This window comes from Terriglobia bacterium (assembly GCA_020072785.1).
Taxonomy (GTDB): Bacteria; Acidobacteriota; Terriglobia; order Acidiferrales; family UBA7541; genus Acidiferrum.
In genome coordinates this window covers 977807-1035477 of record JAIQGG010000002.1, presented here as the reverse complement: position 1 = coordinate 1035477, position 57671 = coordinate 977807, and the positions used below count along the sequence as shown (strand labels likewise).

The 57671-nt window shown below is 64.5% G+C and carries 50 protein-coding genes and 2 tRNA genes (1 of these 52 cut by a window edge); 19 read left to right on the top strand and 33 right to left on the bottom strand.

Annotated features, from left to right (window positions below):
* Positions 1-371 precede the first annotated feature (371 nt).
* The 6 genes from LAN61_07755 to hpt form a co-directional block, all read right to left on the bottom strand.
* Complete coding sequence (locus tag LAN61_07755) at positions 372-740, bottom strand: hypothetical protein (protein MBZ5540398.1); 369 nt, start codon at positions 738-740, stop codon at positions 372-374.
* 1136 nt (positions 741-1876) lie between these two features.
* Complete coding sequence (locus LAN61_07750; protein MBZ5540397.1) at positions 1877-2428, bottom strand: transposase; 552 nt, start codon at positions 2426-2428, stop codon at positions 1877-1879.
* A 209-nt stretch (positions 2429-2637) separates the two neighbouring features.
* Positions 2638-4026 (bottom strand): diaminopimelate decarboxylase, encoded by a 1389-nt coding sequence (gene lysA / locus LAN61_07745; GenBank protein ID MBZ5540396.1) that lies wholly within the window; start codon positions 4024-4026, stop codon positions 2638-2640.
* Positions 4007-5806 carry a SpoIIE family protein phosphatase gene (locus LAN61_07740; GenBank protein MBZ5540395.1) on the bottom strand — a complete coding sequence of 600 codons (1800 nt, stop codon included), beginning with the start codon at positions 5804-5806 and terminating at the stop codon, positions 4007-4009. The genes lysA and LAN61_07740 overlap by 20 nt, the downstream gene beginning before the upstream one ends.
* A 65-nt stretch (positions 5807-5871) precedes the next feature.
* On the bottom strand, positions 5872-6579 hold the full coding sequence (gene deoC / locus LAN61_07735) for a deoxyribose-phosphate aldolase (protein MBZ5540394.1): 708 nt from the start codon (positions 6577-6579) through the stop codon (positions 5872-5874).
* Positions 6576-7160, bottom strand: coding sequence for a hypoxanthine phosphoribosyltransferase (gene hpt / locus LAN61_07730; GenBank protein MBZ5540393.1), 585 nt, complete (start codon positions 7158-7160; stop codon positions 6576-6578). Before hpt ends, deoC begins: the two co-directional genes overlap by 4 nt.
* 219 nt (positions 7161-7379) lie before the next feature.
* On the opposite strand from hpt, the gene LAN61_07725 reads away from it, so the two are divergent.
* Together LAN61_07725 and LAN61_07720 are read left to right on the top strand one after the other, a co-directional pair.
* Positions 7380-8690 carry an aminotransferase class III-fold pyridoxal phosphate-dependent enzyme gene (locus LAN61_07725; protein ID MBZ5540392.1) on the top strand — a complete coding sequence of 437 codons (1311 nt, stop codon included), beginning with the start codon at positions 7380-7382 and terminating at the stop codon, positions 8688-8690.
* A gap of 271 nt (positions 8691-8961) precedes the next feature.
* Entirely contained in the window at positions 8962-10689 is a 1728-nt protein-coding gene (locus LAN61_07720; protein ID MBZ5540391.1) for an amidohydrolase, read from the top strand.
* 47 nt (positions 10690-10736) lie between these two features.
* Here the strand turns inward: LAN61_07720 and LAN61_07715 are convergent.
* Positions 10737-10811, bottom strand: a tRNA-Lys gene (locus LAN61_07715).
* A 76-nt stretch (positions 10812-10887) separates the two neighbouring features.
* Entirely contained in the window at positions 10888-11235 is a 348-nt protein-coding gene (locus LAN61_07710) for an HPF/RaiA family ribosome-associated protein (protein ID MBZ5540390.1), read from the bottom strand.
* A 202-nt stretch (positions 11236-11437) separates the two neighbouring features.
* On the opposite strand from LAN61_07710, the gene LAN61_07705 reads away from it, so the two are divergent.
* The gene (locus LAN61_07705; protein MBZ5540389.1) at positions 11438-12430 is read left to right on the top strand and encodes a DUF72 domain-containing protein; all 993 of its coding nucleotides are present in this window, start codon (positions 11438-11440) and stop codon (positions 12428-12430) included.
* Between the two features lies 1 nt (position 12431).
* Here the strand turns inward: LAN61_07705 and LAN61_07700 are convergent, their stop codons facing one another.
* Positions 12432-12905: a hypothetical protein gene (locus LAN61_07700; protein ID MBZ5540388.1), complete on the bottom strand. Its 474-nt coding sequence runs from the start codon at positions 12903-12905 to the stop codon at positions 12432-12434.
* A gap of 211 nt (positions 12906-13116) precedes the next feature.
* Here LAN61_07700 and LAN61_07695 point away from each other — a divergent pair, with 211 nt between their 5' ends.
* A complete protein-coding gene (locus tag LAN61_07695) occupies positions 13117-13437 on the top strand; it encodes a hypothetical protein (GenBank protein MBZ5540387.1) in 321 nt (106 codons plus the stop codon).
* 18 nt (positions 13438-13455) lie between these two features.
* Here LAN61_07695 and hpnE read toward each other — a convergent pair whose 3' ends face one another.
* The 11 genes from hpnE to LAN61_07640 form a co-directional block, all read right to left on the bottom strand.
* Positions 13456-14904, bottom strand: a complete 1449-nt coding sequence (gene hpnE / locus LAN61_07690; protein MBZ5540386.1) for a hydroxysqualene dehydroxylase HpnE — start codon at positions 14902-14904, stop codon at positions 13456-13458.
* Complete coding sequence (locus tag LAN61_07685; protein ID MBZ5540385.1) at positions 14834-15943, bottom strand: phytoene/squalene synthase family protein; 1110 nt, start codon at positions 15941-15943, stop codon at positions 14834-14836. Before LAN61_07685 ends, hpnE begins: the two co-directional genes overlap by 71 nt.
* An 809-nt stretch (positions 15944-16752) precedes the next feature.
* Positions 16753-17787 carry a zinc-binding dehydrogenase gene (locus tag LAN61_07680; GenBank protein ID MBZ5540384.1) on the bottom strand — a complete coding sequence of 345 codons (1035 nt, stop codon included), beginning with the start codon at positions 17785-17787 and terminating at the stop codon, positions 16753-16755.
* An 80-nt stretch (positions 17788-17867) separates the two neighbouring features.
* The gene (locus LAN61_07675) at positions 17868-18974 is read right to left on the bottom strand and encodes an alcohol dehydrogenase catalytic domain-containing protein (GenBank protein MBZ5540383.1); all 1107 of its coding nucleotides are present in this window, start codon (positions 18972-18974) and stop codon (positions 17868-17870) included.
* Entirely contained in the window at positions 18971-19609 is a 639-nt protein-coding gene (locus LAN61_07670) for a hypothetical protein (GenBank protein MBZ5540382.1), read from the bottom strand. Before LAN61_07670 ends, LAN61_07675 begins: the two co-directional genes overlap by 4 nt.
* Positions 19610-19797: 188 nt before the next feature.
* A complete protein-coding gene (locus tag LAN61_07665) occupies positions 19798-20820 on the bottom strand; it encodes an NAD-dependent epimerase/dehydratase family protein (GenBank protein MBZ5540381.1) in 1023 nt (340 codons plus the stop codon).
* The gene (gene hpnH / locus LAN61_07660) at positions 20817-21974 is read right to left on the bottom strand and encodes an adenosyl-hopene transferase HpnH (GenBank protein ID MBZ5540380.1); all 1158 of its coding nucleotides are present in this window, start codon (positions 21972-21974) and stop codon (positions 20817-20819) included. The genes LAN61_07665 and hpnH overlap by 4 nt, the downstream gene beginning before the upstream one ends.
* Positions 21971-23995 carry a squalene--hopene cyclase gene (gene shc / locus LAN61_07655; GenBank protein MBZ5540379.1) on the bottom strand — a complete coding sequence of 675 codons (2025 nt, stop codon included), beginning with the start codon at positions 23993-23995 and terminating at the stop codon, positions 21971-21973. The genes hpnH and shc overlap by 4 nt, the downstream gene beginning before the upstream one ends.
* Positions 23996-24200: 205 nt before the next feature.
* Positions 24201-24890, bottom strand: coding sequence for a hypothetical protein (locus LAN61_07650; protein MBZ5540378.1), 690 nt, complete (start codon positions 24888-24890; stop codon positions 24201-24203).
* A gap of 79 nt (positions 24891-24969) precedes the next feature.
* Complete coding sequence (gene lpxD / locus LAN61_07645; protein MBZ5540377.1) at positions 24970-25989, bottom strand: UDP-3-O-(3-hydroxymyristoyl)glucosamine N-acyltransferase; 1020 nt, start codon at positions 25987-25989, stop codon at positions 24970-24972.
* A 175-nt stretch (positions 25990-26164) separates the two neighbouring features.
* Positions 26165-27076, bottom strand: coding sequence for a lysophospholipid acyltransferase family protein (locus LAN61_07640; GenBank protein MBZ5540376.1), 912 nt, complete (start codon positions 27074-27076; stop codon positions 26165-26167).
* A 179-nt stretch (positions 27077-27255) separates the two neighbouring features.
* Here LAN61_07640 and LAN61_07635 point away from each other — a divergent pair, with 179 nt between their 5' ends.
* Together LAN61_07635 and LAN61_07630 are read left to right on the top strand one after the other, a co-directional pair.
* Entirely contained in the window at positions 27256-28941 is a 1686-nt protein-coding gene (locus tag LAN61_07635) for a glycosyltransferase family 39 protein (protein MBZ5540375.1), read from the top strand.
* 208 nt (positions 28942-29149) lie between these two features.
* Positions 29150-31480, top strand: coding sequence for a protein kinase (locus LAN61_07630; protein ID MBZ5540374.1), 2331 nt, complete (start codon positions 29150-29152; stop codon positions 31478-31480).
* 173 nt (positions 31481-31653) lie between these two features.
* Here the strand turns inward: LAN61_07630 and LAN61_07625 are convergent, their stop codons facing one another.
* Together LAN61_07625 and LAN61_07620 are read right to left on the bottom strand one after the other, a co-directional pair.
* Positions 31654-32430: a methyltransferase domain-containing protein gene (locus tag LAN61_07625; protein MBZ5540373.1), complete on the bottom strand. Its 777-nt coding sequence runs from the start codon at positions 32428-32430 to the stop codon at positions 31654-31656.
* A gap of 67 nt (positions 32431-32497) precedes the next feature.
* Positions 32498-33379 carry an alpha/beta hydrolase gene (locus tag LAN61_07620; GenBank protein ID MBZ5540372.1) on the bottom strand — a complete coding sequence of 294 codons (882 nt, stop codon included), beginning with the start codon at positions 33377-33379 and terminating at the stop codon, positions 32498-32500.
* A 272-nt stretch (positions 33380-33651) separates the two neighbouring features.
* Here LAN61_07620 and LAN61_07615 point away from each other — a divergent pair, with 272 nt between their 5' ends.
* Positions 33652-34584 carry a GNAT family N-acetyltransferase gene (locus tag LAN61_07615; GenBank protein MBZ5540371.1) on the top strand — a complete coding sequence of 311 codons (933 nt, stop codon included), beginning with the start codon at positions 33652-33654 and terminating at the stop codon, positions 34582-34584.
* Positions 34585-34718: 134 nt separating this feature from the next.
* Here the strand turns inward: LAN61_07615 and LAN61_07610 are convergent, their stop codons facing one another.
* On the bottom strand, positions 34719-34928 hold the full coding sequence (locus tag LAN61_07610) for a hypothetical protein (protein MBZ5540370.1): 210 nt from the start codon (positions 34926-34928) through the stop codon (positions 34719-34721).
* Positions 34929-35378: 450 nt separating this feature from the next.
* On the opposite strand from LAN61_07610, the gene LAN61_07605 reads away from it, so the two are divergent.
* The 4 genes from LAN61_07605 to LAN61_07590 all read left to right on the top strand — a co-directional run bounded on the left by LAN61_07605 (position 35379) and on the right by LAN61_07590 (position 38815).
* Positions 35379-36086 (top strand): VTT domain-containing protein, encoded by a 708-nt coding sequence (locus LAN61_07605; GenBank protein ID MBZ5540369.1) that lies wholly within the window; start codon positions 35379-35381, stop codon positions 36084-36086.
* A 14-nt stretch (positions 36087-36100) separates the two neighbouring features.
* Entirely contained in the window at positions 36101-36727 is a 627-nt protein-coding gene (locus LAN61_07600; GenBank protein MBZ5540368.1) for an HAD family phosphatase, read from the top strand.
* Between the two features lie 259 nt (positions 36728-36986).
* Positions 36987-37844, top strand: a complete 858-nt coding sequence (locus LAN61_07595; GenBank protein MBZ5540367.1) for a hypothetical protein — start codon at positions 36987-36989, stop codon at positions 37842-37844.
* 146 nt (positions 37845-37990) lie between these two features.
* Entirely contained in the window at positions 37991-38815 is an 825-nt protein-coding gene (locus LAN61_07590; protein ID MBZ5540366.1) for a hypothetical protein, read from the top strand.
* An 847-nt stretch (positions 38816-39662) separates the two neighbouring features.
* Here the strand turns inward: LAN61_07590 and LAN61_07585 are convergent.
* From LAN61_07585 to LAN61_07565, 5 genes are all read right to left on the bottom strand, one after another.
* Positions 39663-40280, bottom strand: coding sequence for a class I SAM-dependent methyltransferase (locus LAN61_07585; protein ID MBZ5540365.1), 618 nt, complete (start codon positions 40278-40280; stop codon positions 39663-39665).
* Positions 40281-40427: 147 nt separating this feature from the next.
* Positions 40428-40952 (bottom strand): polymer-forming cytoskeletal protein, encoded by a 525-nt coding sequence (locus LAN61_07580; protein MBZ5540364.1) that lies wholly within the window; start codon positions 40950-40952, stop codon positions 40428-40430.
* 167 nt (positions 40953-41119) lie between these two features.
* Positions 41120-41812, bottom strand: coding sequence for a YdcF family protein (locus LAN61_07575; protein MBZ5540363.1), 693 nt, complete (start codon positions 41810-41812; stop codon positions 41120-41122).
* Complete coding sequence (locus LAN61_07570) at positions 41809-42789, bottom strand: galactose-1-phosphate uridylyltransferase (protein ID MBZ5540362.1); 981 nt, start codon at positions 42787-42789, stop codon at positions 41809-41811. The genes LAN61_07575 and LAN61_07570 overlap by 4 nt, the downstream gene beginning before the upstream one ends.
* Before the next feature lie 9 nt (positions 42790-42798).
* A complete protein-coding gene (locus tag LAN61_07565) occupies positions 42799-43254 on the bottom strand; it encodes an NADH-quinone oxidoreductase subunit I (GenBank protein ID MBZ5540361.1) in 456 nt (151 codons plus the stop codon).
* A gap of 174 nt (positions 43255-43428) precedes the next feature.
* Here LAN61_07565 and tadA point away from each other — a divergent pair, with 174 nt between their 5' ends.
* On the top strand, positions 43429-43878 hold the full coding sequence (tadA, locus tag LAN61_07560) for a tRNA adenosine(34) deaminase TadA (protein MBZ5540360.1): 450 nt from the start codon (positions 43429-43431) through the stop codon (positions 43876-43878).
* Positions 43879-43881: 3 nt separating this feature from the next.
* On the opposite strand, the gene LAN61_07555 is transcribed toward tadA, so the two are convergent.
* A complete protein-coding gene (locus tag LAN61_07555) occupies positions 43882-46212 on the bottom strand; it encodes a TonB-dependent receptor (protein MBZ5540359.1) in 2331 nt (776 codons plus the stop codon).
* A 227-nt stretch (positions 46213-46439) separates the two neighbouring features.
* Between LAN61_07555 and LAN61_07550 the strand changes: the two genes are divergently transcribed.
* From LAN61_07550 to LAN61_07540, 3 genes are all read left to right on the top strand, one after another.
* Positions 46440-46529, top strand: a tRNA-Ser gene (locus LAN61_07550).
* Between the two features lie 89 nt (positions 46530-46618).
* Positions 46619-46891: a PGPGW domain-containing protein gene (locus LAN61_07545; GenBank protein MBZ5540358.1), complete on the top strand. Its 273-nt coding sequence runs from the start codon at positions 46619-46621 to the stop codon at positions 46889-46891.
* Positions 46892-47052: 161 nt separating this feature from the next.
* Positions 47053-47838, top strand: coding sequence for an SDR family oxidoreductase (locus tag LAN61_07540; protein ID MBZ5540357.1), 786 nt, complete (start codon positions 47053-47055; stop codon positions 47836-47838).
* A 22-nt stretch (positions 47839-47860) separates the two neighbouring features.
* Here the strand turns inward: LAN61_07540 and acs are convergent, their stop codons facing one another.
* Entirely contained in the window at positions 47861-49813 is a 1953-nt protein-coding gene (gene acs / locus LAN61_07535; protein MBZ5540356.1) for an acetate--CoA ligase, read from the bottom strand.
* A 166-nt stretch (positions 49814-49979) separates the two neighbouring features.
* On the opposite strand from acs, the gene LAN61_07530 reads away from it, so the two are divergent.
* The 3 genes from LAN61_07530 (at position 49980) to LAN61_07520 (ending at position 52299) form a co-directional block, all read left to right on the top strand.
* A complete protein-coding gene (locus LAN61_07530) occupies positions 49980-50591 on the top strand; it encodes a sigma-70 family RNA polymerase sigma factor (protein MBZ5540355.1) in 612 nt (203 codons plus the stop codon).
* The gene (locus tag LAN61_07525) at positions 50588-51241 is read left to right on the top strand and encodes a hypothetical protein (GenBank protein ID MBZ5540354.1); all 654 of its coding nucleotides are present in this window, start codon (positions 50588-50590) and stop codon (positions 51239-51241) included. The genes LAN61_07530 and LAN61_07525 overlap by 4 nt, the downstream gene beginning before the upstream one ends.
* 122 nt (positions 51242-51363) lie before the next feature.
* Entirely contained in the window at positions 51364-52299 is a 936-nt protein-coding gene (locus LAN61_07520) for a DUF4412 domain-containing protein (GenBank protein ID MBZ5540353.1), read from the top strand.
* 90 nt (positions 52300-52389) lie between these two features.
* On the opposite strand, the gene LAN61_07515 is transcribed toward LAN61_07520, so the two are convergent.
* Genes LAN61_07515 through LAN61_07505 form a run of 3 tightly spaced genes read right to left on the bottom strand, consistent with a single transcriptional unit; the run spans position 52390 to position 56520 of the window.
* Positions 52390-53685 carry a (Fe-S)-binding protein gene (locus tag LAN61_07515; protein MBZ5540352.1) on the bottom strand — a complete coding sequence of 432 codons (1296 nt, stop codon included), beginning with the start codon at positions 53683-53685 and terminating at the stop codon, positions 52390-52392.
* A 4-nt stretch (positions 53686-53689) separates the two neighbouring features.
* Entirely contained in the window at positions 53690-55090 is a 1401-nt protein-coding gene (locus LAN61_07510) for an FAD-binding oxidoreductase (GenBank protein ID MBZ5540351.1), read from the bottom strand.
* Positions 55087-56520, bottom strand: coding sequence for an FAD-binding protein (locus LAN61_07505; protein ID MBZ5540350.1), 1434 nt, complete (start codon positions 56518-56520; stop codon positions 55087-55089). Before LAN61_07505 ends, LAN61_07510 begins: the two co-directional genes overlap by 4 nt.
* A 776-nt stretch (positions 56521-57296) precedes the next feature.
* Here LAN61_07505 and LAN61_07500 point away from each other — a divergent pair.
* On the top strand, positions 57297-57671 hold the 5' end (the start) of the coding sequence (locus LAN61_07500; GenBank protein MBZ5540349.1) for a D-glycerate dehydrogenase. The gene runs 606 nt beyond the window's last position; 375 of the gene's 981 nt are visible here — the first part of the coding sequence; its start codon is at positions 57297-57299; its stop codon lies off the right edge, out of view.

Sequence of the window (57671 nt, the reverse complement as noted above, 5' to 3'; positions counted from 1 at the left end):
GCACGGACAAGGGATGTCAGCCTATCTCCTCCGCGCTAGAAACGAATGAGAGTATAGCCCATTCGGTAAACACGTTCAATATACTTTACTGGTATTCGAATGGTGCGGGGGAGCGGAGGCGGGGATGGGGAGAAGAGCCAAGAGAAGAACCCCACCTGTGCCCCGCAAACCCAACCGGGGCGCAAAAACGCGTTCCGTAAAGGCATCCGGAACGCAACGAACGCGCTTCGCAGGAATGGGGCACCCGGACCTTGCCAAGTCACTAAGTTTGCGCCACCCGCCGATTCTATCTCACGAACGGAGAGTCCTACCGGAAGAACGTGCTCGGGAGCGTCTGATAGATGCCCAAGGATTTCAGGGAAGTGACGTACTCAGCGCTTTAGAGCAGCAGCCGAAACCAGGTCTTGCCGCAGCCTTTCTGGTTCATATTTGTGTTTGCAGCTTGGACAACTCCAGTTGGAACGGACCGCGGTGTCATACTCGAAAAGGACGTGAACGGCCGTCATCTTCGTTTCCCAACAGGAAGGGCAATAGGGAGTCGTATCTTCTTTTAACCAGTAAAATGGCTCAAAAAAGTATAGCGTCTGGCGCTGCTTGAGCGTTCGCTCCAATTCCTCAACTTTCTCCTCAACTCGTCGTTTGTCCCGAGTTAAATCCAGGACTTCTGTTTCGAGAGTGAGGATCTTCCGGTTGAGTTCTATGTCGCCGAGCTTTTTTATGAGGTCGGCCATTTCCTTCATGTTCTCTACAACGCCCATTTTTCGCCTCGCGACATCTAAATCTCAGTACTTAGGCTTCCATAGAACATCAGAGCATAGAAAATACCTTGTCAGGATGCATTCTAGGGACTACGATGCGACTGCAATTTCTCGGACGCTAGGATTGCTCCCAGCGTCCGAGTGTTTACTTACCCTTTCTTTGGTGATGGACGATACACACGTTCACGTTCCCAAGTCGCTGGGTCTTTTCGGTTCGCGGTGTTTTGCGAAATGATTCGACCGGTCTTGGAATCACGCAGTATCGTAACGGGTGCGTGTTTCACTCTTTCCTCCTTTCATGCTTAGGATCAGGACCTGAGAAAGCTCCGGGCAAGGGAGCCTCTCGGGTCCGTTCTACCAGCGCAGTGTTCCAGAGCACAGGAAAAGAATCAAGGGTAATTCGCTTTTTATTCGCCCGCTCGCCAGCGTATTCAATGTCTGGACGCTTGGTCCCTGCTGATCGAAACCTACCGCGTGAGAATGTCAATTACCACGACCTTTATTAAAGCTCCTCGCGCTCGCCCGCCCGTCTCATTAATAGCAAAGATGCTTGAGCCGACGAGAATCTTCCTTTTAAGCCGAAGGTCGTGGCGGCGCGTGCCAACGATTTTGAGACCAGGTGTCATGGACTTTAGTGAGCTTTTTTCATCTGCGAAGTACCGGCGGAAGAATCCCCGCGAAAAAGCGCGCTGCCGGGCGGGTCGGGATGGATACTGCTCGGCTTCCACATAAGGCACAACGCAAAGAGCGGGCACGGCGTGCCGTGCCCCTACTCGGAAACGGCGAACAGGACGGACGGGTACCCGGAGGCTGCTGGCTTATGAACTTTTGCCCACGCGCCGATGAAAACAGTTCCTGCGAGGAAGCGCGGCTGTCTTGAATGCAGCGGAAGCGGTCGGGAAACTCTGGGCGGTACGTAAGAATGCAGAATTGGATTTGCAGATGCGGATGGAAGAGGCCGGGCTGAAGCCCGGCGCTACCCAATCCAAGGCAGGAGGCGTTGCGGGGGATAGATGCTGCTCGGCTTCCACATAAGGCACAAACGAAAGAACGGGCACGGCGTGCCGTGCCCCTACGGGGAAGCGGCGAATCGGGAGGGTGGGTGGAGCGAAGAGAGATTATCTTGTTGGTGAGAGGGGATTTTCCGAGTCGAGGCGCCACATTTTGGGATTTTCGAGGATGTAGCGGGCTGCGCTGGCGTAGTCTTTGCCGGAACGCAGGACACTTTCGTAAAAGCTCCTCTGCCAAACCGCATAGCCAGGCTGCCTGAGTATCGTTCGGACCTGTTTCGTCGCCGCGGACTTGTAGGAGCGAACGATGGTGGCAAGAGAACCGGGAACTGGTTTACGGAAGAGCTCGGGGCGGTGAATTTCCTGTAGGGGCACGGCACGCCGTGCCCGCGTTTGGATGGCGAGAATCCCGTGAACGTGATTCGGCATGACGACAAAGGCATCGAGAATGACCTGCGGGAAGTGCGAGGGGATTTCGATCCAGCAGCGATGAGCGATTTCCCCAAGATGATTGAGGTGCACGCGAGAGCCATCCACCCGGCCAAAAAGGCAGCGTTTTTGGAATGCGCAAATGGTCACGAAATATTGACCGGGCTGCGAATAGTCGAAGCCGAGGAGACGAACCGAGCGACGGTTCGGGAGTGGAGAGGGATCGGGCACGGTGCGGTTGTACCACGGATGTTGGCGAATGGATACCTACAATAGACTGGCAATGGGATAGAGGCGAGGACTACAGTGATCGAAGGATGAATGCCTGGGAAGAAGAATGAAGACGGGCACGGCATGGAGCACTGCTCAGACTGCCGGACAACAGCGAGGAGGCAGAGAGGACGGGCACGGCATGCCGTGCCCCTACGCGGAAAAGGCGGTCAGCGCGGGTGCTTGCCGAGGACGGCGGTTTCGGCGCGCAGCAGATCGTCGAGGGTTTCGCGGCGGCGGATGAGGCGGTAGCGGTGGCCGGCGACGAGCACTTCGGCGGGGCGGCGCCGGGCGTTGTAGTTGGATGCCAGGGACATGCCGTAGGCTCCCGCGCACCAGATGGCCAGGACATCGCCCGGCTGGACAGGGGGCAGCGGCCAATCGCGCAGGAAACAGTCGCCGCTTTCGCAGACGGGGCCGACGATATCCACACGCCGCCAGGGGCCGGAGCGGCTGCCCTTCTTGCGGGTGACCGGGGTAACCGGATGCACCGCCCCATAGAGGACCGGGCGCATCAGGTCGTTCATGGCCGCGTCCACGATAACGAAGCGCTTGCCACGGTTTTCCTTGGTGTAGACCACGCGGGTGAGCAGCACGCCGGCCTGGGCCACCAGCGAGCGGCCCGGCTCGAGCAGCAGGTGGCAGCCGAGCGGGCGGACGATCCCGCGCACCAGGCGCGCATAGGCCGCGCGCGAGGGCGGCTTTTCGCCGGTATAGCGCACGCCGAGGCCGCCGCCGAAATCCAGAAACTGCAAGTCGACGCCGGCGCGGCGCAACTCCAGAAAATAGCCGGCGAGGCGGCGCAGGGCTTCGCGGAAGGGATCGAGGGAGAGCACCTGGGAACCGATATGCGCGCTGATGCCCTGCCAGCGGATGACGCGCGAGTCGCGGTGCGCGAGGTAGAGGCGGCGGGCGGCGGGCCAGTCCAGGCCGAACTTGTGCTGGTGGCGCCCGGTGGAGATGTGCGGATGGCCGCCGGCCTGCACGTCGGGATTGATGCGCACGGAGACGGCCGGGGCGTCGTTCCGGCCGCGCACGCTGCGCGCGGCCTCTTCCAGCAGGACGTCCAGCTCCGCTTCGGATTCCACGTTGAAGAGCAGAATGCCGCGGCGCGCGGCGCGCCCCGCGGCAGGATAGCGCAGCGCTTCGCGCATCTCCTCGCGGGTCTTGCCCACGCCGGAAAAGACGATGCGATCTCCGGGGACTCCGGCGCGGCGCAGCAGCTCGATCTCGCCGCCGGAGACGGCGTCGAAGCCGCTGCCCAGGCGCGCCAGCAGGCGCAGCAGGGCGAGATTGCCGTTGGCCTTCACCGCGAAGCACAGGGTGTGCGGCAGGTCTGCGAGGCCGCGGTCGAGCTCGCGGTATGCGGCGGCGATGGCGGCGCTGCTGTAAAGATAGGTTGGGGTGCCGCACTCGGCGGCGACGCGGCCCAGGGCCACGCCTTCGGCCTGCACGGCTTCCCCGCCGCGCGCCGCCTTCCAGGAAAACTGCGGCGTAAAACCGGCGGGATCGGCGTAACGCTGCTTTTTTGCGGAGGCGCTAGGCGGCGGGCTGGTCATCATTGGCTCCGCGCACCTTCATGACCACCAGGGTGCGGTCGTCGCTCAACGGAGCGCTCTGCGCGAACCAGTCCACCTCGCGCAGGATCAGATCGGCCAGCTCCGCGGCGGCCAGATGCACGTGCTCTTCGATGAGCTTGCGCAAGCGCTCAGTGCCGAAAAATTGGCCGTCGGAGTTGGCGGTCTCCGCGATGCCGTCGGAGTGCAGGACGAGGATGTCGCCGGGCTCGAGTATGCAGCCCCACTCGTCGTAGCTCACTTCCTCGAAGATGCCCAGGGGGAACCCGGTGAGGGGGATCTTGTCGCAGCGCCCGTCCTTGAAGAGCAAGGGCTGGGACTGTCCGGCGCTGGCGATGCGCAGCTTGCGGCGGCCCTTCTGCCAGGTGGCGAAGCACATGGTCATGAAGCGGCCTTCGATGCGGCGCTCGCCGACGAGCTGGTTCATCTGCGCGAGCATCTCCGCGGGCTGCAGCTTCTGCGGAGCGAGGCTGCGCATGATGCCGATGGTCACCGCGCCGTAGAGCGCGGCCGCGGTGCCTTTGCCGCTGACGTCGCCCAGGGCGATGCCCAGCTGCTGCGGGCCGTAGCGCAGGAATTCGTAGAGGTCGCCGCACACTTCGCGGGCGGAGAGATAGCGCGCGGCGATGTCCAGCTCGTAATCGCCGGCCGGAGCGGGGCGCAGCAGGGCGCCCTGAATGCGCTTGGCGGCCTGCAAGTCGCGCTCGAGGCGGGCTTCGTCGCGCGCCACCTGCTCGTAGAGGCGGGCATTTTCCAGGGAAACGGCGAGATTCGCCGCGAGGATGGAGAGCGTCTGGACGTGGTCCGCGGTGAAATAATTGAGCTGCGGACTTTCCAGGTCGAGCACGCCGATGACCCGGCCCTTGTGGAGCATGGGAATGGCCAGCTCGGAGCGGGTCTCCGGATTGATCATGATGTAGCGCGGATCGGCGGTCACGTCGGGCACGAGCACCGGCTCACGCAGCGTGGCCGCCGCGCCGACGATGCCCTCGGTGGGGGTGGCGCGCAGCTTGCCCTGCACGCGGTGGCCGTGCTTCACGTCCAGGCGGTGGCGGAAGACCTTTTGGTCCTCGTCGTAGAGCATGAGGCTGAGGATCTGGTAGTCGATGACGCGCTTGGTCTGCTCGGCGGCGTGGCGCAGCAGTTCTTCGACGTCCAGGATGGAGCCGGTTTCGCGGCTGACTTCACTCAGGACCATGAGGGTACCGGCCTGCGCGCGGACGCGCTCGAAGAGGCGCGCGTTTTCGATGGCCACCGCCAGGCGGCTGGCGAGCAGGGTGAGGATGTTCTGCTGGTCGCGGGTGAAATAGTTGGGATGGTTGCTCTGGATATCCAGCACGCCGATGCACTTGCCGCTGATCATCAGCGGCACGGCCAGCTCCGAGCGCACGCTGTCGATGGCGTTAATGTAGCGCGCATCCGTGGTGGTGTCCTTTACGCGGACGGGCTGTCCGGTGCTGGCGGCTGTCCCGGTAACTCCCTCTCCGAGGGGAACGCGCAAATTCTCCGCCAGATCGCGCGGGTAGCCGATGGTGAAGCGGTGCTTGAGATAACCGGCGGACTCTTCCAGCAGCAGGACACCGAAAATTTCGTAGTCGATCAGGCGCTTGATCAGCGCGGCGGTGCGCGCCAGAACCTCGTCGAGGTCCAGCGAGGCGTTGACCTCCTCGCCGATTTCGACAAGGGTCTGCAGGACCTCGGCGGAGACGGGAATCTCCGGCGTAGTCGCGGACGGTTGCATCTGTGCGTCAGCGGGGTTCATGGAATCGCTCTATTATAGCAGGCGGCGGAGGCCGCCTGCGGAGTTCCGGTGAATGCGCCGACGATTTAGCGCGGGCCGCCCGCGGCGGTAAAACGGGCGCGGGCTTCTTCGACAATCTGGACGCCGGCGCTGGCGCCGATGCGCGTGGCGCCCGCCTCGACCATCTGCAACAGGTCGTCGAAGGAGCGCACGCCGCCGGAGGCTTTCACCCCCATCGCCGGGCCCACCGTTTCCCGCAGCAGGCGGACATCCGCGGGGGTCGCGCCGCCAGGGCCGAAGCCCGTGGAGGTCTTCAGGAAGGCGGCGCCGGCATCGCGGGCCAGCAGACAGCCGCGCCTCTTTTCTTCGTCGGTCAGCAAAGCCGTCTCCAGGATGACCTTGCAGAGCGCGCCGGCGGAGCGGCAGGCCCCGGCAACGCCGCGGATGTCCGCGACAACCGCGGCGTCTTCCCCGGCCTTCAGCGCGCCGACGTGGATGACCATGTCGATTTCGCGGGCGCCGGCGGCCAGGGCCAACTCGGCTTCGCGGCGCTTGGCCTCGGCGAGCATGGCGCCCAGCGGAAAACCGACGACACTGCACACGGCCGGGGAGGAACCGCGCAGATCCCGGGCCACCAGCGGCACATACACGGAATTCACGCACACCGCGGCGAAGGAATAGTGCCGGGCCTCGCGGCAGAGCTTTTCGATATCGGCGGGGAGCGCATCGGCGCGGAGCAGGGTGTGATCGATCAGGCGGGCGACGGCGGCGGGCTCCAGCGGCGGGGGAGTCATTCCGCGCCTTCTTTCTTTACTTTGCCGTGCAGGCTGAGGACGCAGACGTCGGCCAGGTTGCGGTAGCGCTCCGCGTAGTCCAGGCCGTAGCCCACCACAAATTCGTTGGGAATGCGAAAGCCGACGTAGTCGGCGCTGACCGGCACCTTGCGCCGCTCGGTCTTGTCCAGCAGGACGGCGACGCGCAGGCGCTTGGGGCGGCGCTGCTCCAAGACGCGCAAGAGATAGCTCACAGTCAGGCCGGTATCCAGGATGTCCTCGACCAGGAGGACGTTGCGCCCCTCGATGCTGGTGTCCAGGTCCTTGGTCAGTCTCACCTGCCCCGAGGACTGCGTCTCCTTGCCGTAACTGGAAACGGCGATGAAATCCAGAGAGACCTCTCCGGACATGTGCCGGGCGAGATCGGCGAGAAAGAAGATGGCGCCTTTGAGCACGCCGACGAGGTGCACGGGCTCGTCGCGGAAATCGCGGTTGATTTCGCGCGCCAGCGTGGCAATGCGCGTCTGCACGCGGCTGCGCGTGAGGAGGATGCGCGTTGTTTCTCCCGGCGTCGTGGCTGAAGCCGTCTTCTTTTTGGGCATGGACCTGTTCCGCAATCCGGTTTGGCAGTGGCCGCCACTCTAGCGCAGGGCGCGGGGCCAGGGCAAGACGGTCGCAACCCCGTGCGCCTTTTGTTTCCCGCGCTGACCGTGGTACGGTGTTTGACGCTGCGCAAGGTTCCGCAATCACGCCTGCGGAGCCGTGCGCGGCGAACTCCATACCGAGGTCCGAAAATGACGACTGGCGCAACGGCGAAACCGATGAGCGGCGAAGAGATGATCGCCCTGACCAAGAAGCACACGCTTTATGAGTGGTCGGCGCAATCCAAGGTGGATCCCCTTCCCGTTGCCGGCGCCAAGGGCGTCTATTTCTGGACGCCGGAGGGCAAGCGCTACATCGATTTCAACAGCCAGTTGATGAGCGTGAACATCGGGCACGGCGATCCGCGGGTGATCCAGGCCATCAGCGAGCAGGCGGCCACGCTGGCCTACGCCAATCCCTTCATGGCCACGGAGCCGCGCGCGCGGCTGGGAGCCAAGCTGGCGCAGATCACCCCCGGCGACATCGATACTTTCTTTTTCACCAACGGCGGGGCCGAAGCCACCGAGAACGCGGTCAAGCTGGCGCGCTTCTTCACCGGCCGGCACAAGATTCTGGCGCGTTACCGCTCCTATCATGGGGCCACGGCCGGCAGCATCACGCTTACCGGGGACCCGCGGCGCTGGGCGGCCGAGCCGGGCATTCCCGGAGTAGTTCATGTGCTCGATCCGTATCACGGCATCGAGCGCGGCTGGGACACGGCGGAACAGTCGCTGGCGATGCTCGAGGAGACCATCCAGCTCGAAGGGCCCAACACCATCGCCGGGTTCATCCTGGAGACGGTCACCGGCACCAACGGCATCCTCATCCCGCCGGACGGCTATCTGCAGGGCGTGCGCGAGCTGTGCACCAAATACGGCATCCTGATGATTGCCGACGAGGTCATGGCCGGCTTCGGGCGCACCGGCAAATGGTTTGCGGTGGACCACTGGAACGTGGTGCCCGATCTGCTGTGCATGGCCAAGGGGCTGACCAGCAGCTACATTCCGCTGGGCGCCGTGGGCATGCGCCATCACATCGCGCAGCACTTTCAGGACAAAGTCTTCTACGGCGGGCTGACCTACAACAGCCATCCCATGGGCTGCGCCGCGGCGCTGGCGACCATCCAGGTGTACGAAGAGGACAAGCTGATCGAAAACGCGCAGAAGATGGGCGCGGTGATGAAGCAACTGCACGGCGAGCTTGCCGCCAAGCATCCTTCGGTGGGCGCGGTGCGCTCCATCGGACTCTTCGGCATCGTGGAGCTGGTGCGTAGCCGGCGCACGCGGCAGCCCATGGCGCCCTTCAACGGCGCGTCCGAGGAGATGGCCGCGCTGGGGCGCTTCTTCCGGCAGGAAGGCCTCTACACCTTCGTGCGCTGGAACACGTTCTTCACCAATCCGCCGCTGTGCATCACCGAAGAGGAGCTGCGCAAGGCCTTCGCCATTATCGATCGCGGCCTGGAGATCACGGACAAAGCGGTGACCGACTAGGGCTTCCGTGGAACAGGCAAGCATGCCTGTACTGCGGCCCCTGTGTCTGCGCGTAAAGTTGGGCGAGGAATCATGGAGTGATCGCACCAGACGAATTTTGGCGTTGTTCTGATGTCAGATTGGCATCACCATCGCACCACTATCCCAAGGGTTGCATGCGCCGGGGCTTCTCTGCCGTAAGAAATCAGCGATGGCGCTTCCTCATCCGTTGTATGCTGTCACGGCTCTACATGTTCTCTCGCGTCCATTCTTCCCTTGAAAGGATCACGTCGTGAAACAATTCACGCGCGTTTTCACCCGGTTTGCCCTTCTGCTTGCCCTCCTCTCGTCTGGTCTGCTTGCTTCCCCGGCTGCGGCGCAGGGCAGCGCCAGCGAGCGCATCTTTTTTGATGTCAAGATCTTCACAGGCGATCCGCAGAATCCTTATGCCGCAGCTGTGGCGATTCGCGGCGATAAAATCGTGGCGGTTGGAAATCTCCCGGAAGTTGCCACATCCGTCTCTGCAAACGCGGAGCGTGTCGACCTGCAGGGCAAATCTCTATTTCCCGGATTCATCGATTCGCACAGCCACTCGCTCATGGGGGGCATGGGTCTTATTTCCGCCGATGCCAGCGAAAAAGTGCAAACGATGGACGAGCTGGTTACTTTTACCGCAGAAGCCAAGAAGTCCGGTCGTGGGATGCGCGGTGATATTTTGCAAATCCTGGGCCTTCCGCTCGCATTCTGGTCGCACACCGATGAACTCAACGCCAAGTTCAGCACCGGAGAGTACGAAAATCAGCCGGTGCTGCTGAGCGGCATGGATGGCCACACCGGCTGGGCAAATCGCGCGCTGCTGCAGCGCGCCGGGATCACGCGTGACTATCTGAAAACGCTATCCGAAGGGGAACGGAGCTACTACGGCATCGGCAAGGAGTTCGAGCCCAACGGTTTCGTCGTCGATGCCGGCATGGAGAAAATCAATCCTCTGTTGCCGAAGCCCACGGACGACCGGCTGCTTGCTTCGGGCCGCGCCGCCCTGCAGTACAATTACAGCCTCGGCATTACTTCCTGGCTCGATCCACTCGCCGACGAAGATGTCCTGAAGGCGTACAAGCTGCTTGCCGACCATGGAGAGCTTCTGTCCGAGGTTACGGCGTTTCCCCGGGTTTTCGCGAAAGATCCAGCCGCCGAATTGGCCGGAGTTCAGAAAACCCGCGAAGCTTACAAGAACGTGGCGAATCTCCACGTCACCGGCATCAAGGTTTTTGCCGACGGAGTCGTCGAATACCCTTCGCAGACGGCCAACCTCACAAAACCGTATAAAAACACGGGCCGCAACGGGGATCTGCTCTTTGATCCGAAGAAATTCGCGGAGTTGTGCGTGGCGGCGGATAAGCAAGGGCTGATTATCCACGTCCATGCGCTGGGCGATGGCGCGGTGAAAGCGGCGCTCGACGGAATTGCGGCGGCGCGAAAGGCCAACGGGAATTCCGGGCTGCCGGACACGCTGACGCACGAACAGTTTGTGGCTCCCGAGGATTTTCCGCGTTTTCGCAAACTCGGGGTCATCAGCGCGCTGCAGCTTTTGTGGGCCAGTGCGGGAACGGACACGATCGAAATCGTGAAGCCGTACCTCGAGCCGGAAGTGTATACGTGGCAGTATCCCGCGCGATCGATCCTGGACAATGGCGGCATCATCTCCGGAGCCAGTGACTGGCCCGTGTCCAGCGCCAATGTGTTCCAGGGAATCTATCAAGCGGAAACGCGCAAGGGCCCCGAAGGCGTCCTGGATGCTTCTCAGGACATGCCGCGCGAAGCGATGTTCTACGCCTATACGCGCAATTCCGCACGCGCCATGAACCTCCTCGACAGCATCGGAACCATCGCGCCGGGCAAGCGCGCCGACCTGATTCTCATTGACCGCGACGTGCTCACGGTCAGCCCGGAAGAGATGCGCGATGCCAAAGTGCTGTGGACCATCGTGGCGGGCAAGACGGTTTATCGCGCTCCCAACTGAAGTAGAGACCGCAGCGTCCTAATTGATTTCTTTTGAGCAGTTTGAAATGGTAGGGGCGGTGGGGATCGAACCCACGACCTTCGGCTTAAAAGGCCGCTGCTCTACCACTGAGCTACGCCCCTGGGGACACAATTTTTCAATTGTAGCCTGTACGGGCAGGGGCCGCAACTGAACGCCCGGGAGGACGGCGCGGGCCGCTCAGGCGAACTGGTGCACCAGGCGGCGTCTGCGCTTCCCTTCGTGATCTTTGCGCAGGCGCGCCTGATGCTTTTTCACCTGCTCCTCGAGGTCGCGGAACGCCTGTTTGCAGCTGGTGCGCACGCCGCTGCCGGTGCCGGTGGCATGCAGGGTGCCCGTGGGCAGCTTCAGGTTCAGCGAGAAGGAATGTTCGTTGTTGTGGAGATTTCTGGCAAACACGCCGTGGATGTGCACGGCATCGGACGGGTAACCCTTCAGCAGCTTACTCAGCTTGCCGGTGTACCGGCCGACCTCCTCTTCGACAGGCTGGTGTGCCTTGACGTACTTGTAGCTGATCGAAATGTTCATGGTCGCACCTGTTATCGGGATGAAAAGAAAAGAACGCTACGCGGTTGGGGTGGTAATACCGCATTGCAGTTTGAGCATAGCAAGCCGCAGGCGCGGAGGCAATCGCCCGCTGGGGCCGATGTTCCTAGAGGTTGACACCCCGCACGGCAATTCCCTACTCTGCTCTTAGGCTGGCGACCAGCAGCCATTGCGGGAAACCATCTTGGCCGCTACCCCTCACCACTCCAAACCGCTGGCCCCCGCGGAAGCGCGGCGCGTGCGCGTCGGCCCGGCCGGCTGGTCGTATCCGGACTGGGCGGGCTACGTCTATCCGGCGCGCAAGCCGAAAGGCTTCCACGAAGCGGCGTATCTGGCCGGCTTTTTCGACGTCATCGAGATCAACACTTCGTTCTACCAACCCATCCGGCCGGACCACGCGCGCCTGTGGATCGAGAAAGTCGCCGCCAATCCGCGCTTTGTCTACACCGCCAAGCTCTGGCAGAGATTCACCCACGACACGTTCGCCACAACGCCGGGCTCCACAACGTCAGGCACCCTGGCCGAGGACGAGCGCGCGGTGCGCGCGGGCTTCGACGTGCTGCGCGAGGCCGGCAAGCTCGGCGCGGTCCTGCTGCAATTCCCTTTCTCCTTCCACCGCACCGCGGAGACCAGCGCCTATCTCCGCGCCGTGCTGCAGCGCTTCCGGGACTATCCGCTGGTGGTGGAGGTGCGCCATGCCTCGTGGCAGGCGCCGGAAACGTTCGACCTGCTGCGCGAGCACGACGCCGGCTTCTGCAACATCGACCAGCCCATCATCGGCCGCTCGCTGCAGCCCTCCGCGGAGGCCACCTCGCCGGTGGGCTACATCCGGCTGCACGGCCACCGCTACGACACCTGGTTCAGCGACGACCCCACAACGCCGCCTTTCGAACGCTACAACTACCTGTATCCGGAGGAAGAGCTGCTTCCCTGGGTGCAGCGCACACACAAAGTCCTGCAGCACGCGCGCGACGTCTTCGTGGTCACCAACAACCATTACCAGGGCAAAGCGGTGGTGAACGCGCTGCAGTTGATCAGCCTGCTGAAGGGAGAAAAGGTGAACGTGCCGGAGCCGCTGCGCCAGCACTATCCGCAGCTCGAGGCCATCGCCGGCCAGGCGCCGGCCGAGCCCACCCTGTTTCCGCTGGGAGTTCCTTCCAGCCGCAAAGCGGAGTGAACTACTTCTTGAAGAGGTCTTCGAAGGCTTTGCGCGCGTCGTGCGGCCGCGAGGGCGAAGGGGTCGTCACGGTGGCCGGCGTCTGGGAATAGGCCGTCGGCGCGGTGTCCTTCTCCACGGTCATGCGGAATTCATAGAAGGTGCAGCTGTTCTTGGCATCCTTCGGGGAGATGCGCTCCGGCACCGGCTGCATGCATTCGAACTGCGCCCCGCTGTCGAAGAAGCGGCACTGCTTGCAGCTGTGCAGCTCGAACTGGCAGCGCGGGCACTGCCCGTTGGGGTCGAAGCCCGGCTGCAGCACTGCGCCGCAATTCGCGCAGCGCCCCCGGGTCACCGTGCCCACCATGCGCGGGGTGCGCGGTCCGAACTGTTCCTGGCGCGGCGGGCGCGCCTGCTCCGGCTTGCGCTCGGACTTCTTGGCCTTGTCGTCTTTTTCCGCGTCCCGATAACCGCGGTGACTATATTTCCGATCCACTCATACCTCCATCTACACCCGTCCTTGACGGGCCTTCCCTTTTGCCTTAATAGATCAACTGTGACCGCGAAGCGGTCAACTCAATCCGCGCAGAGGCGTTGCCTTAGATGACTTCTGTCCAGCCCGATTGCTACACTCGGCCCGTGCGCATGTTCTTTGCCAATGATTCCGACCGGAATGACGAACGTCCGAGAGCAGGAGATGGGTCTCTATGTTTGTAATACTCTGGGAGTTCGAAGTCAAGCCGGGCCTGGAAACGCGTTTCGAGGAAGTCTACGGCCCCCGGGGCGGCTGGGCGCGCCTGTTCGCGCTGTCCCCAGCATACCGCGAAACCCGCCTGCTGCGCGACTCCCAAAAGGCGAGTTTCTTTATGACCCTGGGCCTGTGGAGCTCGCGCGAGGCCTATGAGGCGTTTCGCCGCGAGCATGTTGCCGAATACGCCGCTCTCGATGCCGCCGGGGAGGAGCTCACGCTGCAGGAACGCCACGTGGGCTCCTTTGAAGGCGAACCTGCCAACGACGCGACGCACTGAGCTTTCCGTCACCGGCGCTCACTGCTTTTGCACGCGCGACCGCAAAGCGGCCGGCTTCCAAAACTTGAAGAGGCCGTCGTCTGGGCGGTCGGGCTGCAGAAACGATTGCGGGGAGGCGGCGTCGCGCAAAACCGCTTCCGCGGCCAGATAGCCGCTGCGCACGGCGCCCTCCATGGTCGCGGGCCAGCCGGTAGCGGTCCAGTCCCCGGCCAGGAAGAGTCCCGGGGTTGCGGTCTGCTGCCGGGGGCGCCAGCGGTCGCAGCCCGGCGCGGGCGAAAACGTCGCCGCGGTCTCCTTGATCACGGTGGCCTTGCGGAGCACGGCCGTGCGCGCCGCGGGAAGAATCTGCCGCACTTCGCCGAGGCAGAGATCGATGATCTCCTGGCGGGAGCGCGGCAGCAGGTCGTAAGAGGCGCTGATAACGATCTGCAGATACTGTCCGCCGTTCGCGGTCCCCGCCGCACCGTAAAGCGCGGTCTTGTTGAAGATCCACTGCGTGGTGCAGTCCAGCACGCTCAAGAACGGCTCGGACATCACCGCGCGGTCGAACCAGAAATGCACGCCGGTGATGGGCGCATCGGTGAGCTTGCCGATCTGCGCCAAGCCAGGATCGTTCCGCAACAGCTCTGCGGGGAGAAGCTCGGGCAGAGCCGCATGGGGCACCGCCAGCACATAGGCGTCAGCCGTCTCCATGCGCCCGTCGTCCAGCTGCACGCCGGCGGCGCGCCCGTTTTCGAAACGCAAGCCGCGCACCGGGGCGCGCAGCAGCACTTCCCCGCCCTTGCGCTCCATGGCCGCCCGGCAGCCGTCGTAGAGCTCCGCCAGGGGCACCGCCGGGACGCCCATGCGGTAACCCGTGCGACTGGCGAGAAAGGCCTTCCAGAAGACTTGCACGCCGTAGCGGGCGTCGGTGCGTTCCAACTCTTCGTCCAGGGCGCTGACCAGCACCACGCGCCAGAAGCGAGCGATGGCCCCGGGCGTCTGGCGCCGCCGCCGCAGCCATTCCAGCATGGAGATACCGCCGGGCTCGTCGAGATCGCGGGTGTGGCCGCGGCCGAGGGAGATATCCAGCATGGCGCGAGCGATGGCCAGCTTGTCGCGCAGGGTCAGCAACGGAAAAAAGGTGAAGGAGGGCGAGAGGTGGAAGGGCGCGGGGCAGAACGGCGAGGCCTGCATCACGCCCGGGCGCCCGTGGGCGTCCACGAAAACCAGGCGGTCGAAAAACTTAATTTTGTCCGCGGAGCCCGCGCGGCGGTAAAAATCCTCCAAGTTGGTGCAGCAGCCCAGGGTCACGTGCTGGCAGTTGTCCACGTGCTCACCGTCCGGGAGCACATAAGACGTGGCGCGTCCGCCGAGAAAAGGACGCTTCTCGAACAGCCGCACCTGGCAGCCGGTTTCAGCCAGCGCGACGCCGGCTGCCAGACCCGCCAGCCCGCCGCCGATCACGATCACGCTTTTCGAGGACATTCTCTTCCGTCAGGCGTCCAAATCTCGCCATACCCGCAAAATAGATTTTCTCGGACTTCGCCAGGCGTACGCGTTCTCCAAAGACGGCAAAGTCGCCGGCTTCGATGCGCGCCAGCAAGGCGCTGTAGGTGCGGATCAGCAGCCAGAGAGCGCCACGGCTGTCCGCATCCACCAGGGCCAGCAGCTGGGAGCCCTCTTCGTAACACTGCCAGGCCCGCCCGGCTTCGAAGCGCAGCAACTCGCGCACGCCCAGCGTCGCCTCGCTACGCCCGAAATCCTCCGGGGCCACGCCGTAACGCGCCAGGTCCTCGTCCGGGAGATAGACGCGGCCGAGAGCGAAGTCCTCGTGGACGTCGCGGATGATGTTGGTGAGCTGAAAGGCCAGGCCCAGCTTTTCCGCGAGGTCCACCGCGCGAGGTTCGCGGAAGCCGAAGACGTGCACGCAGGTCAAACCCACCGTGCCCGCTACGCGGTAGCAATACTCGCGCAGGCGGTCGAAGGTCGGATAGGTCCGCACCGTCAGATCCATCTCCGCGCCGGAAATCAGGTCATGCAGATAGCGCGCGGGAATCTTGTAACGACGCATGGTATCCGCCAGAGCGGGCAGCACGGCGTTGCCCACGGGGCCATCGCCGACCAGGGCGGCATCCAGCAGCGTGCGCCAACGCGCCAGGCCGCGCTGCTTGGCGGCCACGTCATGGCCCTCGTCGGCCACGTCGTCCACCTGGCGCATGAAGGCATAGAGCGCCGCCAGGGCGTCGCGTTTGGGCCGCGGCAGCAGGTAGAAGGCATAGTAGAAATTGCTGCGCGCCGCGCGGGCCACGCGGTGGCATTCGGCGTAGGACTCTTCCACGGACCCGGCCGCTGCCGGGACCGCCGCCGCGCCGGACCTGGACTCCGGCGCGACGAGCCGCGCCAGCAGCGTGCGGCCCAGCAACTGCACTTGCTTGCCGCGGCTGATGGCCGGGCGGTGGTGCAGCGTGTCGTAGCCCAGGGCCTCAATCGCGTCGAGCACGGCGATGCCGCCGCGGCTGAACATCTCCACGTCCACGCCCAGGCGCCCGGGCACCAGGCGCGCCAGCGGCCGCCCTTCCTCGAACAGCACGCGAGTGCGCGCCACCAACTCCTGCATCAGCCCCGCGTAGCGCGCGTCGAAGTTCCGCGCGACGATCTCCGCCTCGCTCAGGCCGTGCCGCGCGGCCACGTCCAGGGGAATGTAGATGCGGCCCTTCTCCAGGTCGCGCGCGACGTCCTGCCAGAAATTGGCCAGTTGCAGCGCCGTGCAGGTGGCGTCGGAAAGCCGCTGCCGCTCCGCGTCGCGGTAGCCGCCGAGGTACAGCACCAGGCGTCCCACGGGATTCGCGGAATAGCGGCAGTAGCCGAGCACATCCTCCCACGTGGCATAGCGCTTGACCGTCTGGTCCTGGCGGAAGGCCCGCAGCAAGTCGGCGAAGGGCTGTTTGGGAATGTCGCGCGCGACAATCGTCTCGCGCAGGGCCACGAAGACGGGATGCGCGGGCCGCTCCTCGTAGCAGGCGTCCAGTTCGCGCTCCCACCAGTCCAGTAATTCGAGCGCCCGCGGCGTCTCGGGAACCTCGTCGCCCAGATCGTCGGCCCAGCGGCAGTAGGCGTAGACGTTGTAGAAATGCTGGTGCAGTTCGCGGGGGAGCAGCCAGGAAACCACGTTGAAGTTTTCGTAGTGGTGTGTGGCGAGCCAGCGCGTGTAGCGCCGGGCCTCCGCCGGGGAGCAGCCTGCGGGCGGAGCGTGGCGCGCGATTTCGAGTTCACCTGGACGCAGCATTCCCGTAACGTTCCCGCTTCCGCTTTCTGCGATTGGGCAGCTGGCCCTCAGGGCCGGACAGCGAGCTTGATCTCGCCGCTGCGCGACTTCATTTTTTGGAAGGCCTGGGGCAGATCCACGAGGCGGATCTCCTCGGTCACAAAATCCCGCGCCAGCACGTCGCCGCGGCGGATGGCCTCGAGCGCTTCGCGGATGAAACGCGGCGTATGGTGGAACGGGGAGATCATGCGAATCTCCGAATAGTGGATGGCCGCGGGCTCGATTTCCACCTTGGTGCCGCCCGGCAGGCCGCTGAAAAAGTTGACCACCCCGCCGCGGCGCACCATCTGCAGCGCCCATTGCCAGGTAGTGGTATTGCCGGCGGCTTCCACCACCCCATCCGGCCCGCGCCGATCCTCGGTCAATTCCCGGACGGCGGCAATCGGGTCGGCCACTTCGGAAGTGTTGACGGTGACGGCTGCACCCATGCGCCGGGCCACTTCCAGGGGAGCCGCACGGCGGGCCAGGGCAATCACGCGCAGGCCGCGCCGCGAGAGCATGCGGATAAATTTCAAGCCGATGGGTCCGCAGCCGATGACCACGATGGTGTCGCCGACGCGGGCATCCATCTCGTGGATGCCGCGCAGCACACAGGCCAGGGGCTCGACCTGCGCGGCGTCCTGGTCCGTGACTTTCTCCGGGACCTCGAGCATGTTTTCCCGCACAATGCGCCCGGGAATGCGCATGTACTCGGCGTACGCGCCATTATTGAAGAGCAAGTCTGCGCAAAGGTTTTCCTGGCCGCAGCGGCAGAGGAAGCAGCGCAGGCAGGGCGCGGAGTTCGCGGCCACCACGCGCATACCCAGCTCCCAGCGGGACTCCACATCGCGGCCCTTGCGCACGATCTCGCCCACCACTTCGTGGCCGAAAACGGCCGGCGGCTGAATCATCCGCGCGTGATAGCCGCGCTTCCAGACCTTGAGGTCGGTGCCGTCGGTCAGGGCGATGCACACGCGCAGCAGCACTTCGTCGGCGGCCAGCTTGGGCACCGCGATCTGCTCGACGCGCAGGTCTTCGCTCCCGTAGAGCACCGCCGCGGTCATCAGCGCGGGCACGTGGGGGGGCGCGGCCAGCGGCGCTTTCTGCCCGCTGACGATCTCCAGCTTCTTCTGTGCCGTTGTGCTCACGTGTGTGTAATCAAAATCTTCAGCGACTCGGCGGTCGGCCGCGCCGCCAGCTCCAGCCCTTCCTGGATTCTATCCAGAGAAAAGCGGTGCGTAACCAATTCCATTACCGGCAATTTCCCAGATAGCACCAATGCCGCCGCGGGCTCCTGAATATCCACTGCCGCGCTGTAGCTGCCCAGAATCTCTTTCTCGTCGATGCCCACGGCCCCCGCGGGAAACTCGATCCTGGTCACCGGGTCATTCGCCGCGAACAGCAGAACCCGCCCGCCGGGCCGCGCCGCTGCTAATGCTTCCACCACAACAGCCGGATGCGGTACAGCGACAAGAACCGCATCCGCCCCGCGGCCTTCCGTACGGGCCTTGATCTCTTGCACCAGCTTACCACTGCCCGGGTCAAACGACGCGCTGGCCCCCAATTGTAGGCTCTTGGCCCGGCGCTCGGCCATAGGATCGCTAGTGTACAACTTTGCGCCCTCCAAGTGGCTAACCATCAGCAACAGGAGGCCCACGGGACCGCAGCCGATCACCAGGACCGTTTCCCCGGCGGCCACCCGGGCCTTCTGGATGGCTTTGAAGATGGTGTTCACCGGCTCGATAAAGGTGGCCTGCTCGAAGCTGACCCCAGCGGGCAGGGCCACGATTCCCCGCTCCGCCACCCACGGCATGGCTTTCACGTACTCCGCGAAGCCCCCGCCGTTCGGCGTGAAGCCCGCGGTCAGCCCCGTGGTCTTGTAGCGCGGGCACTGCGAAAACAGGCGTTTCTGGCAGTAAAAGCAAGTCCCGCAGGGAATATGGTGGAAACTCATGACCCGGTCGCCGGGCTTCCACTTGTTGACCCCGCGCCCCACGGCCACCACCGTCCCGGCAACTTCGTGGCCCAGAATCTGCGGCGGCTCGACGTAAGCGTGGAAAATCTTCTTAATATCCGTGCCGCAGATCCCGCAGCAGGCCACCTTGATCAGCACTTCGCCGTCGCCCAGTTCGGGCACCGGCACCTCTTCGACGCGTACGATGCCCTTGCCGCGGTACACGCCCGCGCGCATGGTCCTGGGCACCGGCCCAAGCGCCGCCCGCGGATCGAGTGTAGCCCCTGTCCGGCTCATGTCGCGGAAACCTCTTCCACGCTTGCCTTGCTCACCCGATGCCGGCCTCCTGCCACCGCAGGGACGTAGCGGTCGAGAAAATCCGCCAGCGATTCGCTCGCCGAGCGGCTTTGCCTTCCAAAACGGATCAGAGCGGGGATATGTTGCGGGTGCCGCGCGAGTTCCGCCATCATTCGGCCGATGCGGACGTGGCCGCGGGAATCCAAAACGCGGTGAAAATCGATGGGCAGGTCCTCCGCCAGGGTATCGCTGATCGCGCGCAGCGTCACGGCCGGCACGTGCGCCGCGCTGGCCGCCTCCAACACATGGAAACTTTCCATTTCGACGATGTTCCCAAAGGCGCCTAGCGCTTGTTTCTCTCTGCCCGTGGCCGCAATCGTCTCCGAAGTCAAAAAAAGATCCACCGGCCGCGCGCCGCAGGATACGGCGCAATCGAGCAGGCCGCCATCGCTCGGCATCTGCCGCTCCCCGCCGGCAACACCGGCGCTGCGCCCCGCGGCGATCTCCCCGGGGCGCAAGGCCGCATCCAATGCGCCGGCCAGCCCGGTCGAGATACAAACATCGCAGCTGTCCAGGGCCACGCTCTTCATTGCGCGCACCGCGCTTTCCCTGCCCATGCCGGTGAGAAGAACCATAACCTCTGCCACATCGATAGCCGCCGTGTACAGGCCGCACTTTGCTTGCCGATGCGAATCTTGCGGCTCCCGGCAAAGAAACGCGTGGCGAGCGCGCCAAGGGGCGAATTCGGTTTCGACGGCGAAGGTGACGAGGACTCGCATACGCCTGTTACTCTCTGATGCCGGTCTCCCCGCCGGAGATACCTCTAGGCCGCCTGCGCCCGCGCCAGGCGCTTCGCGGCCCGGCCGGTGACGTACCCGTTGGCTTCGTACCAGCGCACGGCGCGCTCCAGGGCCGCGGCCACCGGCCCGGGCCGGAAGCCCAGCTCGCGCTGCGTACGCGCGCAATCCACGAACATCCTGTGCTGCGCGATCTTTACGCCTTCCACGGGAATGCTCGGCTCGCGAAAGGTCAGGCGCGCGAAAACGGTATTGGCGTAGGCCGCGCAGAGCGCCAAGCCGTGCGGAATCTTGCGCTTCGGCGCGGGCAGGCCGGTGATCTGGGCCAGGGTGTCCAGCACCTGCTTGAGGGTCAGGTTTTCCGCGCCCAGCAGGTAGCGCTCGCCCACTTTGCCCTTCTCCGCCACCAGCAGATGCCCCGCGGCGCAATCCTCCACGCCCACAAAGTTCAGCCCCGTCTCGACGTACCCGGGCATTCTCCCGTTCAGAAAATCCACGATGATTTTTCCGGTCGGCGTCGGCTTCCAGTCGCCCGGGCCCACCGGCGTGGTGGGCATGGCCACGATCACCGGCAGCCCCTCCTGCGCGGCCTGCAGGACTTCCCGCTCCGCCTGCCACTTGGAGCGCTTGTAATGCCCAACCATCTCATCGAGCGCGGCGTTTGTGGCTTCGTTGGGGAGTTCCGGGCGGTCTACGGCGATGGTGGCCACCGTACTGGTGTAAATCAATTGCTCCACGCCTGCGCGCTTGGCAGCTTGCAGCAAATTGCGCGTGCCAGTGACGTTGGATTCGTAGATCTCGCCGGAACGCCGCGCCCACAGGCGGTAATCGGCGGCCACGTGAAAGACGCGGCGCACACCGAGCAGCGCACGATCCAAGGAAGCCGGATCGCGCAGGTCGCCGGTGACGTATTCCAGGGAAAGGTCGGAAATGGCCCGGTTGGTGCTCGACGGACGCAAAAGCACGCGAACGGCGTCGCCCCGCGCCGCCAACTGCCGCGCCACGTGGCTTCCCAGGAAGCCCGCGGCACCGGTCACTAATGTGGTCATAGAATCCGCAGGCGCCCGTCGGAGGAGACCAGTTCTTCCGTCAGCGGAGGCGTCGTCACGGCCGCGTGGCCGTTGGAATGTCCATTCGCGTTCGCTGCGCCGTTGGAATGGCCGTTCGCGGGCTGGCCTTTGCCGCGCGCGCCGCCCAGGCTCCCGGAGAGCTGCCAAGAGAGCAGCTTCCAGGTATCGCCCAGCTTGGAATTCCCGCCGAGCACCGCGGAAGGCTCGAAGCCAACGTGCATCATGCAGTCCTGGCAGCGGGGATCGCGGCCCGGGCCATAGCTGTCCCAGTTGGTCTTCTCGAGGAAATCCTTGAACGTGGCGTGGTGCCCGTCGGTCATGGGATAGCAGGGCGCTTTCCAGCCCTTGGGGTTATACGTCGGCGTGCCCCAGGCGACGCACTCCAGTTGGCGCTCGCCGCGCAGAAATTCGTAGTAGATGGGGGACATCATGACGTTGTACTTGTCGAGGACGGCCTGCGCGTCGCGGAACTTGTTCACGATATCGTCGCGGGTCAGAAAGATGTCCTGGGTGGCCACGGCCGAATAAGAATAGGCCGGGGAGATCATGTAGCCGTCCACGCCCAGCTCGTAGAGATATTCGAAGAGCTCGGCGACCTCGCTCAAGTCGGTCTCTTTGTAGATGGTGGTGTTGGAGCAGACCAGGAAGCCCGCGGCCTTGGCGGCCTTGATGCCTTCAATGGCGTCGCGGAAGACGCCGTCGCGTTCCACGCACAGGTCGTGGGTGCGCTCCATGCCGTCCAGGTGCACGTTCCAGAAGAAGCTGGAGGTGGGCTTGAACTCGTGCATGCGCTTGCGGATGAACATGCCGTTGGTGCACAGGTAGATGTGCCGGCCGCGGTCCAGCAGCTCCTTCGTCAGCCGCCCGATTTCCGGATAGATCAACGGCTCGCCGCCGCAGATGGAGACGATCGGCGCGCCGCATTCTTCGGCCGCGGCCACGCACTGCTCCACGCTCATAATCTCGTTGATGGTGCTCTTGTATTCGCGGATGCGCCCGCAACCGGTGCAGGTGAGGTTGCAGGCGTGCAGCGGCTCGAGCATCATCACCAGCGGAAACTTCTTCACGCCGCCGATCTTCTTGGCCGCGATGTACTTCGTCAGATTCGCGGTCATCTTCAAAGGAAATCTCATTTAGCCCCCTGGAATCCGCTGCGCAGGCGGAACTCTTCGGGGCGGAAGCTCAGCGCCCGGAATTCCGCGGCATTGTGCGCCTGGTTGCGGTATCTGGCCAGCGCATACAGCGGGAACGTATTGCGGTACAGGTGATACTTCAGGTAGAACACCCCCGGGAAACCCGTGCCCGTAAAATCGCCCTCGGAAAACGAGCCGTCGGAGCTCTGCTGGCTCAGGAGAAAAGTAACCGCCTTGAGGATCGCCGGGTCCTGCGCGTCGGCCCCGGCCAGCAAGCCGATCAGACCCCAAGCGGTCTGCGAAGGCGTGGAGTTGCCCTGCCCCCTGGTCGCCGGCTCGTGATAGGAGCGCAAAGACTCGCCGAAGCTGCCGTCGGGGTTCTGCACGGCGCGCAGCCAGCGCACCCCGCGCTGGCAATACTCCTGGGCGGTCAGCGAAACGGTCTCCAGCGCGCGCAGCACGCCGCCTGTGCCATAGACATAGTTCACGCCCCAGCGCCCGAACCACGCGCCGTCTTCGCACTGGTCCTGCACCAGAAACTGTACGGCGCGGCGCACCGCGGGGTGCTGTACCGGCCAGCCGAAGCGGCCCAGGCACTCCACCACGCGCGCGGTCACGTCCGCGGTCGAAGGATCGATCATCGCGTTGTGGTCGGCGAAGGGAATATTGCACAGGAGCTTGTGATTGTTGTCGCGGTCGAACGCGCCCCAGCCGCCGTCCTTGTTCTGCATGCTCAGCAGCCACTGGATGCCGAGACGCACGGACTTCTCCATGCGCGCGGGGTCGGGAAACTTCACGCGCTGCAGGGCCATCAGGACGAAGGCCGTGTCGTCCACGTCCGGATACCAGTCGTTGCGGAACTCAAAAGCCCAGCCACCCGGCTCGGCGTCCTTGTTCTTGACCTGCCAGTCGCCCGGGCCGAGCACCTGCTTGGACAAGATCCAGTCCGTGGCTTTCACCAGCGCCGGATGATCGGCGGGCAAGCCGGCCTCTTCCAGCGCGACCATGGCGATGCAGGTGTCCCACACTGGGGAAACACACGGCTGCAGCCGGATGGTGTCGCCTTCGGCGATCTCAAATCGTGCGAATTCGCGAATCTCCCGCGCGGTCAGCGGATCTTCCGGGCCGTGCCCCAGGGCCATCAGCGCGAAGATGGAGTTCATCATCGCCGGATAGATGGCCGCGAGGCCGTCGCTCCGCTCGAGATGCTCGAGCATCCAGGACTTCGCTTCCCGCAAGGCGCGCTGGCGCAGCGGCTTCCAAGGCAGCTTCTCGTACAGCTTGAGGGCCCGGTCCAGGGCCAGGAAAAAGTTTTTCCAGGAAAGGAGCTGCTTGCTCCAGTCAAACGCCGCGCGCTTCTTCGCGGAGTCGCGAAACAGCTCGTCCACGCGGGCCTGCTCGGGCAGGCGCCACTCCGGGCGCAGCGCGGAAAGGATGGCCATAGGAATGACAATGCCGCGGGTCCACGAGGACATCTCATAAATGTTGAGGAAGAACCAGTTCGGCACGAGCATCAGCTCCGGCGGAATCGCGGGCACCAGATCCCAGCCCACCGCACCCACCAGCGCCAGGTAGAAGCGCACGTACGAGTTGCTGTGTTCCAGACCGCCCAGACGGTGCACCGTCTCCCGCGCACGCGCCATGTGCGGCGTATCCGGCATGTCTCCCGCCAGCTTCAGCGCGAAGTAAGCCTTGGCCGTGGCGTTTAGTTCCGCCGGCCCGTCGGGATAAATATTCCAGCCGCCGTCCGGGAGTTGCCGCCGGCGCACGTAGTTGGCCAGCTTGGCGATGCGCTCTGGATCGGCCTTTCCCAAAACGTGGAGGTAGTAAATGTAATCCGACTCCAGCGTAGTGTCGGCTTCCAGCTCACCGTGCCAGTAGCCCTCTTCCGTCTGCAGCGAAAGCAGGTGATTGACACCGCGCTCAATCGCCTGTTCGAGACGGTCGCCCCAGCCCGCCGCAGCCCCCAGCGGAGCGGCAGGAAGCCGTGCTTCCAGATCAATTCTCGTGCCTGCTGCCAATCTAAATTCCCCCAGAGCGGGTGCATGCCCTTCCCCACTTTAGATGGAGGGGGCAGTGGCGGAGGTTATCTAACTGCCATCCTGCGAATCATTTCCCCGTAGGGACACACCAGCGCGGAATCTCCGACCACACGACCAGAGAAATTATCGCCGTGTTTTCGCCGGTGGTCAACGGCTAAGATGTTGCGCAGGTACCAGGTTAGTATCAGAGCGCGGCCGCGGTCCCGATCTGCAACAAGCCCTGTACCAGTCCGCGCAGACCTTCCGGCAACGCCTCCCCTTCCCGCTGCAGGAAGCAACGTTTGGCCTCCAGCAGCCGCAGCGGCACGCCGCGCCACGCGGGCTCCACATCCGTCGCTTCCCCGGCCGCCTCCGGCAAAGGGTCGCGCAGCACCACGGCATCTGCCCGGTCCAAGACCAGCCGCGCTGAGTCCTTGAAGTCCGCCATCCGCGGCGCGAGCACCACGAGATAGAGCGACGGCTTGAGGAATTGGAGCAAGGAGTTGCTTTCCAGGATGACGTTGCGCGGCCCGGGACCGCTATCCGCGGCGGCTTCCCGCAGCGCCGCGCGCAGCAGCGGCAAACCTTCGGCCAGGTAGCCTTGTTTGGTGCGCAACCAGAAGGCGCGCCGCGCCCCCGCGGCCAGAAAGCGCGCGGAGTCCGTGCCGGTGTCCGCGCGCGTCTCCCAGTCCAGGGCTGCGGCGTGCTGCTCGGGGGCGCAGCCGCAGTTTTCGGCGTTCTGCGCACACACGCCGTGGCCGTACTGGGTGATCTTGCCCGCGACCCAGTGCGCCTCCGGGAACGCGGCGATCAGATCGCAGACCAGCTGCGTCTTCCCGATGTTGCGGGTGTGCCCGCCCACCACCACGACACGTTCTGTTGCCTCGCTCGTCATTGTTCTGCGTGACCGCGAAGCGGTCAACCTTTTGTGTGACCGTGAAGCGGTCAACGCGCTCCGCTTCGCCCGCGCGGCCTCATGGCTTCAGGATACGCTGCTCGAGCCGGCGCAAGCGCTCCGCCAGATCCGGCAGCCGGCCGAGCCACGCATGCTGCTCCTTGAACTTCTCGAGCGGCCGCGCGGGCGTGCCCCACACGGTCTGCCCGCTGCGGATGGTCTTGCCGTTGAGAATGCCGGCCTGCCCGCCGGCAATCGTTCCGTCCTCCAGGGTACAGTGCTCGCCCAGGCCCACCTGCCCGCCAAGCACCACGTGGTGGCCCAGCACGCACGAGCCGGAAATCCCGGTCTGCGCGGCGATCACGGTGTGCGCCCCGATCTCCACGTTGTGGCCTACATGCACGAGGTTATCGAGCTTCACGCCGTCGCCGATGCGCGTGTCGCCCAGGGAACCCCGATCGATCGTGGTATTGGCGCCGATCTCCACGTCGTCGCCGATCTCCACGATTCCGATCTGCGGAAATTTCCAGTAGCGGCCGTCGCTGTAAGCATAGCCGAAACCGTCCGCGCCGAGCACCGCGCCGGCATGCACTTCCACGCGGGCGCCCAGGCGCACGCCCGGATAGAGCGTCACGCGCGGATGCAGCCGGCAACCGCTTCCGATCCAGCTTCCCCGCCCCACCACGCAGTGCGCGCCGATCTGCGCGCCCTCGCCCAGGAAGGTGTCTTCTTCCACCACGGCATAAGGGCCCACCGCGGCGCCCCGGCTGATCTGCGCGGACGCGGCGATGACCGCCGTCGCGTGAATGCCCGCAGCGATGAGCGGACGCTCCAGCAGCAGCTCCGCGGCCCGGGCAAACGAGGCCTTGGGCTTGGTGCAGCGCAGCAGCGTCTTCCCGGCCAGCGATATCTCTTCGGCAACGATGGCGCACAGCGCCTCCGAAGCTTGTGCGCGCGCCGCATACTTCTCCGCGTCCACATAGATCAGCTCATGCGGACCCGCGCGTTCCGGCGCGGCCACGCCGCGCAACAGCACGTTCCCGTCGCCTTCCAGCTGCAGGCCGAGCGCCTCGGCCAGCTCGCGTGCGGTCTTGCCCATGACTGCCCCCTTCCTCACACCCCATCAATGTCATCCCGAGGCCCCGGCGATTTCATGCCGGGAGCGGCGAATCTCCGCTTTCGGTCTTTGCACCCCTCACGCCGGGATTCTTCGCGCGAAGACCGCGCTTTCAGAGATGACCGTACACCAGACTCTTCCGGCAACCATGGTGCGGTCACCTGAGAAAAGGATACAGCGGCGGCTCGCCCGCCGGGCGCGTTTTCCACCGCGCATGCACCCACACCCACTGATCGGGATGCTTGCGGATGATTCCTTCGAGCACTTTCGCGAAGCGCGCGGTAGTTTCCCGGATGTCGTGCTCCGCGTCGCCCGTGCGCACCAACTCCAGCGGGGGCTCGAAGCGCAGCCGGTACTTGCGGATACTCGCGTCCCAGCAGACATAGCCCGGCACCACCGCGGCGTCCGTATGCAGCGCCACGCGCGCAATCCCCGCCGTGCTGCAGGCCGGGGTGCCGAAAAAATCCACGAAGACGCCCTCTTCCGGCATGGTGTTCTGGTCCGCCAGGATGCCGATCGTGCCCGCTTCGCGCAGGATCTTGAGCATGGCTCGCGCCGATTCGTTCTTGAAGATGGGGCGGTTGCCGCTGAGGCAGCGGAAGCGGTTGATGAGCGCATCCACGCGGGGATTGTCCAGCGGGCGGGCCATGAAATGCAGCGGGAAGCCGTAGAGGGCGTGCGCGAAGGACGACAGCTCCCAGGCCCCGATGTGCCCGGTCAGAACCAGCACGCCCTTGCCGCGGCTGCGCCCCGCCAGATAGTTCTCCTGCCCGTCGAGCAGGACGACCTGCTCGATGTTCTCCGGCGTCAGGCGCGGAAAGCGCGCGAACTCCACGGCCATCCAGCCCAGCTGCCGCGCCATCTTGCCGACCACCGCGCGGCGCTGCGCTTCGCTCCACTCCGGAAACGCCAGCCGCAGATTGAACAGCGCCGTCTTGTGCAGCTTCGGCAGAAACAGCAGCAGCAAGCGGGTCACGCCCGTGGCCAACGCGCGCGCCACCGGCCGCGGCAGCGCCCCCACCAGCCGCAACAGCAGCCACACCGCGCCGTATTCCAGGCTTTCCCTCATTTGCCTCTTGTGCGGCCGCACCGCAGCCGGCTCCCGTCAGTATGCATTCTCCACGTTTCCGCTTGCCAGTTCCAACTGTGCCGCAGCGCCGGCGGGACGCCGCCGCGGCCTTCCGCAGAATAACGGAAGGGGCAGGCTGACGCGAAACGGCGGCGATGCTAGACTGGCCGCTCCCGCTCATGAACGCACCAGATCCCATCACGCCGGAAACACCGATGCGCCGCGCGGCGAAGCTCGGCTGGGGTGTGCTCATCGTCGCCACGCTCTATGTCTGCTACTTCAGCCATCTTGGCGCCATCGGCTTCGTCGGGCCGGATGAGCCGCGCTACGCCTGGATCGCCCGGGACATGGCCGAAAGCGGGGACTGGGTGACGCCGCGGCTCTACGGCCAGCCGTGGTTCGAGAAGCCGGTGCTCTACTACTGGGGCGGGGCGCTCAGCTTCAAACTTTTCGGCGTCAGCGAAGCCGCCGCGCGGCTGCCTTCCGCCGTCTCTGCGCTGCTGGCCACGCTGGCGCTCGCCTGGCTGGCCTGGCGCCTGTACGGCGCGGAGACCGCGCGCTGGTTGCTTCTGCTATTGCCCACCAGCGTGGGCATGCTCGGCTTCTCCCACGCCGCCGCCACGGACATGCCTTTCAGCGGCATGCTCACCATCGCCATGGCCGCCGCCGCCGTGGTCCTCGGTCTCCCGCGCCACAGCAGCGACACATCGCCACAGCCCACGCCCTGGCTCGCGCTCGGCGCCTTCGGCTTCTTCCTCGGCGCGGCGGTCCTGGCCAAGGGCCCTGCTGCCGTCATTCTCTCCGGCGGCGCCGTCTTCTTCTGGGCCGTCTTCACCAGGCGCTGGCGCGACGCCTTCCGCCTTTTTCACCCCGCCGCGCTCGCATCCTTCTTCGCCACGGCGCTACCCTGGTATATCCTCTGCGCCCGCCGCAACCCCGATTTCTTCCGCGTCTTCATCATCGAGCACAATTTCAAACGCTATCTCACGCCCGAATTTCGCCACATCCAGCCCTTCTGGTTTTATATCCCGATCCTGGTGCTCGCTATATTTCCATGGTCGCTGCTCCTCGTCCCCCTGCTCAGCAAAGCCGTGAAAGGTTTCCGCACCGGGTGTTGGCCCGGATCCAGGGGCATTCTGCTTCTCTGCTGGTCGCTTTTCCCCATCGCGTTTTTTTCGCTCTCCAAATCCAAGCTCCCCGGCTACATTCTCCCCGCGGTTCCCCCGATGGTTTTGCTGGCCTCCCGCAGCGCCAGGGAATTGCTGCACAGCACAAGCAGGAGGTCGCGCTGGGGCCTCGAGTGGGTGGCGCTGACGCCTGTGTTTCTTGCGATTGCACTCCTTTTCGGCCGTTTCTACACGCACGTTAACTCCATGCCCCAGCCGCCACGCGGGTACAAGATCGCACTACTCCTCCTCATCATCGGGGAAACGATGGCTCTCACGGTCTTGATTGGCGCACGGAGCAGGAAGGGAGCCTTGATTTCCAGCGTGCTGGCAGTTGTCCTCCTCGTCCATGCCATCGAGCGATACGAGCTGCCGTGGATGGATGCGTGTCAATCGCCGCGAACAGCGGCACGGCTGGTCTTAGCCCTTGGTCCAGCACCCCACAGCGTCTTCACGGCACAGATGGACCGCAACTGGCAATACGCGTTGAACTTCTATTTTCATCGGGAACTGCCGGAATGGACGCCCGGCAGTCCGCCACTCAGCTATGTCTTTGTTTCCAGTGCCGGCCTGGAAGCCCTTGATGAACAGGGGATCAGGTACGAGTTCCTGGGCGCGGTGACCACGCGAAGAAACCTGGTGAAGACGGCTGCTGCAGGCGGAGTGAGCGGGCTGGCGACTCCGGAATGGAAGAAATAGCCGGTTACGCGCGGAGACGCTTTCTGCCCCACAGCAGAATGCGCGGAAACGGAAAGAAAAACGGCTGGGCATCGGCGAAGCGCTGGTGCAGGATTTCGCCGTAGAGCGCGACGAGGCGTTCGCCCACAAGGGCAATGAATCGACATTCGATTGACACTACTTTACCAGAAGCCTAACATGCGAATCAGACTGGGGAAGGAGTTCTCCGGTGATTGGTCAGACGCTTTCCCATTACCGCGTCCTGGAGCAGGTTGGTGCGGGTGGCATGGGCGTGGTCTACCGTGCCCATGACGAGCGCTTAGACCGCGACGTGGCCCTCAAGATCCTGCCCCCCGGCACCCTGGCTGACGAGTCCGCCCGCAAACGCTTTCGCAAAGAGGCCCTCACTCTCTCCCGGCTGAACCATCCCAACATCGAGACGGTGCACGACTTCGACACTCAGGGGAATGTGGACTTCCTGGTGATGGAATTCATCCCCGGCGTCACCCTGGACCAGAAGCTGGCCGAAGGCGCGTTAACGGAAAAGGAAATTTCGCGCCTGGGTGTGCAGGTGGCCGATGGGCTAGCAGCTGCGTGCCAGCAAGGTGTGGTGCATCGCGACCTGAAGCCCAGCAATCTCCTGGTGACAGAGGATGGCCGGGTGAAGATCCTCGATTTCGGGATTGCAAAGCTGTTGCAACCGGTCAGTGAGGCTGCCACCACAGACACTTTGAGTGAGACCCGGGCCGCAGCGGGGACGCTACCCTACATGTCGCCCGAACAGTTGTGCGCGGAGAAGATTGATTCTCGAAGCGACATTTGGGCAGCGGGAGCCGTGTTGTACGAGATGGCGACAGGCCGGCGCGCTTTCCCCGAGTACGTCACGGCGCAGTTGACCGACGCCATCCTTCACAAGGCGCCCGAAGCGCCGCGCGCCGTAAAGGCCCAGGTCTCACCGGAATTGGAACGAATCATTTTGAAATGTTTGGAAAAGGAGCCGGAGGATCGTTACCAGTCCGCCCGAGAGTTGTCCGTGGACCTGCGGCGGCTGGGCGCACCTGCGACCGTTCCAGCGATTTCGCGCAAGCCCGCGCTGGCTCGGCGCGCGCCGCTCCTGGCGGCAGGAGCGTCCCTTGGGCTGCTGGCCATTCTTGTGGGATTTGATGCCGGCGGCTGGCGCGAACGGCTGCTGAGCGGTGCGCATGCGGAGCGCATTCAGTCACTGGCGATTCTGCCCTTCAAGAACCTTTCTGGCGACAAGGAACAGGAGTATTTCGCCGATGCCATGACCGACATGCTGACCACGGACTTAGCGCAGATCAGCGCCCTGCGGGTGACGTCGAACACATCCGTGATGCCGTACAAGAAGCTCAGCAAGCCGCTTCCCGAGATTGCCCGGGAATTGAATGTGGATGCCATCGTGGAAGGAAGTGTCCTTCGGGCTGGCGACCGGGTGCGGATCACCGCGCAGTTGATCCGGGGCCCTACCGACCGGCACTTGTGGGCGCAAACCTATGACCGCGAGGTGCGTGACATTTTGGCATTGCAAAGCGAGGTCGCGCGTAGCGTCACTCAGGAAATTGGTGTAACGCTGACTCCCAATCAGGAGGGGCGCCTTTCCAACGTTCGTGCCGTGGATCCTCAGGCGCAGGAGGCGTACCTGAGGGGAAAATATGCAGAAGGTTCGAGCAAGAGCGAACTCTACTTCAGGAAGGCAATCCAACTGGATCCCGCGTACGCCGCCGCCTACGTCGGCCTGGCGGCCACGTACTACTGGCGGGGATTCGGGGAGGGCTTAGCGCCCAAAGAAGCTTATCCAAAGGTGAGGGAATTCGCGCTGCGAGCTCTCAGTTTAGACCCGGACCTCGCGGATGCTCACGCGTATCTCGCTTCGGTCAAGCTGGAATACGAATGGAACTTCACGGAGGCCGAAAAAGAGTTCCGGCGGGCTCTGGAGCTGAATCCCAACCAGGCCGTTACCCGTCATCTCTACGGGCATTATCTGCTGGCCATGGGCCGCGGGGAAGAATCCCGGGAGGAGACTCAACGCGCCGCGGAAATCGCTCCCCTCGACATGGATATGACTGCGTGTGTGGGGTGGCATTGCATCTACACCGGCGACTACGGCGAGGCGGAGCAGCATTGCAGGAAAGTTCTGCAGATGGACCCGGGAAATCATTTTGCCCTCACAGTCTTGGGCTGGGCTCATGAACAACAAGGAAAGAACCAAGAAGCCATCGCCGAGTTAGAGAAAGCCCTCCCGGACACGACGGCGGACCTGGCCCACGCGTACGCGGTCTCCGGCAGAACGCAGGAAGCCAGGAAAATGTTGGTCCAAATGATCACGCGGTCTAAACGCGAATATGTTTCCGCATACGAGATTGCGGTTGTGCAGATGGGCCTGGGCAACAAGGATGAGGCGCTCGCCTGGCTGGAAAGAGCCTACGAGGAGCATTCCAGCCTTCTGATTCATTTCCGACAGGATCCCCGCTTCCAGCCGCTGCACTCCGATCCGCGGTTTCAGAACCTTGCGCGGCGCCTGGGCCTCCCGACGACCTGAGGCAGCGCGCACGTGTCCCGGCCCTCTGGAGCCGGGCGGTCCCGATAAATCGGGACGCAAAAGCGGCGTTCGCGAACCGCCCCTGCAAATTGCCGGCTGGAGAGTCGAGGAACAAAGGCGGGCTACCCTTGTAGCGCGGGTGATTCGCAACAAATTCCGGCCCAATTACGGAGTTACGCCCGCGAACCTTTCCTGCCCCACAGCAGAATGCGTGGAAACGGAAAGAAAAACGGCTGGGCATCGGCGAAGCGCTGGTGCAGGATTTCGCCGTAGCGGGCGATGAAACGTTGGAACGTCAGGGCGTCGAGGCGCGCTTCATACGCGGTGAGCAGCGACCCGCGGTACCACTCCACCACCGCGTCCAGCGCCGGCATTTCGTGCGGGTAGACGCGCAGGATCACTTTCTGCTCCGCGAAGCCCAGCCGGTACAGCAGCTGCGAATAGGCTTCCGGAGCCAGGGCCACCAGATGCCGCACGTAGCCGCCGAGCGGCTCGCGAAACTCCGCCGCCGCATCCCGCGCCGCGCGGTGAAATTCGCTTTCTTCGTTGTAGGGCACCTGCACGGCGAGTTGCCCGCCCGGCGCGAGGCGCGCGGCGAATTTTTCGAACAGCGCCGCGTGGTTTTCCACCCACTGCAGCGCGGCATTGGAAAAAATCAGGTCGAACACGCCGGGAACGTCCAGCTCCTCGATCTTCCCCTTCGCAAAGCGTAGGCCGTTTCCTTCCCGCGGCCGGGCCTGCGCCAGCATGTTGTCCGAGGCGTCCAAGCCCAGCGTCTCGCGCGCGGCCAGTTGTTCGTGGAGATATCTGGTCAAGTCGCCCGGGCCGCAACCCAGGTCCAGCACGCGCATTCCCGAGCGCGCCTGGACCATGGCGCACAGCTCGTAAAAAGGCTGGCTGCGCTCCTCTTTAAAACGGTTGTAGGTGTCCGGGCTCCAGGCATCGCGCATGGAAAAAGTCTAACAGGCGCGGCGGCGCCAGGTCACGATTTCAGCGGGAAGCACAGAAATCGCCGGCTCAGCGGCTGGCGGCACCCAGCGGAGGCAGCCGCAATAGAAAGAAGCTGACGATGCGGTTCTCGTAGTCCTTGCGGTCGTCATCCCCCATGCTGACGAAGTCGCCGCGCGGCAGGATAGCCTGCTCGCGCGGCTCGGGAGCCTGCGCGAAGAGCTGCTGGGTGGTCGCGGCTAGTTCCGGATTGTCCAGCGCCTGGACAAAGAGTTTCGGCACGCCCGCAAGCTTCGCCAGATTTTTGGAAAGTGGAGGGGTGTCGCGGAACTCCTCGTTCATCCAGCGGAAGCTGAATTGTGCGGAACGCACCATCAGCGGAAAGCCCGCTAGACCGGTTTTTTCGATCTCCACCTTGACCATCTGGCCGGGCCGGTCGTAGACGGAGTCCAGCACCAGGGCGCGGACGCGCTTGTCCCCCTGGGCCTCGCTCAGGGCAGCGTAGGCGCCCAGATTGTAGCCCCACACACCAAAGCGGTTCGAATCCACGTCGCTGCGTTGCGCCAGAGCGTCAATGGCCGCACGCAGTTCCGCCGCTTCGCGGTAGCCAAAGGTGGTGACTCCGGCGCTCTTGCCGTGTCCGGCAAAATCGAAAACGAAGGCGTTGTACTGGTGGTCCTGTAACGCGGAAACCAGGGTCAGCAGCTCTCCCCGGCTCGATTGATAGCCGTGGCACAGCACAATCGTCGGGGCGCCCCTCAAACCAGGGAAAAACCAGCCCTCGCGGTCGCCGAGGCCCGCCACCGTAAAATGCACGACCTCCGGCCGCCCCGGAAAACTCTGCATGTTGATTTCGGAGCTGGTGCGATCCGGCTTGACCATGCGGTAGAGCAGGAAGCCGGAGACCGCTCCGGTCGCCAGCACGGTGAACAGGACAAGAACGACAGCCACAGCGACAAGTTTGCTGTACCAACGTGTTGGGTAGCGAAGCTCGAAAAGGATGGACATTCGCTGGTGGAACGCTCCGTTCGGGCCCCGGATCTGGTCCGTCCAACGGCCGCGCGGTTTGCAGTACGCAGTGCTCTTCCGAGTCCTGCCAAAATGGTATCACAACTGTTCCACGCCTCCGCGGACAACACAATCGCGCGTGCACGCCTGTGCACGGCCCCCGAATCGGCTATGATGGTCCGGCGGGCGCTTTCCCTGTTCCCCGCACCTTGGCCATGCGAATCACCGACTTGCGGCAAGTTACCGCCCTCCAAATCGAAAGCCTGCTTCGCGAAGAGGCGCGCCATTGGCGGGAAGAGCTGCACTGGGACTACGGCACCGCCGTTGAGCTTATTCGGCGCTTTCTGGACGCCCACGCCCTGGCCGGCTACGTGGCCTTCGAAGGCGACGACCCCGCTGGATATTCCTTCTACGTCCTGGAGGAACAGAAAGGGCTGGTCGGAGGATTGTTCGTCTCGCCGCGCTATTCGCAGGAGGCCATCGGGCGGCAACTGCTCGAAGAGGTCCTCTTTTCCCTGCGCGCCTTGCCCCACCTCTCGCGCATCGAAACTCAGCTCATGCCCTTCGGCGGCCCGGTCGAGCAGACCTTGCGCGAGCAGGGTTTCCGCCTGTATACGCGGCAGTTCATGCTCTTGCGGCTCGAGGCCGCCAAGAAGCGGCCCGTCCCGCTCTCCCCCGGGCTACGCTTGGAGCACTGGAGCGACCGCTTCTTCGAACCCTGCGCCCGGCTCATCCATCTGGCGTACGCCGACCATATTGACGGGGAGATCAACGATCAATACCGGTCACGCAACGGGGCCCTGCGCTTTCTGAAGAACATCATTCACCTGCCCGGCTGCGGCCAGTTCGTCCCCGGCGCGTCGTTCCTGCTGCGCCAGCCGGGCAGCGAGGAACTCCTGGCCGCCGTGCTGACGTCGGAGGTGGCTCCCGGCGTCGGCCACACCACCCAGATCTGCGTCCTGCCCGGCCATCAGGGGCACGGTCTCGGGCGTCTGCTCATGCAGACCGCCATCGACACCCTGCGCGCCATGAAGTTCCACGAACTGACGCTCACTGTCACCGCGGTGAATGCCCCGGCGGTGCAGCTCTATGAAACGCTGGGCTTCCGCACCCTCAAATCCTTCACTGCCGGCGTCTGGCCCGCGTAGGACAGGCCTTCCGATTGTCCTCTTCGCCCTGAAAGAAAAAGCCCCGGGGCTTCTGAGGGGTGAAGCCCCGGGGCCGGAGGATTGAGACGATGCTGGGCCGGAGAAATTCGCTCGCTGTGCCTGGCCGATCCGCTTCAAGCGGCTTGAAAAGCCAGCGTGTCCTCTTCCACAGCGATAATCATGGATTTGTAAATATCCACATCCCAACCTTCGCCGACGCGCAGGCGCACCGCATCGCCCCCGTCGCCCACAAGCCGTCCGCGCAGCGGCACCTTGATGTCGCCGAGGGTCACCTGCAGGACCACGGTTTTCCCGACCCACACTTCGAAGCGACTGTCCGCCATGTTGTGTATCCCCCTCACTGATCCACTTCGCCGGCAACCATAGCTTGAGGCAGCCTGCGGCCCCTGCCAATAGCACGCAGGGGGTAATCGCCTGGGCGAAAAGTACTAGCAGGAACGGCGGCCCTCGGGCTTCCCGCAAAGTACGGCCGTACTGCTGGCCTGAGTCCTCCAGGCCATTGTTCCGAAGCGTTCCTCATTGGCACTGTGGACTCATGAAATGGGGTCCTCTCTCCGGGCGCCGCCGTTGGCATGAGGCGCTAGGCGCGCTGCGCCACGTCGTTCGCGCCCCGTGCGGCCTGCGGCTCGCGGAGACTCTCCGATGATGCGCCTCGGGTCCTGGCTGGCGGCTATGGCGGCCCTGTTTGTTCTCTGGTGGGAATGCGGAGAGAATCTCGCGATTTTCTGCTACCGTATGGGAGTGACTCTTTTTTCGCGCGTCGGCCCGGGCAGATGGCTCCCCGTGGCGGCCGTGCAGAGGATGCCGCCCCCGTGCTCGAGATCTTACAAAGCCTGTTCCACATTCTCTATGACGTCGAGGGACTGATCCGCTGGGGCGGGACCCTGCTTGTCTGCACCATCGTTTTCATCGAAACCGGTTTCTTCGTCGGGTTCTTCCTGCCTGGCGATTCCCTGCTGGTTACCGCGGGAGTCTTTGCCGCCGCGGACAAGCTGCACCTCTGGTGGCTCCTCTTGCCGGTGATGCTCTGCGCCATCGTCGGCGATCAGATCGGCTACTGGATTGGGCGCACCGCCGGCCAGGCTCTTTACCGCCGCGAAGACTCCTTCTTCTTCCGCCGCAGCCATTTGCTGCGGGCCCACGATTTCTACGAGAAATACGGGGGCAAGACGGTTATCCTGGCCCGCTTCATGCCCATCATCCGCACCTTCTGCCCGCCCGTGGCCGGCGCCGCGGGCATGCCTTATGCGCGCTTTCTGGTCTACGACTTCTTCGGCGGGATTTTCTGGACCAGCAGCATGATCCTGGGCGGCTACCTGCTGGGGCGTTCGGTGCCGAACATCGGCCAGCGCATCCATTACGTCATCGTTGTCGTCGTCCTGCTCTCCATCCTGCCGGGTATCATCGGAATCTTTCGCGCGCGCCGCTCGGCCGCCGCGAAATCGTCCAAAACTCCTATGCCTGCAGCCGAGGGCGAATGAGAGAGGATTGAACGATGCCCGTGCCGGCTCTACGCGCCGTCATCTTCGATATCGGGCGCGTCCTGGTACGCGTGGACATCTCCGCGGCCATGGCCGGACTTGCGGAACGCACGCGCCTCACTCCCCAGGAAGTCTGGGTGGCCATCGAGCGGCATCCGCGCTGGCGCGATTGGCAGGAAGGCCGCCTGGCTCCCCCCGAGTGGCACCGCCATTTGGGGCAGCGCCTCGGCACAGGCCTCGCCTTCGAGCAGTTCTGCGAAGTGTGGAACCGCGCGCTTTCCTCGGAGCCGATCATTCCCGAGGAGCTCCTCACGCAGCTCGCCCGCCGTTTTCGCCTTGCGGTCCTCTCCAATACCGACCCGCTGCATGTCGCGCATCTCGAGGCGCAGTTCCCGCTTCTGCGCCACTTTCCACAGCGCATCTATTCCTGCGGCGTGGGCGCCTGCAAGCCCGAGCCGCTGATTTATAAGGAGGCCTTGCGCGCCTGCGGCGTCCGCGCCGAGGAGGCGCTGTACATTGACGATATCGCGGCGTATGTGGAAGCCGCGCAGCGCCTGGGCATGGCCGGAGTCGTCTTCGAATCCCCCACGCAACTCGAGCAGGAACTGGCCGTGCGCGGCCTTCTTACCCCTGGCGCCTGAGCTGCCGCGCGAAGGCATTTGCAGCCGGAAAATGGTTTTCCGGTGGGTCGAAAAATCCTGCGAGCGCGCTAAAACACGCACAACCTGTAAAGTTTGCAGGACCCAGTACCCCTTTTATACACTCCTCAATTCCTGTCGGAATCACATCCCATTGACCCTGAAAGACTTAGAAAACGTCCTGTCGCATTGTTTTTTGGTGCTAGACATGCACATTTATGGGAAGATACCGCCACATATTTTCCTTGGAGGGAAGAGATTCATGTCTGACGAAACGATTGTGGATACAAATAGCAGCCCATCCTGGCAGCTGCCGGCGATTGTCATTCTCGCCTTGCTGGCCATTGGCGGGCTGGTCATGGGATGGAATGCTTCTTCGAAACTGGACAGCACCCAGAAGGCCGTTGATGCGCAGGTCACCGCCGTCAAGCAGAAGGTGGATCAGGATGTGACCGGGCTGAAGGACCGCCTGGCGCAGTCGGAAAAAACCAACACCGAGCTTCAGGGCGACCTGAAGACCATCACCAAGAAACTGAAGATCACCGAGGGCCAGCTCAAGGCCGCCCGGCAAGAAACCACCAAGGTGCACGAAGAGACGGCGCAGCAACTCACCGCTCTGGACACTTCGGTGAAGAGCGAACTGGCCACGAAGGCCACCACCAACGACCTCAAGACCGTGGATACCAAGGTCGGCGGCGTGCGCACCGATCTCGATGCCACCCGCGAAGACTTGAAGATGGCCCGCAGCGAACTGGGAACGTTGATCGCCCGCAACCACGAGGAGATTGACCAGCTGCGCCGTCTGGGTGAGCGCGAGTACGTCGAGTTCACCATCGCCGGCAAGAACAAGTCGCAGAAGGTGGGCAACGTAACCGTGGAGCTCCGCGGCGCAAACGTCAAGAAAAACTTGTTCAGCGTGGCTGTGACGGTCGAAGATAAGCGCTTCGAAAAGAAGAATCACATCCTGAATGAGCCGATTTTCTTCTATACCTCGGGCGCGCGCATTCCCCAGGAACTGGTCATCAACAAAGTGGCCAAGGACCAGATCAGCGGCTATGTGAGCATTCCCAAGGCCAATGTGCAGCCGCAGACCCAGCCCAGCTCCAGTTCCGGCAGCTAAACCGGCTTACTTTCCCGGGCCACAGCGGTGGCCAGGCGAAACAGGCGGGCAGCGGATGCTGCCCGCCTGTTTCTTTCTGCGGCGACAGCCCGAAGCCTTCCCCTCTCTTTTCCGCTACAATCAAAGAGCGCTCCACGGAGAGCCTTTTGAAACAGACTTCGGTCGTCGTCTATTTGGCCATCGATGCTTTCTTGCCCGTCACCGGTAAGGCGGAGCCCGGCTTGGCAGGATTTCTCGAGACCCTGGGCGAGCACGACATCCCCGCGGTCCTGATGACGGCGCGCTGCCGCCTGCAGATGGACGAGCCCATCCGCCGCCTGCGCCATGCCCATCCCTTCATCGCGGAATCCGGCAGCGGCGTGTACCTGCCAGAAGACTATTTTCATTTGCGCGTGGAGCGCATGGTGCGCCTCGGGCGCTTCGTCTGCCTGCCCATCGCGCAACCCCAGCCGGCCGCGGAGCAGGCCCTGGAAGCGCTGAGCGAAGCCACCGGCGTGCCGGTGGTCACCCTGCGCTCGCTCTCCCCGCGAGAGCTGACGCAGAACACCGGCTTGCCGCCCCGCGACGCGGAACTGGTCCGCCAGCGCGATTTCGAAGAGATGTTCTTCCTGGTGGGCGCCGATGAGGAGGCTATCCGCCGCTTTTGCACCGAAGCGCAGCAGCGTAAGGTCGTTCTCCGCAAAGTTCCCCCGCTCTGGTCGCTTTCCGTGGGCGCGGATCCGCGGCCGGCGATCAAGAAGCTCAGCGCCTTGTACGATCGCGCCCTGCATGGCCATGCGGCCACGGTGGGCATTGGCGCCCCGGAGGCACTTGAGGATTGCTTGCAGGGATGCGACCGCGTCCTTCTGCTTACCCGGCGCTCCACCGCAGCGCGGTCCCCAGCCACCGGGGACGGCCGGGTCCGCAGCATTCCGCTGCCGGCTGGGGGCGACTGGTCCGAGATCGTCCCCCTATTGACGCAACGCGGTTGAATCCTCCGGGGGCTCGCGTAACGCCGAATTTACCTCGTCGAATGGCAGCATAAAACCGCCACTGCCGGAGACGCTGTCCCTCCCGGGTAAGACGAGAAACAGAATGTCCTTCCTCTGGAGTGATTTACCCACGGAGTGCCGGCAACGGCCTGTGATCGGTGGCCATTCGCTCCGGCAAATCCTGCATTTACAGAACGTTAGCGAATTTCACGCAGGCTCCAAAAACGGCAGTCGAATTGCTCCCTTCAGGATTGAGAGTAGGTGCTATCAGCGCTGCCCCCTCTCGGCCACTGCCCCGGCACGCGCTGAATAAGGGGAGTTTCTCTCATGTCTTGGCTCGCGCATCGGCTCCGCCTTCCGGCCTCCGAATCCCAGATGGCCGTGGTCCTGGCATTCTCTCTGCTCACTATGAGCCTGATGCTCTGTGCCATCCTCTGGCAGTCCACTGTCATTGCCCAACAGGGTGAAGTCATCCGCTGGCTGAACCAGATCAAATTCGGAGGCTGACGGCCAAGAGCCAGCCACCGCCATCCGCAGGTAAGCGCAATCTTTCCGCTCTGAATGCAGAAGGGGGAGCCTGGCGGCTCCCCCTAGTGCGAATTTGCTGTATCGTCTGCGAAGTTTCGCCGGCCGTGCGACCCTCTCGCAGCGACGCGCACCGCAAAAGCGGTGTGTTTTCAGCTTCTGTACAGCTCTGAGTCCGGTGGAGTCATGTGCCTCTCCGGAGCTCTTTGAGCTCTGGCCCCGTTCTACTCCGGTGCTTTCGATTATGCAATAGGAAAGACGGCCCAGGCAGAGGGCCGGACCGGGAAACTCCTGTGTTTGCGTATTTCTAATTTTCGCAGGGTTACTTGATGAACAGGACTTCCCGGAACTGGTCCCGGCTGACTAGTGATTTCATGGAGCGGTATTGTCCGAACAGGTCCTGGATCTCGCGGTTCTGGTAAACGCGCTGTGCGGGAATCATCTCTGCTGCGGGCAGCATCTGCAGGGTCATGGAGTCGGCTACGCGATAGCGGTGGAAACTCGCGGGCTTCCGGCTATGGAACATGGCAAAGACTACCCCGCCTGGGCGCACCGCTTCGGTGATCACGGAAACGACACGCCGCGCCAGAAGCGGCTCGAGATAATCGAGCAGGTCCCACATCAGCACGGCATCAAACGACGCTGCAGGATAGCGCAGGTTGCCCTCCAGGAAACGTGCCGCGCGGCCCTCCGGCGTGCGGTCCACGGCGGTATCCAGTGCCCCGCCCGAGGCCACCTGCAGGTGCTTCTCCTCTTCGCGGTAAAAGTCTTTCAAGGCACAGAGCAGGTCTTCCGCCGTGACACGGAATCCGCGTTCGATAAAAAAACTCAGCGTGGTCTGCCACACCGGCCCCAGATCCAGCAGTGAGCCCCGGCCCAGCCCGTCGAGGTTCCAGAGGAATTCTTTCAGCCCTTTGGACGTGCGCGTGATTTCCTGCATCTCCGTGCTCCGCTGGGAGTTAACCGGGGCAAATCCCGGCCCGGTTGCGTGCAGCCCGTTGCCGTGCAGCGAGTGATGATTCACCGGCGCCGTGCGGGAGAATGGCCTTACCCCAACAAGTCCAAGTTTGTGCAAGAAGCTCATGGTCTAATTCACCGCTGGGGTCGCCGCAACTTCCGCCGAACCCGAAGTTTCTTCTACGCTCGCGGGCGCCACCGCAAGGGCATTGCCGGCCTTCTCCGCGGGTTTGCCGGCTTCCACTTTGCCGCGTAGCACCGCGCCTTCTTCGATCGCCAGTGTCAGGGTTTGGATCTCGCCGTGCACTTGCCCGGTGGCCCACACCTGCACCCGCTCGCGGGCGTGCACCTTACCCTCCACGCAGCCGCGCACAATCACTTCCCGCGCTACCACGTCGGCCTTGACCTTGCCGTTGGGGCCGATGGTAACGCTGGCGGATTCCAGCGCCAGACTGCCTTCCACATCTCCGTCCACGAAAAGATCTTCGCTGCCGGTGATTTCTCCGCGGATCTTAATGCCCTGGCTGATGCAGGCCGCGGCGCGTGCGGCGAGAGGAGCCAGAGGTTTTTCATGCAGAAGAGTGGCGGGACTTTGTGGAGTATTTGTGGAATTCCCAGCCCTTGTGGAAATCTCTGGAACTGCTTGTGTCTTCAAGTCTTCTTTCCGCCACACGCGACACCTCAGGGATGAACTTTTACGACCAGGTCGCAGATTTGTCTGGGCGGGCTGGAAATTGCGACGTCGCAGAGTGAAGATAGTACAGCACTTAGTGGGTGTAAAGAAGAATGGCAGACCGTAAATCTGGGGTGTTTCCTGAAGCTCTACACTATATATTGTGGAATCAGCCCGACTACTCCTACAAGGCCTTGCGGCTCCGTCGCAGTTCCGCTTTTCCCCCGCAGCTCCCACATCGCCACCACCATGCCCACCGTTTCCTGAAACATCCGTTTGACCCCGCTGCGTTTTTCCCACCACTTCCCGGGATCGAAATTTTCGTCCGGCGCGCCGGCCACTCGCACATCCACTTGCGGCGGAAAAACGCGGCGGAAAATATAGCGCGCACGCCGCGCGTGATAGTTGGAAGTCACCACGATGACCCGCCGCCACTTCCGTTCGCGCACCAGCTTTTCCAACAGTTCTGCTTCTTCGCGCGTGTTTTCCGCGTCGTGAGCGAAGCGCACGATCGCGCCCTGGGGCACGCCGTGCGCTTCCAGATCATGCTCCATCAGCTCCGCGATCCCTGCATAGCGGCGCAGACGCCGCCCGCTGCCCACGACCACTGGCGCCAGGCCCTGCTGATAGAGCAGCGCGGCGCGCGCGGCGCGCTCCCCGTCCATATTGTCGTCGCTGAGCACAATCAGCGCATCGGCGTGCTCCAGCGGATCCTCGACGATCCAGGCGTTCCCGGCCCATTGCAGCAGGGGCCGGCGCAGAAGATAGGCCACGCCGCAGACGGCCGCCAGAAACAGCGCCACGATCAGCAGCAGGATAATGCCGCCGCGTTCGTCCTTCATGAATTGGGATCCAGATTGCGCAGATATTCGGCGGCCTGTTCGGGCAGCACCCCGTTGTAATAGACCTCTTTGATGCTGTAGGACTTGCTGCGCGTCTGCACGATGGGCAGGATCTCGATGTGCCAGTGAAAATCGTCGGCCAGGGTCTTCCAGTAGCCGGAGAGCTCGCCCTTCTTGCTGCGCGTATTGGGCGAAGTGTGCACCACAAGGTGAAAAGCCGGGGCGAACTTTTCCAGACGGCGCAGGGTGCGGCCCAGCAGGGCGGCCAGATTCCTGCGATTGGCGCCCGCGCGGGGTTGTTCGAAGGCATGGTTGTGCTTGCGGTGCAGCAGCCAGATTTCGTAGGGCACGCGCGAAGCATACGGACACAGCGCGTAGTATTCGCCCTGGACGTCCACGATGCGCTTGCCCTGCTTCTCCTCCTGGCGCACGATGTCGCAAAAGACGCAGCGCTCCTTCTCTTTGAACCAGTCGCGCGAGGAGTGCAGCTCGTACTTGACGCGGCGCGGCACGAACGCCGTGGCCGTCACCTGGGAATGCGGGTGCGCCCACTCTTCCCCGGCCAGCACGCCCTGGTTCTTGAACACCGCCACGTATTTGAAGCGCGGGTCCTTCTTCAGGTCCGTGATGCGCGCACCGTAGGCCCACAGCACGCGCTCGATCTGTTCGTCGCTGAGCCGCCCCAAGCGCATGTCGTGCTGCGGCGATTCCACGATCACTTCGTGCGCCCCGATGGGCAGCATCTTGTCGTAGATGCCCTCGGCCTGGCGGCCGAGTTCCCCCTCGATGCGGTACAGCGGATCCATGTGCGGCAGGACGCGGATCTGCCAGGGGCCCTGCTCCGGCCAGGTCAGCAAGGCCGGCTGCTTTTCCGCCTCCCCGCGGCACAGCGGGCACACCTTGTCATTCTCCGGGGGCTCTTCGCGATGCCCCAGAACCACCCAGCTTTGCGTGATGGGATCTCTGCGGATTTCCATGCCCGGTCTTCAGCGAGTATAGCGCGCCGGAGTGGGGCCTTCTTCGAGCCGATGCCGGTCCCAGATGGCGCCCTCGCGGCCGTAATATGCCAGTTCGAAATCCTGCGTGAGCTCCAGGCAATCCGTGGGGCAGGCGTCTTCACACAGGCCGCAGAACATGCAGCGGGAGGTGTCGTAGGTGAAGTGCGTGAGCACCTTGCGGCGCGTGGCGTCATCGCGCTGCCAGCCAACCACAATCAGGTTTTCCGGACACGCCAGCGCGCACAGATTGCAGGCGATACACAGCGTCTCGCCGGTCTCCGGATTCTTGTTCAGCCGCGGCGCGCCCCGGTAGCGCTCCGCGATCCTGGGGCGCTCCAGGGGATACTGTTCGGTGTAAATGTTCTTGGGGTGCTGGTACCGGAAGGTGACCGCCAGCCCCTTCAAAAAGTCGTACTGGAAGATGCGGCCGAGAAGCTCTCGCATGCGTGGTAGTTTGTTTCGCGGCCCCGCAATTGTCAAGCAGCCTTGTTACCATTCTCTTCTTCACTTCCCTGCTTCCTTACCTCCTTACTTCCCTTCTCCTCATCTTCTGGGATCTCTCTGCTCTCTGCTGTGATTCTTCCTTCTCCATTTGCGCATGGTATCCTCTGGCTGAAGATGGACGCCGACATCGCATTCCAGCAGCAAGCGCTCGCCGAAGCCCGCGCCGCGGCCGCCGCCGGCGAAGTGCCCATCGGCGCAGTCCTGGTCCACGACGGCAAAGTCATCGCGCGGGCCGGCAATCGCACCATCCGCGACTGCGACCCCACGGCCCACGCCGAGATGGTGGTGCTGCGCGAGGGCGCGCGCGTGCTCGGCAACTATCGCCTCGCGGACACCACGCTCTACGTCACCCTCGAGCCCTGCAGCATGTGCGCCGGGGCCATGATCCACGCGCGCGTGGCCCGCCTGGTCTACGGCTGCGACGACCCCAAAGGCGGCGCCGTGCGCTCCTGCTTCGCAGTGCTCACCGACCCCAGGCTCAATCACCAGGTCGAATTCACCCCGGGCATCCTGGCCGAAGAGTGCGCCGCCCTCCTGCAGTCTTTCTTCGCCGCCCGCCGCTAGCGGCTAACGGCCGTGAAACCGCCAGCGCAAGCCCACACGCGCCAGCAGCGGAGGACCCAGCGTCGGAACCGGCGTGAGCCCCACCGTGTACCGGCGATTCAGCAGATTCTCCACCGCCACAAACGCTTCGAAGCCCCGCGCCACAGGCCGCGCCGCCTGCACGTCCAGGGAGAAATACGGGTCCAGGAAGAGCGTGTTCTTGTCGTCCTCGAATTGCCCGCCTCCATAGCGGCCCAGGACGCTGAGGCGCAAACCCGAACCGTGGGCATACTGCCCCTGCAGCGTGAATTGCTGATGCGGCACCTGGGGAACCCACAGGCCGACCAGAGACGTATCCGCCGGAAAACTGCGCACCGTCGCCGCCGCATACTGATAGCCGCCGGAGAGATCCAACGAACGGCTCACGTGCGCCACGCCATCGAGTTCTACTCCCAGGGAACGTGTGCGCCCCAGGTTTTCCCGCATCCGGGTGAGCAGCGTGGGTTGCACCAGAAGGGTTACGTTGGCGATGGGATTGACGATTTCGTTCCAGAAGAACGTGCCGCGCAGGTCCAGCTTCCCGCCGAATGCCGTCGCGCGCAACCCGGCCTCTCCCCCCGTCAGGCGTTCCGCGCGCAACCCGGCGTTGCTGAGCGTCAGCACATTCCCCACCCGGAAGGAGCGGTACAACTCGTTCAGCGTCGGCGCGCGAAAGGCCCGGTAGGCCGAAGCGGTGAGCGCGAGGTTGGCCGACAAGCGGCGCAAGACCGACAGCCGGGGATTGAAAGCGCTCTCCGTGCGTTCCGCGAAGGAGCTCACGGTCGTGGGCCCGGGCGGCGCGATCCGCATCCGCGTGGCCTGCGCGTCAAAATTACGCCAATGATCGAAGCGCACCGCCGCGGTCACGATCCAATTACTGCCCAGGCGCAGGATGTCTTCCGCGAAAAATCCCTCCGTGCGCTGCCTTCCCCCGGCGTGCGTCAGCGCCGAAAGATTTCCGGCGAGGAAAATCCGCTCCTCGCTCGCGCCCTGCACCTCGTCCGCGTCCATTCCCGCTACCAGGGTCTGGCGTTTCCCTGCGGCGCGCGTCCACTGCACGCTTCCGCCCAGGCTCTGTGCCGGCACGGATTGCTGGTTGGTGAGCGTCTCGCTCATCCGGTTCGCCGCAATCGCCGAGAAATTCTGATGCAGCGTCTGCGCCTGTATGCGCAGGTGCACGGCGAGCGCACCGAACCGCCCCAGCGGCCCCTCGCCTCCGAGAACCCCTTCCCCCATTGCGGTGTCGTTGATTTGCAACGGAGTGCCGTTCTGCCGGGATTCCGAGTAGAAGATTCCGCGCGCGAAAATCCGCCCCTCGGCCCCGATCCGGCGGCCCACCATGAGGTCCGCCGTTTCGTGCGCGGAGCCGGCGCGGGTGTCCACACTCCCCCGCAGGTCGTCCGGGACAAGGATGTAGCCCTCGGTATGAAATGCGGCCGCGGCAATCGCCGCCTCCCACCCCCGGGTCTCTCCGCCGGCCCACACGGAAACATCCGGCGTCTGCTCATTTCCGTAGGACGTCTCCAGCCGCAGCCCGCCGGGCTCCGCGCGGCGCGTGCGGAGCTGGATGACGCCGCCCAGAGCGTCGCTGCCGTAAAGATCCGAGGCGCCGCCGCGCACCACTTCGACGCAGGCCACCGCTGCCCGCGGCACACGTCCCCAGTACACCCAGCCTCCAAACGGGTCATTGAGGGGCAGCCCGTCTTCGAGCACCAGCGTACGGCTGGCCCCGCTCGCGCCCAGCCCGCGCAGCGACACGCCTTGCGCGGTGGGATTCGCCGTGCGGCTCCCGGAACGCCGGAACAGGCCGAAGCCCGGCACCTGGCGCAACAGATCGTCGAGCGTCAGCGCCGGCGTAGCGGCGACGTCCTCGGCATTCAGCACCAGGCTGCTGGCCGGGGTATCGCCGAGACGCGTCTCAGTCCGCGTGGCGGTCACGCTCACGCGCTCGCGCATGGTCTCCAGGGAGAGCGTAATGTGCAGTTGTGCTGTGCCCCCTGCTGTAGCGCTCCACTGTGTTTCCGATGCCTCGAACCCGCGGGCCTGCACCAGCAGCGTTCCGGATGTCCCGGGAACGCCGTCGAAGAAGAATCCCCCCGCGCCATCCGCCGTCTGCGAACTTTGGTACGACTGGCAGCGCAGTTTCACTTCCGCCCCGGATACCGCCGCGCCGCGCGCATCGCGCACCGTTCCCTCCACGCGCACCGCTTGCGCGCGCGCCTCGCGCGGCGCCAGGCACAGGCTCGCGAGCGCGCCCAGCAGGAGAATCACCCTGGGCGTCCGCGGCAGACACAACATTTCCGGAAACATTCGCATTCCGAGCTCCTGGGGATGGCCAGGGGATTGGCTCTGAATTATACCCGTAAGGTTTGTGCGCGGCGCGCAATTCACCGCCGCCCGCCGGCCGCCGGCCGCGGCCCTCGCAGATCATCTGTTCTCGGGCGCAAGACGCCCCAGTTCTTCCAAAACGTTGGAATGAACTCGCCGCGCACATTGCTGAAAAACGAAGGGGTCTGCTACGATTGGAAGGTTGACCGCGCTGCGGAGAGGTGTCTGAGCGGTTGAAAGAGCTCGCCTCGAAAGCGAGTGTAGGGGGAACCCTACCGTGGGTTCGAATCCCACCCTCTCCGCCAATTCGCCGGTTGCGCAGGCAGTTGTGCCCCGCTGCGCACCTCCCCTTCGAATCCCACCCGTACCGGAACTCTCGCGGTAGAATACCTCCGTGATCCTACGCACCCTGGAACAAGCTCGCCGCATCTTTCGTATTGTGTTCGGCTTCACACTGCTGGCGCTCGGCGCGGTGATGCTGCTGACCCCGGGGCCGGGCTGGCTGAGCATATTTCTGGGGCTGGGGCTGCTGGCCGCGGAATTTGTCTGGGCGCGCCGCCTCATGGAGCGCCTCAAACGCCAGGGCGGCCGTATGCGTGACGCGATGCGCCGCCAGCCGCGGGGTCCGGAGAGCGGGAATTCCTCCACAGACGGCGATTCCACGTAGTCTTTGCGATTTGCTTCCGTGGGCAAGAAAGCTATTCCCGGGCGCTCGATGGGCAGAAGATTTTCCGGTCAGTTGACCGCTTTGCGGTCACGCATGAAGTTGACCGCTTTGCGGTCACGCAGGCAGACGACGGTGCAGGCGGAATAGAGGAGGCGCGATTCATGGAAACCTGGCGGGGGAAGTGGGCGCTGGTGACGGGGGCCAGCGCGGGGATCGGCAAGGCGCTGGCCGAACAGCTGGCGGCGGGCGGCACGAACCTGGTGCTGACCGCGCGGCGCCGCGAGCGGCTGGAGGAACTGGCCGGCAAGTTCACGGTCAAGGGCGTGCGTGTGGAGATCGTCGTGGCGGACCTGGCCGACCCCGGAGCGCCGGAGGCCATCCACGCCTTCACCAAAAAGAAAGATATCGACGTCGAGCTGCTGATCAACAACGCGGGCTTCGGCGCCTATGGCGAGCTGCACAAGCTGGCGCTGCCGCGGCTGCTGGAAATGGTGCAGGTGAACTGCAGCGCGGTGGTGCATCTGACGCGGCTCTACGTGCCGGAGATGGTCGCGCGGCGGCGGGGCGGCATCCTGATCCTGGCCTCCACCGCGGCGTTTCAGGCCGTGCCGTACATCTCCACCTACGCGGCGACCAAGGCTTTCGATCTGCTCTTCGCCGAGGGGCTGGCGGAGGAGATGAAGCCGCACGGCGTGCGCGTCTGCGCCCTCTGCCCCGGCTCGACGGAGTCGGAGTTCCACGACGTGGCCGGGCAGGCGCATCTAGCGGCTTCGAAAAAGAGAGAGACCGCGGAAAAAGTGGCGCGCACGGGCCTGCGCGCGCTGGCTGCGGGCAAGAGCTACGTCATCTCCGGCACCGGCAACTACCTGGGAACGCACGGGCAGCGCCTGGTGCCGCGGCGCTTCGTGACGCGCATCGCCGCCGGCATGTTCAAGCCCGGAAAGTAGCACCGGCTTCAGCCGGCGCTGCTTACTCCTCGTCGTGGCCGATTTCCTGGGCCAGCTTCTCAATCGAGCTGAAATCTTCGAGCGTGGTGGTGTCGCCGGTGACGCTGCCCTTCTGCGCCAGCTCGCGCAGCAGCCGGCGCATGATCTTGCCGCTGCGCGTCTTCGGCAGGAGATCGGCAAAGCGCACTTCGGCGGGCCGGGCGATGGTGCCGATGACGTTCGCGACGTGCTCGATCACCAGGCCGCGCAACTCCTCGGAGGCCACGTGCCCCGAGCGCAGCGTGCAGAAGACCACGATCGCTTCGCCCTTGATGTCGTCGGGGCGGGAGACCACGGCGGCTTCGGCGACGGCCGCGTGGCTCACTAGCGCGCTTTCGATCTCCATGGAGCTGAGGCGGTGCCCGGCGACCTTGATGACGTCGTCCACGCGGCCGAGGACCCAGATGTAGCCGTCCTTGTCGCGCTGCGCGGCGTCCCCGGTGAAATATTTTCCGGGGATGCGGCTCCAGTAGTCGCGGCGGTAGCGCTCGTCGTCGCCGTAGATGGTGCGCATCATCGAGGGCCAGGGCTGCTCGATAACCAGGTAGCCGGTTTCCCCCGGCGGAACCTCTTCGCCGTTCATGCGCAGGACGCGGGCGATCACCCCGGGCAGGGGCAGCGTGGCCGAACCGGCCTTGGCGGGTGTGGCGCCGGGCAGCGGGGAGATGAGGATCGAGCCGGTCTCCGTCTGCCACCAGGTGTCCACGATGGGGCAGCGGCCCTTGCCCACGATGGCGTGGTACCACTTCCACGCCGCGGGATTGATGGGCTCGCCCACCGTGCCGAGCAGGCGCAGGCTCGAGAGGTCGTGCTTCTCCAGATAGGCGTTGCCCCAGGACATGAAGGCGCGCACGGCGGTGGCCGAGCTGTAAAAGATGCTCACCTTGTAGCGGCCGATGATCTGCCAGAAACGGTCGCGCCCGGGATAGTCCGGCGCGCCTTCGTACATCACCACCGTGGCGCCGCTGGCCAGCGGCCCGTAGACGATGTAACTGTGGCCGGTGACCCACCCGATGTCCGCGGTGCACCAGTAAACGTCCTCCTCGCGCAGGTCAAAAACCATCCGTGTGGACCACATGCACTGCATCAGGTAGCCGGCGGAGGTGTGCAGGACGCCTTTGGGTTTTCCGGTGGTGCCGCTGGTGTACAGGATGAAGAGTGGATGCTCGGCCGGGAAGGGCTCGGCGGGGGCCAGCGAAGAAGAGGCGTCGACCAGTTCGTGCCACCAGACGTCGCGGCCCTCGTTCCAGTTGACCTTCTCACCGGTGCGGCGCACCACCAGGACCTTCTCGACGCCGGGGCACTTCTCGAGGGCGCTGTCGGCGGTCTCTTTTAGCGGGATGATGCGGCCGCGGCGGTAGCCGCCGTCAGCGGTGATCAGCACGCGGGACTTGGCGTCCAGCATGCGGTCGGAGAGCGCCGGGGCGCTGAAGCCCCCGAAGACCACGGAGTGCATAGCCCCGATGCGCGCGCAGGCCAGCATGGCCACGGCCAGCTCGGGAATCATGGGCATGTAGATCGTGACGCAGTCGCCGGATTTCACGCCGAGCTTCTTCAGGGCGTTGGCGCAGCGGCAGGTCTTTTCATAGAGGTCGGTGTAGGTGAGCGCGAGGCGTTTGCCGTCTTCCGCTTCCCAGAGCAGCGCGGGTTTTTTCGGGTGCAGCTGGACGTGGCGGTCCAGGCAGTTGTAGCTGACATTCAGCGTGCCGTCGTGAAACCAGCGGGCGTGCGGCGGGTTCCAGACCAGCACCTCCGTCGGCGGGGTGAACCAGTGCAGCAGCTCGGCCTGTTCGCTCCAGAAGCCCGCGGGGTCCTCCTCAGCGCGCTGGCACAGCGCGCGGTATTCCCCCAGCGAGCGCACGCGGGCGTGTTTGGAAAATTCCACTGGAGGAGGTACGGCTTTCTCTTCCAGTACGTGCGGGTCAAACTCGGCCATGGGGCCTCCGGAGATGGAAACAGAGGAATAAGGTACGCATTGGAAGGAACGCGGTCAAGAAGAGACGCAGAAGAGTACAGTGAGAATCCGGGAACGGTTCGGGAACTTTTGGGCGCCATTCCGGCAAGTACCAGATAGAGCGCAACGGACCGTCTAAACAGGAGAGATGCCCATCCCACAGCATCCACGCGAAGACGATCTGCTGCGGCGAGCCGTCCGGGGCGATCAAGAGGCCTTTGCGCAGATTTACCGGGCGCACCAGGCGACGCTCTACCGCTTCGCCCTGCGCATGACCGGCAGCGCCTGGACGGCGGAAGAGATTGTGCAGGAGGTCTTTCTGACGCTGTTTCGCCAACCCGGCTCCTTCGACCCTGCGCGCGGCGAGCTGGGCGCCTTTCTTTTCGGCATTGCGCGCAATCACCTGCGGAAACAGTTTTCGCGCCGGCCCAACGAAATTCCCCTGGACGCCGAGGGGGAGCTGCCTCCCGGAGCCAGGCCCGCGGCGGCCGGGAGCGGAAACGGTGCGATGAACCCGGCGGCCTGGGCCGAGCAGCGCCAACAGGCCGGACAGGTGCGCCGCGCGGTGCTGGAGCTGCCCGAGGAGTTCCGCGAAGCCGTGGTGCTGTGTGATCTCGAAGAATTGAGTTACGAGGAGGCGGCGCGGCTGCTCGAATGCCCCATCGGAACGGTGCGCTCGCGGCTGCATCGCGGACGGGCGCTGCTGCTGGCCCGGCTGGAGCTCCTGCGCGAGCAGCCACGCAAGGAGGTGATTCCATGAGCAACGAAATTCCGGAGATGAGCTGCCAAGAGTTTGCGGAGCTGGGACTGGACGCCGAGCGCGACGCGGCGCAGATGAGCGCGATGCAGCGGGCCGTCTGGGAAGCGCACCGCCGCGCCTGTGCGCGCTGCGCCGCGCAGAGCGAATCGCTGGGCGTGCTGCGCGGGCAACTGCGCACCCTGGCCGAAGAGACTCGGACGGCCCAAGCCCCCCCGCGGATCGAAATGCAGCTGCGCCGGCACGTGCAATTACTGGGATTCAAGCGGCGCGGGGAGCGGCGCAAGACGGCCGTCGCCGCCGCGATTCTGGCCGCCGCGGCGGTGCTCGTGGCGGCGGTGGGTGTGCGCCACTGGATGCGGCCCGCAGAACCTGTCGTGGCCATAAACCCTCCCGTGCCGCCCAACGCACCGGAAAATTCCGCCACGCAGAACACCGCACCGGCGGCACAGGCGCAGGACGACTTCACACTCTTGCCGGATGGCCTGCCGGTGGCCACGGAGGACGATTCCATCGTGAGTGTGCGCATGCCGCGCGCGGCGCTCGCCGCGCTGGGGCTGCCGGTGAACGAAGAGCAGTCCGGCGAGCCGGTGCTGGTGGATCTGCTGGTCAGCGCGGACGGGCAGCCGCAAGCGGTGCGCCTCTCGCGCTAGGTGCGAGTGGGTCGACCGCTTTGCGGTCGCTCAAGACATCGACCGCTTTGCGGTCGCCCAAAACAAAGAGTTTGCTGAGTAGCGAGTCAGCGCAGCAGGAGAGAAGAGGAGGCAACACGAAAATGAGGATACACAAGAATGTGCTGTACGCCCTATTGGCCGGTGCACTTCTGGCCGGCGCCGGCGCGGTCCGCGCTCAGGAACCACCCCCGCCCGCGGCGCCCCCGGAGACGATGTTTTTCGCGCAGGCCGAGCAGATGCCCGAAGAAATGCCGGGCCCGCCGCTGGGCGAAAATGTCGAATTGCTCGGTTTCGACGAAGCACCCGGGCAGAAAACGGTAAAGGGCGCGCCCTTCTCCGCCACGGCGGTCTCCGAGACGACGCACGTTCTCGCCGACGGCAACCGCATCCACCGCACGACGCAGTCCGCGCTCTACCGCGACAGCGAAGGGCGCTTCCGCCGGGAGGTCACGCTTCCGGCGATCGGGCCGTTTGCGGCCTCGGGAAAGATCCGTTCGTTCATCGTGCTGCGCGATCCGGCGGCGGGAACGGCTTTCGTGCTGCAACCGGAGGAGAAAATCGCGCGCAAGCTGCCCCCTCCGCGCGACGGCCGGCATCCGGCGATGAGGGAGAGGTTTGAGGAGCGCCGCAAGAAAATGGAAGCGTCCGGCGAATTGAAGACCGTCTCCCTGGGCACCAGGACCATCGACGGCGTTTCCGCGGAAGGCACTCGCCATACCCGCGTGATTCCCGCCGGGCAGGTCGGCAACGACAAACCGATCGAAATCGTTGTCGAGCGCTGGTATTCGAAAGATCTGCAAACCGTGGTGATGACCAAGCGCAGCGATCCGCGCTTCGGCGAAACCACCTATCAGCTCACCAACATCCAGCGCAAGGAACCGGACGCCAAGCTCTTCCAGGTACCGGCGGACTACACGGTCAAGGACGCGCCCGCACGGCCCATGGGCCGCTTCGGCCGGCGTGGCCGTAGGCCCGGTATGGGGCGCGGTCCGGGACCTGGGCAAGGCCAGGAGCAGCCACCCACACCGGAGCCCTAAGAACGCGAGCTTCTCTCCTGAAGGCAATGCGCCCTGTCCGCGGCACAACATGAGCCGCGGGGAGGGCGCTCTTGCTTTTACAGCGCCGGACTAGCGTAGGGCGCGGTCGAGGAGTTCGACGACGTGCAGGACTTCCTGCCCGGTGTTGTGGATTTCGGCGCCGGCGCGCAGCTGCAGCAAGCAGCCGGGGTTGGCGGTGACGATGGCTTGCGCCTTGGTCTTCGCGGCGTGCTTCATCTTTTCGGCCAGCAACTCCAGCGACGCTTCCGTCTGCGTGACGTTGTACACCCCCGCCGAGCCGCAGCAGATCTCCGTGTACGGCAATTCCACGAATTCCACGCCGGGGATGGCGCGCAGCAGCTGCCGCGGCGCGTCTTTCACCTTCTGTCCGTGCAGCAGGTGGCAGGAGTCCTGGTAGGTGACGCGCAGGGGCATGCTCTTCAGGGGCGCGGAGAGCCCCAGCGCGGCGAGGAATTCGCTGACGTCGCGCATCTTGGCCTGAAAGGCGAGTGCCTGGGCGTGCTCCGGCTCGCCGGCGGAAAACAGGTGCGCGTACTCCTTGAGCGTGGAGCCGCAGCCGGCGGCGTTGGTGATGACGGCGTCGAAATTGCCGTTCTGGAAGACGGCGAGGTTGCGGCGGGCCAGATCGCGCGCGGCGTCGCGCACCCCGGCGTGCGCGGCCAGTGCGCCGCAGCAAAGCTGTCCGCCGGGCACGGCCACCTCGCAGCCGTTGGCGGTGAGCACGCGGATGGTGGCTTCGTTGAGCCGCGCGAAGCTGACCTGCGCGACGCAGCCGGCAAAAAAGGCCACGCGCGCGCGCCGCGTTCCCTGCGCGGGGAAAACCTTGCCCAGTTGCTCGAAGAAAAATGGATCGTCGTCCATGCGCGGCAGGAGCCGCTCGCGGTCGGCGAGGCCCAGCAGGCGCAGTGCGCCGCTCCTGCGCGCCAGCCACTGCAGCCCGCTGCGCTGGTAGAAACGCGTGAGCCGCGCCGCGGCGGCGATGCGCCGCGGAAACGGCAGCAGCCGGCGATACACGAACTCGCGCGCCATCCGCGCCAGCAGCGGGCGGCGATACTCCTTCTCAATTCGCGCGCGCGCGTATTCGATGAGTTTGCCGTACTCGACGCCCGCGGGACACGCCGTTTCGCAGGCCCGGCAATCCAGGCACTGGTCCATGTGCTGCACGAAGATGGGGCCGGCGGCCAGCTCGCCCTGCTCGACGAGGATCATCTGCCGGATGCGCCCGCGCGGCGAGTCCGCTTCCAGCTTCCACAGCCGGTAGGTAGGGCAGTGATTCAGGCACAGGCCGCAGTGCGTGCAGTGCGCGTAGTCTTCGTACGCGGGAACGAGGCCGGAGATTGCCGGGCGCGGTGCTTGCGGGACCATGGCCTCAGATTCCTCCCGCAAAGCGGCCGGGCGCGAGAATCCCCGCCGGGTCGAACGCGCTCTTCACGCGCGGCAGGAGCGCAAAATCCGCGCGTGGCGCTCCCCATACGGAGACGCTTCGTTTCAGCGCCGCGGGGCACCAGGGAAGCGCGGCGTGACCGCCGCCCGCGGCGGCAATTTCGAAAACCGTTGCGGCGGCGGAGGCCAGGCGCGCCAGCGCATCGGCGTCGTTGCGCTCCGGCAACAGCGCAAAATAGAGCGCGCCGGAGCCGCGCGCCAGCAGGGCGCAGGGCAGCGCGTGCCGCGCGGCGGCGGCCCGCAGCGTTTCGAAAGCCGCAGCGAACTGCCCGGGCAGCAGGCTGAGCTTGAAAATCGCGGCGGCGGGCGAAGCTTCCAGCACCAGCGGAATGCATTCGCGCAGGCGCGTCCAGACCAGCGGCTGCGTCTCCTCGTCGAGGATCTGCACGCCCGCGGCGCCGGCCTCCCCGGCGAGCCGCGTGAGGTCGCGGGAATAGCGCGCCACGACCGCCTCGCTCCCTTCGAAACCCGCGCAGAGCTGCCATTGTTCTCCGTGGAACCATGCGCCCGGCGCGGCGAGCGGCGCGTCCAGCGAGCCCGGACTATTCTCGGCAAACAGCCGCGCCAGCTCCGGACTGACAATTTCCAGCGTCACCGGCGTCAGTGGCGAGGCCGCAATGCGCCGGCGCAGCTCCAGCGCGCCTTGCGCCGTGGCAAATGCGCCCACGAAACCGCGGCTCAACGCCGGCAGGGGAAACGTCCGGAAATTGACGCGCGTGAGCACCGCCAGCGTGCCCAGCGATCCGATGAGCAGCTTGTGCAGATCGTAGCCGGTCACGTTTTTCACCACCCGCCCGCCGCTCTTGCCCAGCGCGCCCGCGCCGGTGACGAATTCCGCGCCGATCACGAAGTCGCGCGCCGTGCCATAGAACTGGCGCAGCGGCGAATCCACGCCGGAAGCGATGGTGCCGCCGACCGTCGCGCGCTGGAACCACGGCGCCGCCAGCGGCACGAATTGCCCGTGCTCGGCGAGCCTCTCCGCCAGCCGCGCCAGCGGCATGCCCGCGTCCACGCTGAGCGTGAGGTCCCCGGGATCGTAGTGTGCGATCTGGTCGAGCCGCGTGAGGTCCAGCGCCAGGTCGTAGCGCTGTGGCGGGTGTCCGATGCCCAGCTTGGTGCGCGCGCCCACGGGCACGACGGCGAGTTTTTCCGCGCCGGCCAAGCGCACAACCTCGGCGACCTGCTCGGGCGACGCCGGGCGCACCACCGCCGCGGGCGCGGCGCCGTCCACGGCGCAAGCTGCGCGCTCGCCCGCCTGCGCCAGGACGTGCTCCGCGCCGGCGATAGCTTCGAGACGCGCGACGACGGAGTTGCCCGGAGCGCTCATAGCAGCGGCGCCGCTCCTGTCTGCTGCGCTTTGATGCGCACCTCGCCGCAGCCCTTTCCGGTGGGGAAAATCTTGCCGGGATTCAGATTGCCCGCGGGGTTGAAGGCGTCGCGCATGCGGCGCATCAGCTCCAGATCCGCTTCCGAGAAAAGCAGCGGCATCAGCTCGTTCTTCTCCATGCCCACGCCGTGCTCCCCGGTGAGCGCGCCGCCCAGCTCCACGCAGTAGTGCAGAATGTCGTTGGCCGTGCGCACGGCCCGCTCGAACTGCGCCGCGTCGCGCGGGTCGTAAAGAATGATGGGGTGCAGATTGCCGTCGCCGGCGTGAAAGATGTTGCCGATCTGGAAGCCGCGCTCGCGGCCCAGCGCCGTGATGTAGCGCAGCGTCTGCGGCAGGCGCGAGCGCGGGATCACCCCGTCGAGCACGTAGTTGCTGGGAGCCAGGCGGCCCATGGCGCCGAAAGCGTTCTTGCGGCCCTTCCAGAGCAGCTCGCTCTCCTGCGCGTCGCGGGCCACGCGCACTTCGCGCGCGTTGTGCTGCCGGCAGACCTCGGTGACGGCTTCGGCCTGCGCGGCCACCGCTTCCGTGATGCCCTCCACTTCGATCAGCAGCACCGCGCCGCTGTCGCGCGGAAATCCCGCGTGGACATAGTCTTCGATGGCCGCCAGCGTCCAGCCGTCCATCATCTCGCAGGCGGCCGGGGTAATGGCGCGCGCGGTGATCTCCACCACGGTTTCCGTGGCGTCGTCCACGGTGTGGAAGACGGCCAGCAGCGTTTTCACCGCCTCGGGCTTGCGCGAAAGCCGCACGGTGATTTCGGTGACCAGCGCCAGCGTGCCCTCGGAGCCGACCAGCAGCCCGGTGAGGTCGTAGCCCAGCGCGTCGCTGGTCTTGCCGCCCACGCGCACGATTTCGCCGTCGGTCAGCACCAGCTCCAGGCCCGTCACGTGATTCGTGGTCACGCCGTAGGCCAGCGTGTGCGGTCCCCCGGAGTTCTCGCTGACGTTCCCGCCGATGGTGCACGCTTTCTGGCTCGAGGGGTCCGGCGCGAAATAGAGCCCGGCGTGCTCCACCGCCCGCGTCAGATCGAAATTGACGACGCCCGGCTGCACCACTGCTCGCAGATTCTCGTAGTCCACCTCCAGAATGCGCTCCATGCGCGCAAAGACCAGCATCACCCCGCCCGAACGCGCCAGCGCCCCGCCGGATAGCCCCGTGCCCGCGCCGCGCCCCACGATGGGCACGCCGTAGCGGTTGGCCAGCCGCACGATGCGCGACACCTCGTCCGTGCTGCGCGGAAATACCACGACGTCCGGCCGCGCCTTCTCCACCGACCCGTCGTACTCATAGAGGATCAGATCCTCCGCCCGGGCGAGCACCGCCGCCCGGCCAAGAAGGCCTTCGAGTTCGCGTGTGAGGCGGGAAGGCATGAGCACACGGCGCGTGGCCGTCTGCTGCCACTATAGTGAGACTCCCGCCACTCGCGCAACCCGCCTCGACTCGGATTTCTCGCGAACGCAGACTGCGTAGAAGCACGGCACCGCAAGGTGTCATCCTGAGGCGAACCGATGAGGTTCGCCGAAGGATCTCAGCGGCGGGTGGCCCATCCTTGCGGTTTTTGCAAGGGTGGGTCTTTCTTTTTGTTTGGGCCTTTGATCTTCGGCTGCGAAACGGAGCCGAGCATTCGCACACTTTTCCACAAACCATTCGAATACCACTCAGTAATCTCTTGAAATAGCGTAACCCATCTGCTATCCTTTTTCGTGTTACGCCAATCTGCCGTTCGAAAACTTTCCCGGCGTCCTTCCCGCCTCCTCTTGCTTTCAACTTTCAACTGTCAACTGTTAACTGCCTCTCTAACTCCTTTCTTTTCTGACGCTTGCTCACTCTTCTCTACAACGGACAAAAAGCAGGACTTTAAGTCCCTATCCTCCCTGCTCTTGCGCACTCTTGCTCCCGTTGATTTCAGCAACCCTTTCAGAATCAACCATCTGCGCACTCTTTGCAAAAAACAACGGGGGTGGGGGGTACCCCCGCCATTTTCAACCGCAAGCCTTTTCTTTTCTTCATCGGCCATCTGCGCTTTTTGCATTCGGCACCCTTCACCGCTCACCAATCGCGAATCACCAGTCGCTTTCCCGCCGCATGCTTCCCCGCGCGGACCTGTGCTACTCTCACAAACCGTCAGTTCTTGCCGAGGAATTTCATGCCCCGACCCAAAATTCTCTCTACCCGGCCCTTGTTCGAGACGGCCCGCCGGATTCTGGATGCCACCTGCGACGTGGAATACTGGACCCCGCCCGAGCGCATCAGCCGCGAAGAGCTGCTGCGCCGGGTGCACGACAAAGAGGGGCTGGTGTGCCTGCTGACAGAGCGCGTCAACGACGAACTGCTGGCCGCCGCGCCCAAGCTGTGCATCGCCGCCAACGTCGCCGTGGGCTTCGACAACATCGACGTGCCGGCGTGCACGCGCCGCGGCGTCGCCGCCACCAACACCCCCGGGGTGCTCGACGAAACCACCGCCGATTTCGCCTGGACCCTGCTGATGGCCGTGGCCCGGCGCATCGGCGAAGGCGAGCAG

Bases quoted from the DNA above. Each gene is read 5' to 3' on its own strand.
- LAN61_07755 (MBZ5540398.1), bottom strand. From the start codon at position 740: ATGAAGGAAATGGCCGACCTCATAAAAAAGCTCGGCGACATAGAACTC.
- lysA (MBZ5540396.1), bottom strand. From the start codon at position 4,026: ATGACCAGCCCGCCGCCTAGCGCCTCCGCAAAAAAGCAGCGTTACGCC.
- LAN61_07740 (MBZ5540395.1), bottom strand. From the start codon at position 5,806: ATGAACCCCGCTGACGCACAGATGCAACCGTCCGCGACTACGCCGGAG.
- deoC (MBZ5540394.1), bottom strand. From the start codon at position 6,579: ATGACTCCCCCGCCGCTGGAGCCCGCCGCCGTCGCCCGCCTGATCGAT.
- hpt (MBZ5540393.1), bottom strand. From the start codon at position 7,160: ATGCCCAAAAAGAAGACGGCTTCAGCCACGACGCCGGGAGAAACAACG.
- LAN61_07725 (MBZ5540392.1), top strand. From the start codon at position 7,380: ATGAGCGGCGAAGAGATGATCGCCCTGACCAAGAAGCACACGCTTTAT.
- LAN61_07710 (MBZ5540390.1), bottom strand. From the start codon at position 11,235: ATGAACATTTCGATCAGCTACAAGTACGTCAAGGCACACCAGCCTGTC.
- LAN61_07695 (MBZ5540387.1), top strand. From the start codon at position 13,117: ATGTTTGTAATACTCTGGGAGTTCGAAGTCAAGCCGGGCCTGGAAACG.
- hpnE (MBZ5540386.1), bottom strand. From the start codon at position 14,904: ATGTCCTCGAAAAGCGTGATCGTGATCGGCGGCGGGCTGGCGGGTCTG.
- LAN61_07685 (MBZ5540385.1), bottom strand. From the start codon at position 15,943: ATGTTCAGCCGCGGCGGCATCGCCGTGCTCGACGCGATTGAGGCCCTG.
- LAN61_07680 (MBZ5540384.1), bottom strand. From the start codon at position 17,787: ATGACCGCGGCGGTGCTCTACGGGAGCGAAGACCTGCGCGTCGAGCAG.
- LAN61_07675 (MBZ5540383.1), bottom strand. From the start codon at position 18,974: ATGAGCCGGACAGGGGCTACACTCGATCCGCGGGCGGCGCTTGGGCCG.
- LAN61_07670 (MBZ5540382.1), bottom strand. From the start codon at position 19,609: ATGGTTCTTCTCACCGGCATGGGCAGGGAAAGCGCGGTGCGCGCAATG.
- LAN61_07665 (MBZ5540381.1), bottom strand. From the start codon at position 20,820: ATGACCACATTAGTGACCGGTGCCGCGGGCTTCCTGGGAAGCCACGTG.
- hpnH (MBZ5540380.1), bottom strand. From the start codon at position 21,974: ATGAGATTTCCTTTGAAGATGACCGCGAATCTGACGAAGTACATCGCG.
- LAN61_07650 (MBZ5540378.1), bottom strand. From the start codon at position 24,890: ATGACGAGCGAGGCAACAGAACGTGTCGTGGTGGTGGGCGGGCACACC.
- lpxD (MBZ5540377.1), bottom strand. From the start codon at position 25,989: ATGGGCAAGACCGCACGCGAGCTGGCCGAGGCGCTCGGCCTGCAGCTG.
- LAN61_07640 (MBZ5540376.1), bottom strand. From the start codon at position 27,076: ATGAGGGAAAGCCTGGAATACGGCGCGGTGTGGCTGCTGTTGCGGCTG.
- LAN61_07635 (MBZ5540375.1), top strand. From the start codon at position 27,256: ATGAACGCACCAGATCCCATCACGCCGGAAACACCGATGCGCCGCGCG.
- LAN61_07625 (MBZ5540373.1), bottom strand. From the start codon at position 32,430: ATGCGCGATGCCTGGAGCCCGGACACCTACAACCGTTTTAAAGAGGAG.
- LAN61_07615 (MBZ5540371.1), top strand. From the start codon at position 33,652: ATGCGAATCACCGACTTGCGGCAAGTTACCGCCCTCCAAATCGAAAGC.
- LAN61_07610 (MBZ5540370.1), bottom strand. From the start codon at position 34,928: ATGGCGGACAGTCGCTTCGAAGTGTGGGTCGGGAAAACCGTGGTCCTG.
- LAN61_07605 (MBZ5540369.1), top strand. From the start codon at position 35,379: ATGGCTCCCCGTGGCGGCCGTGCAGAGGATGCCGCCCCCGTGCTCGAG.
- LAN61_07600 (MBZ5540368.1), top strand. From the start codon at position 36,101: ATGCCCGTGCCGGCTCTACGCGCCGTCATCTTCGATATCGGGCGCGTC.
- LAN61_07595 (MBZ5540367.1), top strand. From the start codon at position 36,987: ATGTCTGACGAAACGATTGTGGATACAAATAGCAGCCCATCCTGGCAG.
- LAN61_07585 (MBZ5540365.1), bottom strand. From the start codon at position 40,280: ATGCAGGAAATCACGCGCACGTCCAAAGGGCTGAAAGAATTCCTCTGG.
- LAN61_07575 (MBZ5540363.1), bottom strand. From the start codon at position 41,812: ATGAAGGACGAACGCGGCGGCATTATCCTGCTGCTGATCGTGGCGCTG.
- LAN61_07570 (MBZ5540362.1), bottom strand. From the start codon at position 42,789: ATGGAAATCCGCAGAGATCCCATCACGCAAAGCTGGGTGGTTCTGGGG.
- LAN61_07565 (MBZ5540361.1), bottom strand. From the start codon at position 43,254: ATGCGAGAGCTTCTCGGCCGCATCTTCCAGTACGACTTTTTGAAGGGG.
- tadA (MBZ5540360.1), top strand. From the start codon at position 43,429: ATGGACGCCGACATCGCATTCCAGCAGCAAGCGCTCGCCGAAGCCCGC.
- LAN61_07555 (MBZ5540359.1), bottom strand. From the start codon at position 46,212: ATGCGAATGTTTCCGGAAATGTTGTGTCTGCCGCGGACGCCCAGGGTG.
- LAN61_07540 (MBZ5540357.1), top strand. From the start codon at position 47,053: ATGGAAACCTGGCGGGGGAAGTGGGCGCTGGTGACGGGGGCCAGCGCG.
- acs (MBZ5540356.1), bottom strand. From the start codon at position 49,813: ATGGCCGAGTTTGACCCGCACGTACTGGAAGAGAAAGCCGTACCTCCT.
- LAN61_07530 (MBZ5540355.1), top strand. From the start codon at position 49,980: ATGCCCATCCCACAGCATCCACGCGAAGACGATCTGCTGCGGCGAGCC.
- LAN61_07525 (MBZ5540354.1), top strand. From the start codon at position 50,588: ATGAGCAACGAAATTCCGGAGATGAGCTGCCAAGAGTTTGCGGAGCTG.
- LAN61_07520 (MBZ5540353.1), top strand. From the start codon at position 51,364: ATGAGGATACACAAGAATGTGCTGTACGCCCTATTGGCCGGTGCACTT.
- LAN61_07515 (MBZ5540352.1), bottom strand. From the start codon at position 53,685: ATGGTCCCGCAAGCACCGCGCCCGGCAATCTCCGGCCTCGTTCCCGCG.
- LAN61_07510 (MBZ5540351.1), bottom strand. From the start codon at position 55,090: ATGAGCGCTCCGGGCAACTCCGTCGTCGCGCGTCTCGAAGCTATCGCC.
- LAN61_07505 (MBZ5540350.1), bottom strand. From the start codon at position 56,520: ATGCCTTCCCGCCTCACACGCGAACTCGAAGGCCTTCTTGGCCGGGCG.